50 protein-coding genes and 1 pseudogene (2 of these 51 cut by a window edge) are annotated in these 56,906 nt (G+C 67.1%); 27 read left to right on the top strand and 24 right to left on the bottom strand.

Annotation, left to right across the window (positions count from 1 at the left end):
- The 4 genes from F3S47_RS13510 to F3S47_RS13525 form a co-directional block, all read right to left on the bottom strand.
- Positions 1 to 2,184, bottom strand: partial view of a calcium-binding protein gene (locus F3S47_RS13510; protein WP_150445809.1) — the 5' portion only. 900 nt of this gene lie to the left of the window's left edge; the window shows 2,184 of its 3,084 coding nt (coding positions 1-2,184); it begins with the start codon at positions 2,182 to 2,184; the stop codon falls past the left edge of the window.
- Positions 2,185 to 2,303: 119 nt separating this feature from the next.
- Positions 2,304 to 3,284 carry a glycosyltransferase gene (locus F3S47_RS13515; protein WP_150445810.1) on the bottom strand — a complete coding sequence of 327 codons (981 nt, stop codon included), beginning with the start codon at positions 3,282 to 3,284 and terminating at the stop codon, positions 2,304 to 2,306.
- Between the two features lie 57 nt (positions 3,285 to 3,341).
- A complete protein-coding gene (locus F3S47_RS13520; RefSeq protein WP_150445811.1) occupies positions 3,342 to 4,121 on the bottom strand; it encodes a DUF2793 domain-containing protein in 780 nt (259 codons plus the stop codon).
- Between the two features lie 100 nt (positions 4,122 to 4,221).
- Positions 4,222 to 5,340: a polysaccharide biosynthesis/export family protein gene (locus tag F3S47_RS13525; RefSeq protein ID WP_191090193.1), complete on the bottom strand. Its 1,119-nt coding sequence runs from the start codon at positions 5,338 to 5,340 to the stop codon at positions 4,222 to 4,224.
- A gap of 282 nt (positions 5,341 to 5,622) precedes the next feature.
- On the opposite strand from F3S47_RS13525, the gene F3S47_RS13530 reads away from it, so the two are divergent.
- Genes F3S47_RS13530 through F3S47_RS13540 form a run of 3 tightly spaced genes read left to right on the top strand, consistent with a single transcriptional unit; the run spans position 5,623 to position 9,678 of the window.
- Positions 5,623 to 6,840: an NAD-dependent epimerase/dehydratase family protein gene (locus F3S47_RS13530; protein WP_150445813.1), complete on the top strand. Its 1,218-nt coding sequence runs from the start codon at positions 5,623 to 5,625 to the stop codon at positions 6,838 to 6,840.
- Between the two features lie 32 nt (positions 6,841 to 6,872).
- A complete protein-coding gene (locus F3S47_RS13535) occupies positions 6,873 to 8,285 on the top strand; it encodes a mannose-1-phosphate guanylyltransferase/mannose-6-phosphate isomerase (protein WP_150445814.1) in 1,413 nt (470 codons plus the stop codon).
- 4 nt (positions 8,286 to 8,289) lie between these two features.
- Entirely contained in the window at positions 8,290 to 9,678 is a 1,389-nt protein-coding gene (locus F3S47_RS13540; protein WP_150445815.1) for a phosphomannomutase, read from the top strand.
- Between the two features lie 121 nt (positions 9,679 to 9,799).
- Here F3S47_RS13540 and F3S47_RS19440 read toward each other — a convergent pair whose 3' ends face one another.
- Positions 9,800 to 9,955 carry a hypothetical protein gene (locus F3S47_RS19440; protein ID WP_191090194.1) on the bottom strand — a complete coding sequence of 52 codons (156 nt, stop codon included), beginning with the start codon at positions 9,953 to 9,955 and terminating at the stop codon, positions 9,800 to 9,802.
- 216 nt (positions 9,956 to 10,171) lie between these two features.
- Between F3S47_RS19440 and F3S47_RS19750 the strand changes: the two are divergent.
- Both F3S47_RS19750 and F3S47_RS13545 read left to right on the top strand, forming a co-directional pair.
- Positions 10,172 to 10,363 (top strand): annotated as a pseudogene (locus tag F3S47_RS19750) (LysR family transcriptional regulator); the annotation flags it as partial.
- 72 nt (positions 10,364 to 10,435) lie between these two features.
- A complete protein-coding gene (locus F3S47_RS13545; RefSeq protein WP_396280106.1) occupies positions 10,436 to 11,056 on the top strand; it encodes a LysR substrate-binding domain-containing protein in 621 nt (206 codons plus the stop codon).
- Here F3S47_RS13545 and F3S47_RS13550 read toward each other — a convergent pair.
- Together F3S47_RS13550 and F3S47_RS13555 are read right to left on the bottom strand one after the other, a co-directional pair.
- A complete protein-coding gene (locus F3S47_RS13550; protein WP_150445817.1) occupies positions 11,053 to 11,604 on the bottom strand; it encodes an ActR/PrrA/RegA family redox response regulator transcription factor in 552 nt (183 codons plus the stop codon). The two genes, F3S47_RS13545 and F3S47_RS13550, sit on opposite strands and share 4 nt — an antisense overlap.
- Before the next feature lie 57 nt (positions 11,605 to 11,661).
- Entirely contained in the window at positions 11,662 to 12,276 is a 615-nt protein-coding gene (locus tag F3S47_RS13555; protein ID WP_150445818.1) for an SCO family protein, read from the bottom strand.
- Positions 12,277 to 12,353: 77 nt separating this feature from the next.
- Here F3S47_RS13555 and regB point away from each other — a divergent pair, with 77 nt between their 5' ends.
- From regB to hslV, 9 genes are all read left to right on the top strand, one after another.
- Positions 12,354 to 13,712: a sensor histidine kinase RegB gene (gene regB, locus F3S47_RS13560; protein ID WP_150445819.1), complete on the top strand. Its 1,359-nt coding sequence runs from the start codon at positions 12,354 to 12,356 to the stop codon at positions 13,710 to 13,712.
- A 76-nt stretch (positions 13,713 to 13,788) separates the two neighbouring features.
- On the top strand, positions 13,789 to 15,357 hold the full coding sequence (locus tag F3S47_RS13565) for a PAS-domain containing protein (protein WP_150445820.1): 1,569 nt from the start codon (positions 13,789 to 13,791) through the stop codon (positions 15,355 to 15,357).
- 75 nt (positions 15,358 to 15,432) lie between these two features.
- Positions 15,433 to 15,894, top strand: coding sequence for a tRNA (adenosine(37)-N6)-threonylcarbamoyltransferase complex ATPase subunit type 1 TsaE (tsaE, locus tag F3S47_RS13570; RefSeq protein ID WP_150445821.1), 462 nt, complete (start codon positions 15,433 to 15,435; stop codon positions 15,892 to 15,894).
- Entirely contained in the window at positions 15,891 to 16,856 is a 966-nt protein-coding gene (locus F3S47_RS13575; RefSeq protein WP_150445822.1) for an aminoglycoside phosphotransferase family protein, read from the top strand. The genes tsaE and F3S47_RS13575 overlap by 4 nt, the downstream gene beginning before the upstream one ends.
- Complete coding sequence (locus tag F3S47_RS13580) at positions 16,847 to 17,518, top strand: nucleotidyltransferase family protein (protein WP_150445823.1); 672 nt, start codon at positions 16,847 to 16,849, stop codon at positions 17,516 to 17,518. Before F3S47_RS13575 ends, F3S47_RS13580 begins: the two co-directional genes overlap by 10 nt.
- Positions 17,515 to 20,445: a double-strand break repair protein AddB gene (gene addB, locus F3S47_RS13585; RefSeq protein WP_317978261.1), complete on the top strand. Its 2,931-nt coding sequence runs from the start codon at positions 17,515 to 17,517 to the stop codon at positions 20,443 to 20,445. The genes F3S47_RS13580 and addB overlap by 4 nt, the downstream gene beginning before the upstream one ends.
- Complete coding sequence (addA, locus tag F3S47_RS13590) at positions 20,442 to 23,777, top strand: double-strand break repair helicase AddA (RefSeq protein ID WP_150445824.1); 3,336 nt, start codon at positions 20,442 to 20,444, stop codon at positions 23,775 to 23,777. The genes addB and addA overlap by 4 nt, the downstream gene beginning before the upstream one ends.
- Positions 23,778 to 23,837: 60 nt before the next feature.
- Positions 23,838 to 24,158, top strand: a complete 321-nt coding sequence (gene trxA / locus F3S47_RS13595) for a thioredoxin (RefSeq protein ID WP_150445825.1) — start codon at positions 23,838 to 23,840, stop codon at positions 24,156 to 24,158.
- 118 nt (positions 24,159 to 24,276) lie between these two features.
- The gene (gene hslV / locus F3S47_RS13600; RefSeq protein ID WP_150445826.1) at positions 24,277 to 24,831 is read left to right on the top strand and encodes an ATP-dependent protease subunit HslV; all 555 of its coding nucleotides are present in this window, start codon (positions 24,277 to 24,279) and stop codon (positions 24,829 to 24,831) included.
- Here hslV and ligD read toward each other — a convergent pair.
- From ligD to F3S47_RS13630, 6 genes are all read right to left on the bottom strand, one after another.
- Positions 24,828 to 27,251 carry a DNA ligase D gene (ligD, locus tag F3S47_RS13605; RefSeq protein ID WP_150445827.1) on the bottom strand — a complete coding sequence of 808 codons (2,424 nt, stop codon included), beginning with the start codon at positions 27,249 to 27,251 and terminating at the stop codon, positions 24,828 to 24,830. The genes hslV and ligD overlap by 4 nt on opposite strands.
- Positions 27,248 to 28,186: a non-homologous end joining protein Ku gene (gene ku, locus F3S47_RS13610; protein WP_150445828.1), complete on the bottom strand. Its 939-nt coding sequence runs from the start codon at positions 28,184 to 28,186 to the stop codon at positions 27,248 to 27,250. The genes ligD and ku overlap by 4 nt, the downstream gene beginning before the upstream one ends.
- A 56-nt stretch (positions 28,187 to 28,242) precedes the next feature.
- Entirely contained in the window at positions 28,243 to 29,025 is a 783-nt protein-coding gene (locus F3S47_RS13615; RefSeq protein WP_150445829.1) for a metallophosphoesterase family protein, read from the bottom strand.
- Positions 29,022 to 29,903: a diacylglycerol/lipid kinase family protein gene (locus F3S47_RS13620; protein WP_150445830.1), complete on the bottom strand. Its 882-nt coding sequence runs from the start codon at positions 29,901 to 29,903 to the stop codon at positions 29,022 to 29,024. The genes F3S47_RS13615 and F3S47_RS13620 overlap by 4 nt, the downstream gene beginning before the upstream one ends.
- A gap of 4 nt (positions 29,904 to 29,907) precedes the next feature.
- Positions 29,908 to 32,385: a vitamin K epoxide reductase family protein gene (locus F3S47_RS13625; protein ID WP_150445831.1), complete on the bottom strand. Its 2,478-nt coding sequence runs from the start codon at positions 32,383 to 32,385 to the stop codon at positions 29,908 to 29,910.
- A 66-nt stretch (positions 32,386 to 32,451) separates the two neighbouring features.
- Positions 32,452 to 33,336 (bottom strand): DMT family transporter, encoded by an 885-nt coding sequence (locus F3S47_RS13630; RefSeq protein WP_150445832.1) that lies wholly within the window; start codon positions 33,334 to 33,336, stop codon positions 32,452 to 32,454.
- Between the two features lie 191 nt (positions 33,337 to 33,527).
- Between F3S47_RS13630 and hslU the strand changes: the two genes are divergently transcribed.
- Both hslU and F3S47_RS13640 read left to right on the top strand, forming a co-directional pair.
- Positions 33,528 to 34,841 (top strand): ATP-dependent protease ATPase subunit HslU, encoded by a 1,314-nt coding sequence (gene hslU / locus F3S47_RS13635; RefSeq protein ID WP_150445833.1) that lies wholly within the window; start codon positions 33,528 to 33,530, stop codon positions 34,839 to 34,841.
- Positions 34,842 to 34,902: 61 nt separating this feature from the next.
- The gene (locus tag F3S47_RS13640; RefSeq protein ID WP_150445834.1) at positions 34,903 to 36,126 is read left to right on the top strand and encodes an MFS transporter; all 1,224 of its coding nucleotides are present in this window, start codon (positions 34,903 to 34,905) and stop codon (positions 36,124 to 36,126) included.
- Here F3S47_RS13640 and F3S47_RS13645 read toward each other — a convergent pair.
- From F3S47_RS13645 to F3S47_RS13655, 3 genes are read right to left on the bottom strand one after another with little or no spacing between them, the layout of a single operon-like run.
- Entirely contained in the window at positions 36,109 to 36,711 is a 603-nt protein-coding gene (locus F3S47_RS13645; protein WP_150445835.1) for a Smr/MutS family protein, read from the bottom strand. The two genes, F3S47_RS13640 and F3S47_RS13645, sit on opposite strands and share 18 nt — an antisense overlap.
- The gene (mltA, locus tag F3S47_RS13650) at positions 36,708 to 37,739 is read right to left on the bottom strand and encodes a murein transglycosylase A (RefSeq protein WP_150445836.1); all 1,032 of its coding nucleotides are present in this window, start codon (positions 37,737 to 37,739) and stop codon (positions 36,708 to 36,710) included. The genes F3S47_RS13645 and mltA overlap by 4 nt, the downstream gene beginning before the upstream one ends.
- Positions 37,736 to 38,398 (bottom strand): Tim44/TimA family putative adaptor protein, encoded by a 663-nt coding sequence (locus tag F3S47_RS13655; RefSeq protein WP_150445837.1) that lies wholly within the window; start codon positions 38,396 to 38,398, stop codon positions 37,736 to 37,738. Before F3S47_RS13655 ends, mltA begins: the two co-directional genes overlap by 4 nt.
- 129 nt (positions 38,399 to 38,527) lie before the next feature.
- Here F3S47_RS13655 and F3S47_RS13660 point away from each other — a divergent pair, with 129 nt between their 5' ends.
- Complete coding sequence (locus F3S47_RS13660; RefSeq protein WP_150445838.1) at positions 38,528 to 39,034, top strand: FxsA family protein; 507 nt, start codon at positions 38,528 to 38,530, stop codon at positions 39,032 to 39,034.
- Positions 39,035 to 39,106: 72 nt separating this feature from the next.
- Complete coding sequence (secB, locus tag F3S47_RS13665) at positions 39,107 to 39,658, top strand: protein-export chaperone SecB (protein WP_150445839.1); 552 nt, start codon at positions 39,107 to 39,109, stop codon at positions 39,656 to 39,658.
- Positions 39,659 to 39,661: 3 nt separating this feature from the next.
- On the opposite strand, the gene dnaQ is transcribed toward secB, so the two are convergent.
- From dnaQ to F3S47_RS13685, 4 genes are read right to left on the bottom strand one after another with little or no spacing between them, the layout of a single operon-like run.
- The gene (dnaQ, locus tag F3S47_RS13670) at positions 39,662 to 40,354 is read right to left on the bottom strand and encodes a DNA polymerase III subunit epsilon (RefSeq protein WP_150445840.1); all 693 of its coding nucleotides are present in this window, start codon (positions 40,352 to 40,354) and stop codon (positions 39,662 to 39,664) included.
- Positions 40,347 to 40,949, bottom strand: coding sequence for a dephospho-CoA kinase (gene coaE / locus F3S47_RS13675; protein WP_396280042.1), 603 nt, complete (start codon positions 40,947 to 40,949; stop codon positions 40,347 to 40,349). The genes dnaQ and coaE overlap by 8 nt, the downstream gene beginning before the upstream one ends.
- Positions 40,946 to 41,779: a shikimate dehydrogenase gene (locus tag F3S47_RS13680; protein WP_150445841.1), complete on the bottom strand. Its 834-nt coding sequence runs from the start codon at positions 41,777 to 41,779 to the stop codon at positions 40,946 to 40,948. Before F3S47_RS13680 ends, coaE begins: the two co-directional genes overlap by 4 nt.
- Positions 41,776 to 42,375, bottom strand: coding sequence for a Maf family protein (locus tag F3S47_RS13685; protein ID WP_150445842.1), 600 nt, complete (start codon positions 42,373 to 42,375; stop codon positions 41,776 to 41,778). The genes F3S47_RS13680 and F3S47_RS13685 overlap by 4 nt, the downstream gene beginning before the upstream one ends.
- 533 nt (positions 42,376 to 42,908) lie before the next feature.
- On the opposite strand from F3S47_RS13685, the gene rho reads away from it, so the two are divergent.
- From rho to F3S47_RS13715, 6 genes are read left to right on the top strand one after another with little or no spacing between them, the layout of a single operon-like run.
- A complete protein-coding gene (gene rho / locus F3S47_RS13690) occupies positions 42,909 to 44,183 on the top strand; it encodes a transcription termination factor Rho (RefSeq protein WP_150445843.1) in 1,275 nt (424 codons plus the stop codon).
- Between the two features lie 31 nt (positions 44,184 to 44,214).
- Complete coding sequence (mnmE, locus tag F3S47_RS13695; protein WP_150445844.1) at positions 44,215 to 45,492, top strand: tRNA uridine-5-carboxymethylaminomethyl(34) synthesis GTPase MnmE; 1,278 nt, start codon at positions 44,215 to 44,217, stop codon at positions 45,490 to 45,492.
- Between the two features lie 2 nt (positions 45,493 to 45,494).
- Positions 45,495 to 47,369: a tRNA uridine-5-carboxymethylaminomethyl(34) synthesis enzyme MnmG gene (mnmG, locus tag F3S47_RS13700; RefSeq protein ID WP_150445845.1), complete on the top strand. Its 1,875-nt coding sequence runs from the start codon at positions 45,495 to 45,497 to the stop codon at positions 47,367 to 47,369.
- Positions 47,366 to 47,980, top strand: a complete 615-nt coding sequence (rsmG, locus tag F3S47_RS13705) for a 16S rRNA (guanine(527)-N(7))-methyltransferase RsmG (protein WP_150445846.1) — start codon at positions 47,366 to 47,368, stop codon at positions 47,978 to 47,980. Before mnmG ends, rsmG begins: the two co-directional genes overlap by 4 nt.
- Positions 47,973 to 48,770 carry a ParA family protein gene (locus tag F3S47_RS13710; RefSeq protein ID WP_150445847.1) on the top strand — a complete coding sequence of 266 codons (798 nt, stop codon included), beginning with the start codon at positions 47,973 to 47,975 and terminating at the stop codon, positions 48,768 to 48,770. Before rsmG ends, F3S47_RS13710 begins: the two co-directional genes overlap by 8 nt.
- Positions 48,771 to 48,780: 10 nt before the next feature.
- Positions 48,781 to 49,668: a ParB/RepB/Spo0J family partition protein gene (locus F3S47_RS13715; RefSeq protein WP_150445848.1), complete on the top strand. Its 888-nt coding sequence runs from the start codon at positions 48,781 to 48,783 to the stop codon at positions 49,666 to 49,668.
- On the opposite strand, the gene hemW is transcribed toward F3S47_RS13715, so the two are convergent.
- Genes hemW through rph form a run of 3 tightly spaced genes read right to left on the bottom strand, consistent with a single transcriptional unit; the run spans position 49,665 to position 52,124 of the window.
- Entirely contained in the window at positions 49,665 to 50,813 is a 1,149-nt protein-coding gene (hemW, locus tag F3S47_RS13720; protein WP_150445849.1) for a radical SAM family heme chaperone HemW, read from the bottom strand. The genes F3S47_RS13715 and hemW overlap by 4 nt on opposite strands.
- On the bottom strand, positions 50,806 to 51,414 hold the full coding sequence (gene rdgB / locus F3S47_RS13725) for an RdgB/HAM1 family non-canonical purine NTP pyrophosphatase (protein ID WP_150445850.1): 609 nt from the start codon (positions 51,412 to 51,414) through the stop codon (positions 50,806 to 50,808). The genes hemW and rdgB overlap by 8 nt, the downstream gene beginning before the upstream one ends.
- Positions 51,414 to 52,124, bottom strand: a complete 711-nt coding sequence (rph, locus tag F3S47_RS13730; protein WP_150445851.1) for a ribonuclease PH — start codon at positions 52,122 to 52,124, stop codon at positions 51,414 to 51,416. The genes rdgB and rph overlap by 1 nt, the downstream gene beginning before the upstream one ends.
- A 121-nt stretch (positions 52,125 to 52,245) precedes the next feature.
- Here rph and hrcA point away from each other — a divergent pair, with 121 nt between their 5' ends.
- Complete coding sequence (gene hrcA / locus F3S47_RS13735) at positions 52,246 to 53,310, top strand: heat-inducible transcriptional repressor HrcA (protein WP_150445852.1); 1,065 nt, start codon at positions 52,246 to 52,248, stop codon at positions 53,308 to 53,310.
- Positions 53,311 to 53,322: 12 nt separating this feature from the next.
- On the top strand, positions 53,323 to 53,940 hold the full coding sequence (locus tag F3S47_RS13740) for a nucleotide exchange factor GrpE (protein WP_150445853.1): 618 nt from the start codon (positions 53,323 to 53,325) through the stop codon (positions 53,938 to 53,940).
- Between the two features lie 15 nt (positions 53,941 to 53,955).
- On the opposite strand, the gene mutS is transcribed toward F3S47_RS13740, so the two are convergent.
- The gene (gene mutS, locus F3S47_RS13745; RefSeq protein ID WP_223877828.1) at positions 53,956 to 56,589 is read right to left on the bottom strand and encodes a DNA mismatch repair protein MutS; all 2,634 of its coding nucleotides are present in this window, start codon (positions 56,587 to 56,589) and stop codon (positions 53,956 to 53,958) included.
- Positions 56,590 to 56,717: 128 nt separating this feature from the next.
- Here mutS and F3S47_RS13750 point away from each other — a divergent pair, with 128 nt between their 5' ends.
- Positions 56,718 to 56,906: the beginning of an NADP-dependent malic enzyme gene (locus F3S47_RS13750; RefSeq protein ID WP_150445854.1), read on the top strand. Its footprint extends 2,067 nt past the window's final position; only the first 189 of its 2,256 coding nucleotides appear in the window; the start codon lies at positions 56,718 to 56,720; the stop codon falls past the right edge of the window.

Raw genomic sequence — 56,906 nt, forward strand, 5'->3', positions numbered from 1 at the left:
GTCCTCACCGCGCAGGCGGTCGTTGCCGCCACCGCCCGACAGGCGGTCGGCGCCCGTCCCCCCGAGAAGGAGGTCGTCTCCCCCCTCGCCCGCAATCACGTCGTCCTCTCCCCCGCCGTAGAGGCTGTCGCCGTGGTCTCCGCCCGCAAGTCGGTCGGACCCTGCCTCGCCATGGAGCCAGTCGATGCCGTGGCCGCCGCTCAGGTCGTCGTCCCAGGTTCCTCCGTAGAGACGGTCGGACCCCTCGTCGCCCCAAAGCGTGTCGGCCCCGGACTCGCCCCAGAGCAGGTCGTCGTCCCCACCGCCCGAGAGCCGGTCGCCATCCAGACCGCCGAGGAGGCGATCCCGCCCGGTGCCGCCCGCAAGGCTGTCGTCGCCGGACCGGCCATAGAGCCGGTCCCGCCCGGCGTCGCCCTCCAGCCGATCGGAGCCGTCGCCCCCGGAGAGACTGTCGTTTCCGGAACCTCCCCTGAGGAGATCCGTGCCCGCGCCGCCGTCCATCTCGTCTGCGTCGTCTCCGCCCTGAAGGAGGTCGTCGCCGCTTCCGCCAAAGAGACTATCCCGGCCCGAACCGCCGAAGAGCGTGTCATTCCCTCCACCGCCGCTCAGCATATCCCCGCCCCATCCGCCCTGCAGACTGTCGGACCCCTCGGTTCCGATGACGTCGCGTGCCGGTGCGGGCAGGCTGCGGTGCGGCTGGTCGCGCAGGACCGCGCCCCGCACCTGCGAGGCAGTGAGCGGGTCGCCGTTGTGAGAGCTGACGATCAGCCGTTCCCCGTACCAGGTGACCACGGCGCCGGAGGCGGTGGGGTCGACCTCGAGCGACTTCGGGTCGTAGAAAAGCGGGACGCCGGACAGATCGAGCCGGTCCCGCGCCGGGTCGAAGCCGCGTATCCAGTCGGTCGCGCCCCGGTCATCGACCATGACGAAGACGTCGGACCCCGATCCGCCTTCCAGAGTATCGCTCCCTGCGCTGTCGACGAGGATGTCGTTCCCGCCGAACCCCTTGAGATGGTCCTTGCCCGCACCGCCCACGAGGATGTCGCCCCGGCTGCCGCCCTCCAACGTGCCGCCACCGCTGCCGACCTTGCGCTGCACACCGATCGCACCGGGCTGCCATTCGAGCCGGTTCACACCGCCTTCGCTGCTCGCGGCGGCATAGATCTGCAGATCGCCCCCGGACTTGCCGAGGGTCAGCGCGGTGATGCCGCCGCCGAGCCTCTGGCTCGCGCTGTCGGCGATGGAGTCGAGATGGTGCAGCCGCCCGCCCGGGAGGACCGCGAAGAGGCTGAGCCCGCTGTCGCCGCCACTGACCGCGAGGTAGCTGCGCCCGCCGATCTCGATGGCATCCAGGCTCTGTGCACGCATGAAACGGGTCTCGAGCGTATCCGTGACATGGTCGCGCGGGATCAGCTCTCCGTCCGAGGTGATTTCCATCACGGTGAGCGCCCCTGCCGTGCGCGAGGAGGAAAGAACGGCGTAGCTGCGGCCCAGGACCTCGGTGACCGCGACTCCCGTGGGCTCGAGGATGGCGATGCCGTCCCGCGCGTCGATGCCGCCGGTCACTGCGAGCCGGCCGCCCTGCTCCATCACCGCGGTCAGACCGTCGTGCCGCCCGCTCGCGGCGAGGTAGACCGTGCGACCGCCAACCTCTGCGGTGGCAAGCGACGAGATCTGGTCCAGCCGTCCGTCGGACCCGCCGATCCGGAGGGCGTCGGAGGCAGTGCTGTAGACCGATCTGAATACCGTGAGACCGGATCCGCCCAGCGCGGTCGTGAGCATGTGGCCATCGGCCGTCAGCACGCTTCCCGCCGGCCTCGCCGGAGCCTCGACACTCGCGTCGAGGGCACCGCGGCTGCCGATGGTCCCGTCGGACCGGATGCTCCAGGTGCGGTAGTCGCCCCAGCTGGTCGCACCGACGAGGACCCGTGGCTTACCGATAGGCTCGAGCGACATGAGCTCGGGCGCGATGCCAAGGTCATAGGAGTCGGCGTAGCGCTCCGCATCGACCTGGGTGAGACCGCCCTTCGAGTCGATTCGGTAGCTCACCAGCCCACCGAACCGCCCGGAACTGGCGAGAAGGAGCGGCGTACCTCCGATCTCGGTGAGGAGCAGGTCCTCGATGTTGTAGTCGAAGTGGCTCTTTCCGGTCGTCAGAAAGCCCCGCCCGATGATCTCCGCCATGTCCGCCCCCGTGTGAACCGGGGATGCCCTTGAGGGTGGTGCGGGGCGGGGATCCGGCGGCGATTGGGGCAGGCCGGGGACAAATCTCTAAAACCCAGTGGACCGGGGTCAGGGCCGTCTCAGCGGGCCCAGTCCATGACCTGCCGGTGCGTGGCGTCGAGCCGGCCCCGCAGGCCGTGGGACACCCCCCGCGTCATCAGGCGCAGGAAGCGCATCCGCTGGCCGCGGTAGCGTCGGGTGGAGAGTGCCCACTTCGCGAGGATCACCGGCAGCACCAGCGGAAAGGCGCGGCCCGAGGCGGCGCGATAGAACATCAGGCTGTTGCGGTGGGCGTAGTAGATCTTCCAGGCCGGCGAAAAGACACGGGCCTTGTCGTCGGCATAGGTCCCACAGTCATGCTCCCACCGCAGTTCGGGATCAAAGGCCGTCGTACCGCCCGCGGCGCTGAGACCGAGCGTGTAGAGCACGTCGTCGCCGTAGATGAAGAGTCTGGCGTCGGGATATCCCGCCAGCTGGACCGCGCGGCGGGAGAAGAAGAAGCCGACGAAGGAGCCGCCGTCGATCGGCAGGGGCTCCTCCGCCCGGTAGTGTGCCGGGTCGATGTGAAAGCCGTCACGGCCGCGGAGCATAGTCTTCCAGAAGGAGTCGCCGTGCCAGAAGGGGTTCACCCAGGGACGGTTCATCTCGCAGAAACGTCCCTCGGGGTAGGTCTCGGCCGGATACCAGACCGCCGCCGCCCAGGCGTCGTAGCCGGTCCGGTCCCGGGCGTGGAACCGGGTGAGCGTGCCGGGCTCGGGGCGCGCGTCGTCGTCCATCACCACGATCCATTCGGGGTCGTACGTCTCCGTCGCGTGGCGCATGCCCGCCTCGAAGCCGCCGGCTCCCCCGAGGTTCTCGGGCAGGGTCAGGATCTCGACGCGCGGGTCGGCGAGCCCCGAGAGCCAGTCGGCGGTGCCGTCGGTCGAGGCGTTGTCGACGACTATGAGGTGCGACAGGTGCTCCGCAGGGCTCTCCAAGAGCCGGTCCACCGTCACCTTCAGCTTGTCCAGCCGGTTGTAGGTCACAACCACCGCGGCGACCCGGCCCTGGTTCTGCGTCATCGATGCGCTCGCCTTCCGCTCTCGTCTGGCGGTGAAGGCCACAATACCGGTGTGCTGTCAAACCGCCGTGCCCACGGGCTGCCCGTCCGAGAGACGCCGCCACCCGGTGCCGTCGCTCCAGGCGGGGCCCTCGCCGGTGACGTGGATGAAGGCACCCTCTCCGACAAGCGCCGCGTTCGGCAGGGCAGCGGCGGCATGCACGGCGGGCCGCAACGCCCCGGACTCCGGATCGATCGTGATGGCGGTGGTCCAGGACGCGCCGTCTGCGGAGACCTTGACGGAAAGCGTGTCGTCGCCCGCGAGGCCAATCTCGGCCCGTCCCGACCAGGCCGACTGGAAAAGCAGAGAGGCGGTCTCGGCTTCAGACGCCTTGTTGACCTTGATCCGGTGGCCCGCACCTTCGTGGCTGAAGAGACTCGCGGGCGCTGCGACGGAGAGCCGGTTCGTCGCATCGGCGGTGGCGTTAACGCCAAGATGGGCGAGGTTCTGCGTCCGGCCGTCCGGGAGGACCCACCCGGTGCCCGACCAGATGCGCAGCTCGGAGGTGGCCAGGTCCCAGGCTCGCCACCCGGGGCGAGGGGTTCGGAAGACCCAGCCGGTGCCGGTCCAGGCGGCGAGATCGCCATCGTGTCCCGCCCAGTCGCCGGTGGCGCCGTCACCGAGGGTATGCACCTCGCCCGGCTCGGGATCCGAGGGTGGCGTTGTACTGCCGATGGCCTCGACCGTGAGCTGGACGAGTGTGTCGAGCGTCTCGAAAGCGTCGTTGACGGTGACATGCTTCTGCGCCTGCGAGGGCAGCAGGAACGGAAGGTCGAGGCGGGCGGATCTGTCGGACATGCGGACTCCACGGATAAAGAGGCCCGGAGCATGTCCCTGTGTGGTTAATGCCGTCCTGCACGACCGTGCGCCGCGAGTTCCGCGGCGCAACAGTCTCCGATCAGTTGGCGAGCGCGTCCACCGTCCGGCCAAGCCCCAGCGCCGCCCCGGCGACACCGATGATCGCGTTGGCGGTCGTCAGCGGGCTCTCGGTCACGTAGACCAGATCGCCGGACTGCAGATGGAATTCGCCGGCCGAGAACAGGCCGTCCGCAGAGGTGAGGTCGATGGTGAAGATCGTCCTCTCGTGCTGCGGACCGGTACGATCCGCGCGCACGGCGGAGGCGGGATACTTCCGCAGGATCAGGATGCCCTGCGCGTCGGCCCGGTTGCTGTCGACGCCGCCGATGATCGAGAGCGCCTGTATCGCGGTCACGTCTTCCTGCGGGAAGTAGTGGATCGATTCTGTTCGCGCCGCGCCGAGGGACAGGAAATAGTCCTCTCCCTGTTCGACGAAGACCTTGTCCCCGCCGCGCAGCGTCGTGTCGAGGCCGGGGCTCTCCAGCAGCCGGTCGACCGAGGTGCCATAGAGCTGGCCACCGCGCTGCAGCCGGATCTGCGGGTTGCGGAGGTTGTCGGGCACGCCGCCGCCAAGTGAGAGCAGGCCCATGATCGTGAAGTCGCGGTCGGGCAGAGGATAGGTGCCGGGGCTGCGGACGCCGGAGACGAGGTTGACCGTGTTCTGATTGCCCTCCTGCATCTCGAGCTGGACCTGAGCGGAGGGCGTGACGACGAGATACTGCTCCTCGATCCGGGAGCGGGCCGTCTCGGGGGCCATCCCCTCGACCCGGACCGAGCCGATGTAGGGCAGGAAGATCCGGCCGGATGAGGAGACGCGCATCTCGGGCAGCGTGACGAAGCGCTGTCCAGGCGCGGTCAGCAGGCCGTTGTCCTCGGTCGACCAGATGGTGACCGCCAGGGTGTCGCCCGGTGCGATGATGCGGTTGTTGGGCTGATCGACCCGCTCGATCCAGGACAGGTTCCGGCCGTCGGTCACCGGCCAGGAATCGAAGAGCGGCAGGTTTTCACGGGTCACGGGCTCGACGGCGAAGTTCGCCACGCCGTTTTCCTCGGTCTGGGCGGCCAGGACTTCGCGCTGCAGGCCCGCGCCGCGCGGAAGCGCGTCACAGGCAGACAGGACAACCGCGACCGCCATCAGCAGCACGATCCGCAGATGCATGGACAACTCCCCGGCCTCTTCCTTGGTTACAGGCTTATCCCGGTCGCGCCCGATAAGAAACCACGACGTGGAAATTCTGGCAGATATTGTGTCACAGCCTCCACCGGGATCAACGGTCTCCTCCGGCCGGCACGGATCCGAGCCGGAGATCGCCGGCCCCGTAACGATCCGGGACAACTCGCCCGTGAGCGGCGACGAATCGCGGAACCGGCCTGTCTTGCGGGGTTCTGATGCTCGCGGCACCGTGCTAGGAGAGCGGCGTCAGAAGGCAGGGAGTTGGCCATGAAGATCGCGGTTCTGGGCGGGGACGGCTTCGTCGGTTGGCCGACCACCCTGCATCTGTCCGACGCCGGACACGAGGTTCACATCATCGACAACCTGTCGCGTCGGTGGATCGACACCGAGCTCGGTGTGCAGTCGCTGACGCCCATGGATTCGATCCAGGAACGGTGCCGCATCTGGCACGAGCTCACGGGAAAGCGGATCCACTTCCACCTGCTCGATCTCGCGAAGGAGCACGAGCGCCTCAAGAGCTGGCTGGCCGAGCATCGCCCGGACGCGGTGATCCACTTCGCCGAGCAGCGCGCCGCACCCTATTCGATGAAGACCGACCGCCACAAGACCTACACGGTCGACAACAACATCAGCGCCACGCACAACCTGCTGGCCGCGCTGGTGGAAACCGGCATCGACGCGCACCTCGTCCACCTGGGCACGATGGGGGTCTACGGATATTCGAGCGTCGGCGCGCCGATTCCCGAGGGCTATCTCGACATCGAGATCGACACGCCGGAGGGCAAGAAAGAGCAGGAGATCCTCTACCCGACGCGTCCGGGCTCGGTCTATCACATGACCAAGAGCCTCGATCAGATCATGTTCCAGTTCTACGCCCAGAACGACGGGCTCCGGATCACCGACCTGCACCAGGGCATCGTCTGGGGCACGCATACCGAGCAGACCCGCAGGCACGAACAGCTCATCAACCGCTTCGACTACGACGGCGACTACGGCACGGTGCTCAACCGCTTCCTGATCCAGGCCGCGATCGACTACCCGCTGACGGTGCACGGCACCGGCGGACAGACCCGGGCCTTCATCCACATCCAGGACTCGGTGCGCTGCATCGAGCTGGCGCTGGGTGACGCGCCGAAGCGGGGCGACCGAGTGCGGATCTTCAACCAGATGACCGAGACTCACCGCGTCCGGGACCTCGCCGAGCTCATCGGACGGCTGACCGGCTCCCGCGTGGCCTATGTTCCGAACCCGCGCAAGGAGGCGGCGGAGAACGACCTCGTCGTCAGGAACGAGCAGTTCCTCGCGCTTGGGCTGGAGCCCACCACGCTTGAGGAGGGCCTGCTCGAGGAGGTCGTCGAAGTCGCGAAACGCTACGCCCACCGCATCGACCGCAGCCGCGTTCCCGCCCTGTCGGCCTGGACCCGGGACATCGCCCAGACGCTGGACCGAGATCCCGAGGGCAAGTCCATCCGGTCGATTTCCTGACAGCCAGAAGACACAGAACCGATGAGTTGCCCATGATCGTTCCCGTCCTTCTCTGCGGCGGCTCCGGAACGCGGCTCTGGCCGCTGTCTCGCAAGAGCTACCCCAAGCAGTTCGCCGACCTGACCGGCGATGAGAGCCTGTTCCAGGCCTCCGCCCGGCGCTACTCCGGCGCCGACTTCGCGGCGCCGCTGGTGGTTACCTCGGACAGCTTCCGGTTCATCGTGCTGGAACAGCTCGACGACATCGGGATGCGCCCCGCCGACGTGCTGATCGAGCCCGAAGGCCGCAATACCGCCGCCGCCGCGGTGGTCGCGGCCCTGCACGTCGCGCAGCAGGATCCCGAGGCCCTGATCCTGATCGGGCCTTCTGACCACGCGATGGAGGCGCCCGGGAGCTTCCGCGAGGCGATCGTGCGGGGGAGCGCCGCCGCGCGGGAGGGGCGGATCGTGACCTTCGGCATCCGGCCCGACCGGCCGGAGACGGGTTACGGCTGGCTCGAGGCGGGCGAGACGACCCACGAGGGCGTGCAGGCTCTGACCCGCTTCATCGAGAAGCCCGATGCGGCGCGGGCGGCGGAGCTGCTCTCCGATCCGGACAATCTCTGGAACGCCGGCATCTTCCTCGCCAGCGCCGGAACGCTGGTCGAGGCATTCAAGACCCATGCGCCCACGATCCACGACAGCGTGCAGGCCGCGCTGCAGGCCGCGCGCAAGGACCTCAACTTCACCCGCATTGACGAGGCTCTCTGGGCCGAGGTGCCCGAGGATTCGATCGACTACGCGGTGATGGAGAAGGCCCGGAACGTCTCGGTCGTCCCCTACGACGGCCACTGGAGCGACCTTGGCTCATGGGAGGCGGTCTGGAAGGAGACCGAGAAGGACGCGCTCGGCAACGGGCTCTCGGACAACGCCACCGCGCTCAACTGCAAGGGCACGCTCCTGCGGTCGGAGGATCCGGGCATCGAGATCGTCGGCATCGGGCTGGAGAACGTGGTCGCCGTGGCAATGAAGGACGCGGTCATGGTCGCCGACATGTCCGACAGCCAGAACGTGAAGCAGGCGGTGACGCTGCTCAAGGAAAAAGGCGCGAGCCAGGCGGTGCAGCTGCCGCGCGACTACCGGCCCTGGGGCTGGTACGAGACGCTGATCCTCTCCTCGCGCTTCCAGGTGAAGCGGATCCACGTCCACCCCGGCGCCGCGCTCTCGCTGCAGAGCCATGTGCACCGGTCCGAACACTGGATCGTGGTCTCCGGCACCGCACGGGTGACCGTCGACGAGAAGGTCACGCTCGTGACCGAAAACGAGTCCGTCTACATCCCGCTCGGCGCCCGCCACCGGATGGAAAACCCCGGCAAGGTGCCCATGGTCCTGATCGAGGTCCAGACCGGCGCCTACCTCGGTGAAGACGACATCATCCGCTACGAAGACGTCTACGCGAGAGGCTGAAGTCATGCCGCCCAAGTTCGGCACGAGCGGCCTGCGCGGCCTCGTTACGGAACTGACGGACGAACTGGTCGCCGACTACGCCCGGGCCTTTGCCACGGCCTGCGACACGGGGAACCGGGTCTGGGTCGGATGGGACCTGCGTCCGTCATCCCCGCGGATCGCCGAGGCGGTGATCTCCGCTTTGAACGCGGAGGGGCTGCCCGTGGTGCGCGCGGGGATGCTGCCGACGCCCGCGCTGGCCCTTGCCGCGATGTCGGACGGGAGCGGCGCGGTGATGGTGACCGGGAGCCACATCCCGGCCGACCGCAACGGTCTGAAATTCTACGTGCCCGAGGGCGAGATCGCCAAGTCCGACGAGGAGCGGATCCTGGGCGCGCTCGGTCGCCGGCCCGGTTCTGCAGATGCCCCGGTGAGTGACGATGGCTCCGCCACCGAGGCCTATGTGCGGAGGTACGAGGCCGCGTTCGGCTCGGCCGCGCTCACTGGTCTCCGGATCGGCGTCTACGAGCACAGCTCTGCCGCGCGGGACATCCTCACGATGACCCTGCGCCAGCTCGGGGCCGAGACCGTACCGCTCGCACGGTCGGACAGCTTCGTCCCGGTGGATACAGAGGCCGTCGACGCCGACACCCGGGCGATGCTCCAGGGATGGTGCCTGGATCACGGGCTCGACGCCCTGGTCTCCACCGACGGTGACGCGGATCGTCCGATGGTCACGGACGAAACCGGTCGGATCGTCCCGGGCGACGTGCTTGGCCCGCTGACCGCCGGGTTTCTCGGCGCGCAGGCGATCTGTACGCCGGTCTCCTCCAATACCTGCGTCGAGGCGATGGGATTCGGCGCGGTGCACCGGACTAAGATCGGCTCGCCGCATGTCATCGCGGAGATGGAGCGGGTTGCGGCGGAAGGGGCCGGCACCGAGGTCGTCGGCTACGAGGCCAACGGCGGCTTCCTGCTCGGGTTCTGTGCCAAGGGCCCGGCCGGACCACTGGCCCCGCTCATGACGCGCGACAGCCTGTTGCCGATCCTTGCACCGCTCGCTCGCGCGAAGGCCGAGGGCCGGAGCCTATCGGAGCTCGTCGCCACCTTGCCACGACGCTTCACCGCCGCGGATCGCATCACCGGTATCGAATCCGAGGACTCCCAGGCGTTCCTCCGGGACATGACGACGAACGCCGCGACACGCGCGGCCTTCTTCGAGGGCATGCCGCCAGAGTCGGGCACGGACACCACCGACGGGCTGAGGGTGAGCTTCGAGGGCGGGGACATCGTGCACCTGCGGCCCTCCGGCAACGCGCCGGAGTTTCGATGCTACGCGGAGTCCTCGGATCCCGAGACGGCCGAGCGGCTCGTCGGCACCTACCTCGCGGCGCTGAAAAACCGCCTCTCCTAGAACGAAAAATCCCGCCGCGGTGGTCGCGGCGGGATCAACTATCGTCCTCTGCGTCGGGCTCTGCGCGACATCGGTCGCCGGAGCCGGGAGTGCCTGGGTCAGTCACGCGATAGGGCGTGGCTCAGACCCAACCTGCACGGCGCAGCGACCACAGGCGGCGGCGCGTTTCCGTTTCGCCGGCCTTGCGCTCGGAGATCGGGGCGCGCTTCGGCAGGGCCTCGCGGGAGGCGTCGGTCCGGGTCGCGACGTTGAAGCTGTCGGACAGGATATTGAACATTGGTCTGCTCCTTTCTCGGGGCACGGGGTGGGTGGCCTGGGGCCAGATCAGCGAAGCACGGACCGAACGTCCGCCGATGACGGATTTGGGACCGGGAGCCTTAGTCTGCCGAACATCGAGAAACCTCCGGTTCGTGCTTCGATGCCCCGGAATTAAGAGCCTTGCGCTTCGTACGCCAGTCAGGAAGACTTTCATGGTGTTAGCTGAGTTAACAACTTGAACTGGCGGGACCTGCCCTCGCTCTCGGCGCTGCGCGCGTTCGAGGCCGCGGCGCGGCTCGGCAGTTTCTCCGCCGCCGCGCGCGAGCTGAACGTGACCCACGCCGCGGTCGCGCAGCACGTCCGCGCGCTGGAAGATCACTTCGCCACGCCGCTCATGTCGCGAACCGGCAATGCGATGACAGTGACGCCCGAGGGCCAGCCGCTGGCGCGGGCGCTCACCGACGGGTTCGGGATGATCGCGACGGCCTCTCAGGACCTGATGGACCGAGGCTCGACCCGCGCCATCCGGGTGGCTCTGACGCCCTCCTTCGCGACGAACTGGCTGATGCCCCGTCTCGCGCGGTTCTGGTCCGCCCATCCCGAGGTACAGCTTGAGCTCATCCCGGGGGCGAGGATGGTCGACCTGCGGAGCGAGGCGGTCGATCTCGCGATCCGCTACGGGCGCGGGCCATGGCCCGGTGTCGACCAGGAGCCGCTGGTCCGGGCGGCGCATACCGTCCTCGGCGCACCGTCACGCTTCGGCAAGCGCGCGATCGGCAATCTCCGGGAGCTCGCGGGCGAGACCTTCCTGATCGACGGTCTGCGGAGCGAGGAGACGCTCTGGACCCGCGCCAACGGGCTCGATCTCGACAACGAGAAGGTGCTCACCTTCGAGACCGCGCAGATGGTGCTCGAGGCCGCGAAGGCGGGGATCGGCATCGCGATCCTGCCCATGCCCATCGTCGCGAGCGACGTGGCCGAGGGGCGGCTGACGGCCCTGATGACCGAGAGCGAGCGGGAAAGCAGCATCGCGTACCACATCATCACGAGGCCCGGCACGGTGATGCCGGCGCGGGACACCTTCGTGCGGTGGCTGCGCTCGGAGGCCGCGGCGGGCTAGCGGGGTGACCGCTTGGCCAGGATGCGCTGCAGGGTACGGCGGTGCATGTTCAGGCGCCGGGCGGTCTCCGAGACGTTACGGTCGCAGAGCTCGTAGACGCGCTGGATATGCTCCCACCGGACGCGGTCGGCCGACATCGGGTTCTCGGGCGGCGGAGGCATCTCGTCGGAGCGGGCGAGGAGCGCATTGGTCACGTCCGTCGCGTCGGCGGGTTTCGAGAGGTAGTCGGTGGCGCCCATCTTCACCGCGGCGACAGCTGTCGCGATGGCGCCGTAGCCCGTCAGCACCACGATCCGGCTCTCGGGCCGCCGCTCGCGCAGAAGCTCGACGACGTCGAGTCCGTTGCCGTCCTCTAGACGCAGGTCGATGACGGCGTAGGCTGGCGGGCGAGCCGTGGCGATGGCCTTGCCGCCGGCGACCGAATCCGCCGTCTCGACCGAGAAGCCGCGCTTCTCCATCGCCTTCGCGAGCCGCCTCAGGAACGGCTCGTCGTCATCGACAAGAAGCAGCGACCTGTCGTCGCCCAAATCGCTTTCGTTGACCTCCACCGGTCATGTCCTCCGTCTCTGGTTAATTGACGTAGGTAGGTTCAGGAGGCCGGGCGGTCAATTCAGGGTCTCGACCACGCACTGAGTGGACTCGGCGACGGCCTCGGGTGTCGCGTCCCTGCGGAAGAAGGTGACGAAGCCCTCCTCCGGCATCACGAGGTAGGTGAAGGCCGTGTGGTCTACGAGGTAGTAGTCGTCCTCGGCCTCCTGCGCCTGGTAGTAGACGCGATAGGCATCGGCGGCTTCCTTGACCTGCTCGGGCGAGCCGGTGAGACCGATCATGTCCTCGTGAAAGTTCTCGGTGTATCGGTCCACGACCTCGACCGTGTCCCGTGCCGGGTCGACGGTGACGAAGGCCGCCTTCGCGTCGATGCCCTGCTCCTGAAGAAGATCGAGCGCCTGCGCGTTGCGGGCGCTGTCCAGCGGGCAGACGTCGGGGCAGAACGTGTAGCCGAAATAGAGCAACGTCGGTTCGGTCACGACGTCCTCGTCCGTCACCGTCTCGCCTGTCTCGCTGACGAGGGTGAAGGGCCCGCCGAGATCGCCTCCGGCGACCTGGCCCTGCACGCAGTCGGCCAGCTCGCCGCCCTGCATCACCGTCCAGGCCCAGGTTCCGCCCACGATGGCGATGACGCCCGCCGCCGCACCCGCGGCAATCACACCGGTCTTCATCGTCGCGCTCCATTGATCGCTGTCGGACCGGGACATACGCTCCATCCACCGCGCTGCAACCGGAGTCTTCGTCGCACATGGACCTCGCCGAGTTCGAGATGTTCCAGGACCAGGAGCGGTCCAACTGGGTCCGGCTGCGGACGCTCGTGGTCCTGCGCTGGATCGCCATCGCGGGGCAGACAACCGCGCTCGTCGTCGCGGTGTATTCTTTCGGCCTGCGGCTGGAGACCGGGCTCGCGGCGATGACGATCGGCGCGTCGGTTATCGCGAATCTCTTCTCGACCTTCCTCTTCCCCGAGAACCGCCGCCTCACCGAGCGGCAGGCCATGTTGATGATGATCTTCGACATCCTCCAGCTCGGTCTGCTGCTCTACCTGACGGGCGGGCTGCACAATCCCTTCGCCCTGCTGATGCTCGCCCCGGTCACGATCTCGGCGACGGTCCTTCACCTGCGCTCCACGTTGGCCCTCGGCCTCGTGGCAGTGATCATCATCACGCTGCTCACGAAGTTCTACCTGCCCATCCGGAGACCGTCGGGAGAGATCCTGGAATTGCCGGACCTCTTCGGCTTCGGCTTCTGGCTGGCGCTGGTGATCGGCGTCGTCTTCCTGGCCGTCTACGCCCGCCAGGTGACGAACGAGATGCACACCATGGGCGAGGCGCTGCTGGCGACCCAACTCGCTCTCGCCCGGGAGCAGAAGCTCACCGACCTGGGCGGTGTCGTCGCCGCCGCCGCGCACGAGCTCGGCACGCCGCTCGCCACGATCAAGCTCGTCTCGTCCGAACTGATGGAAGAGCTGGAGGGGGACCAGGCCGAGGATGCGGCACTGATCCGGCAGCAGGCGGATCGCTGCCGGGATATTCTGCGCTCGATGGGACGCGCCGGAAAGGACGACCTGCACCTGAAACGTGCGCCCTTCGAGACCGTCGTGAGCGAAGCCGCCGAGCCGCATTCGAACCGCGGAAAGATGATCGAGATCCTCGCCGAGCCCGATGCCCCCGACGAGGCGCAGCCGCTCATCTGGCGGCGTCCCGAGGTCATCCACGGCTTGCGCAACCTGATTCAGAATGCGGTCGATTTCGCCGATAGCGACGTCCAGGTCGCGCTGAGCTGGTCGGCGGACGAGATGCGCGTCCGCATTTCGGACGATGGTGCGGGATTTCCGCCCCAGCTGATCGGCCGGATCGGCGACCCCTTCGTCAGCCGACGGCGCGACCGGGACGACCGCGCGCAACGACCCGGTTACGAGGGCATGGGTCTCGGCCTCTTCATCGCCAAGACCCTGCTGGAACGCACCGGCGCGCGACTGTCCTTCGCCAACGGCGGCAGGGCGCCGCGCGGAGGTGCCATCGTGCGGGTGGTCTGGCCACGGGCGGCGCTGGAGCCCTCCACCTCCCCTGGAGCGCTGGGCGAGAACCGGCCCTTCGTCGCCTGAGGTATCGGACGCCAATTTAACTGGTCATTAACTAGCCTGAGCGACCCTCCCCGCAGAAACGCATTGGGGGATCGCCATGACATCGACGCTCGCAGCAGCCCTCGTGCCGGTCGCGATCAGCCTCCTGGCGGTCGTGACGGTCCTTCTCGCCCGGCGGACCCCGACTACACCGCGCCAGCTTCTGCGCGAGGCGGAAGGGACAATGACCTTCCTGCTCGACGGCGACCGGCTGGAGGACGCGACGCCGACGGCCCGCCGGCTGCTGGAGGACGGTGCGACACCGCCCGACCGCGAAGACCTCGTGAGGATGCTCACCCCGGCTTTCCCGAGGCTGCGCGCCGTGCTCGACGACATCGAAAGTGACGGGGCGACCAGGCTCGTGGCCGAGGATCGCACGAGTTCGCTCGAGGTCGAGTACTGGGATGGGTTCGTGCGCCTCACCCTGCACCAGGACGACGGCACGGTGACGGGCCCGAGCACCGGCGCGGCGCGCGACGCGGAACTCGACACGCTCCGCGCCATCGCGGAGGATGCGCCCCAGCTCATCTGGTCCGAAGACGAGAGCGGCGCGATCACCTGGGCGAACGGCGCCTACCTCGAACTCGACCGCCATCACTCCCACGGGGCGGAGCGTTGGCCTCCCGGCCGGATCTTCGGAGCGCTGGACACACCCGATCCCGGGACCGGACGTCTCCACCGCCGGTTGGCAGGACCCGCGACGGAGGGTGAGCGTGCCGATTGGTACGACGTCACAACCGTGCGGCGCCCTGCCGGCACCGTCCATTTCGCGGTCGATGCCGATGCTGTCGTGAAGGCTGAAGAGGCACAGAGAGGATTCGTTCAGACCCTGTCGAAGACCTTTGCCGACCTTGCCACAGGCCTTGCCATCTTCGACCGTGACCGCCGGCTGGTCATGTTCAACCCGGCCCTCATGGAGCTCACGGCGCTCCCGGTCGACTTTCTCGCGACCCAGCCGCGGATTCACGCCTTCCTCGACCGTCTGCGAGAGCAGCGGATGCTCCCCGAACCGCGCGACTACCGCAGCTGGCGCGAGGAGATCGTCGCGCTGGAGTCGGAGGCGGCCAATGGCCGCTACTGCGAGACCTGGGCGCTGCCTGACGGACAAATCTACAGGGTCACCGGTCGGCCCCACCCGGATGGCGCCATCGCCTTCCTGATCGAGGACATCACCGCCGAAATGTCTCTGACGCGGCGTTTCCGAACCCAGATCGATACGTCGACCGCCATTCTCGACAGCCTCGACGAGGCGATCGCGGTCTTCAGCCCCTCGGGTGTCCTGACTCTCGCCAACCGGGCCTACGACAGCTTCTGGCCCCACCGGGAAGAGGCGGATGCGGGCGCCGGGGTCCCGATCGGCGACCTGCGCCTGAGAGACGAGCTCGAACGCTGGAAGATCGCCTGTGTCCCGACCGACGTGTGGCGCGATATCCGGAACGGCGCGATGGTGGCGGAGGACCGCCGCCCCTGGACCGCCGCATTGCGCCGGGACGACGGCCGTCAGGTGACCGTGCGGGTCCAGCCGCTCCCTGCCGGCGCCACGATGGTCGGGTTTTCCTCTCCGGCAGCCGCGGCCGGTCCGCAACCCGTCCCCCATGCGACCGGGCCCGTGGCCCTCTCCGGGTGAGCCCTCCCGCCACGGGAAGGAGGGCGCCCCGGGCTTTGCGCTTGCGGCGCGCGGCGCAGCGCATAGTCTGCGGCCATGCCCATCCTGGCCGGACCGATCCTGCTGCCCACGCCCGAGGCGACGGACGCGCTGGCCGCGCGGCTGGCACCCCGTCTCGGCCCGGGTGACGTGCTGCTGCTTGAGGGGTCGATCGGCGCAGGCAAGACGCATTTCGCCCGCGCTCTGATCCGGGCTCGCTTGGGCCGCGAGGAAGATGTGCCCTCCCCCACCTTCACCCTGGTGCAGACCTACGAAACTGAGGGACCGGAGATCTGGCATGCCGATCTCTATCGGCTGACCGGTCCGGGCGAGGCGATTGAGCTGGGCTTGGAGGACGCCTTCTCGACGGCAATCTGCCTTGTCGAATGGCCCGACCGCCTCGCCGATATCAGACCCGACTCCGCGCTGACTCTGAGTTTCGAGGCGGACGCCGAGGCGCATCGACTGACGCTCGACGGCCCGGAGGACTGGTCCGACCGGTTGAAGGGCCTCGCATGACGGATCGCGAGATGCAGATCGCTGCCTTCCTCGACCGGGCGGGCCTCGCGGACTGGCGGCGCGAGGTCATCGCGGCCGATGCCTCGCGCCGAAGCTACCTCCGCCTACGGAATGGCGACCGCAGCCGCATCCTCATGGATGCGCCGCCGGACACAGGCGAAGACGTGCGGCCTTTCATCGCCATCGGTGCGCACCTGCGGGGGATCGGCCTCTCGGCACCGGACGTCATTGAGCCCGACGTTCCACAAGGGCTGCTCCTGCTGGAGGACCTCGGGCCGACCCTGGCCGCCCGTCACCTCGATGCGCACCCCGGCGACGAGGCGGAGATCTACGGCCTCACGGCTGACTTGCTCGCAGAGATGCAGGCCCACGCCCCGCCCCCTGGCCTCGAAGCTCTCACGCCGGAACGGGCGACCGCGGCGCTCGCCCCGCTCTTCGAGTGGGGCGCCGCGGTTTCGGATGCCCAGCGCGCGAGGCTCGAAGAGACCATGGCCGAGGCGATCCGAGACCATACCAGGCCACCGGAAGTGCTCTCCCTCCGCGACCTGCACGCGGAGAACCTCGTCTGGCGTCCGCAGCTCTCCGGTCACGACCGCCTCGGTCTTCTGGACTTCCAGGACGCCATGCTCGCGCCCCCGGCCTATGACCTAGCGTCCCTGCTCGACGACGTGCGCCGCGACGTTTCACCGGAAACGGACCGGCACGTCATGGCCCACTTTTCCGCAGCGACAGAGACGGATCCCAGTCGCCTCGCTGCAGAGCGCGCGGTCCTCTCGGTCCAGCGTAACCTGCGCATCCTGGGTATCTTCGCCCGCCTCGTCCGGCGGGACGGCAAGACGCGCTATGCCGCCTTCCTCCCTCGCCTGCGCCGCCTGCTTGACCAGAGGCTCGAGCATCCCGCCTGTGCCGGCCTTCGGCCGCTTGTCCTGCCGCTGATCGCGGAGGCTCCGGAATGGGCCTAACTCCCCGCGCCGCTCTCTTCTTCGCCGCCGGTCTCGGAACACGAATGCGACCGCTGACGGACGACCGCCCGAAGCCGTTGATCGAAGTCGGCGGGACGACCCTGCTGGACCACGCCCTGACCCTCGGCGCGGCCGTAACGAGAAAGGTGGTGAACACCCACTACCGGCCAGAGATGGTGGAGCGGCACCTCGCGGGCCGCGACATCGCCATCTCGGACGAGCGCGACCTGCTTCTCGAAACGGGCGGTGGGCTGCGCAAGGCCAAGCCGCTCCTCGGCGACGGGCCGGTCTTCACCATGAACACCGATGCCGTCTGGTCGGGGCCCAACCCCTTCGACCTGCTGCGCGAGGCTTGGGACGGCGGCCGGATGGAGGCTCTCCTGCTCTGCGTCCCGCGGGACATGGCGCTCGGTCACGGCGGCAAGGGCGACTTCGTCTTCGACGGGGACAACCGGATCACCTACGGTCCCGGCCCGATCTACACCGGTGCACAGATCATTCGGCCCGAGGTGGTGGACGAGATCGAGGAGGAGGTCTTCTCGATCCGACTCGCCTGGGACCGGTTAATCGCCCGGGGGACGGCCTACGGCCTGCTTTATCCCGGGCGCTGGTGCGACGTGGGCCGACCGGAGAGCATAGAACTGGCGGAGACGCTTCTGTGATCTTCGCTGCCACCGACCGTCCCCGTGTCTATGCCCTGCCGCCCGGAGTGGACTTCGGGGCGGAACTCGTGCGCGGACTCGAGCTGCGCGCGGCCGGGCTCGTGCCGGAGGACTTCGCGCGGATCGAGCTCTTCGTGAACACCCAACGCATGCGCCGCCACCTGCGCGACGTCTGGGATGCCGGCCCGGCAAAGCTGCTCCCGCTACTGAGGCTCGTGACCGACATCGCCTCGGACCCCGTTCCCGGCGCTCCGCCGCCCGTCGACCCGATGGCCCGGCGCTTCGAGGTGCTGCGGCTGGTCTCTGCCTTGCTCGATGCCGAGCCGGAGATTGCCCCGCGCGCTGCGCTCTACGACCTCGCCGAGAGTCTCTCCGGACTCATGGACGAAATGGAGGTCGAGGGTGTCTCGCCCGAAACGGTGGCCACGCTGGACGGAACCGAGTTGTCGGAACACTGGCAGACCGCCCTGCGCTTCCTGCGGATCATCGAAGGCGTGATGGAGGCCGGCCCGCCCGGCCCCGGCGGCCGTCAGCGCGCCCGGGCCGAGGCACTCGCCGAGCTCTGGGCCGAAAGCTCGCCCGCGCATCCCCTGATCGTCGCGGGCTCCACCGCCTCGCGCGGCGCGACCTCGGTCTTCATGCAGGCGGTCTCGCGCCTGCCACAGGGTGCGCTGGTCCTGCCGGGCTTCGATTTCGACCTCCCGCAGAGGGTCTGGGACGGGATGGACCGGGCCCTTCATGCCGAGGATCACCCCCAATTCCGCTTCCGCCAGCTTCTTCGTCAGCTCGGTCTCTCGAAGAGCGACGTTGAACCCTGGACGGACGCTGAACCGGCACATCCGGGGCGGAACAGGCTCGTCTCTCTTAGCCTCCGGCCCGCGCCGGTCACCGATGCCTGGCAAGTCGAGGGCCCAGAGCTTGGCGATCTCACCGAGGCGACCCGGGGCCTGACGCTGGTGGAAGCGCCCTCCCCCCGCGACGAGGCGGAAACCATCGCGCTCGGCCTGCGCGCGGCGGTCGAGGACGGGCGGCGCGCGGCGCTCGTCACCCCCGACCGGATGCTGACCCGCCAGGTCGCCGCCGCGCTCGACCGTTGGGACATCCGGCCCGACGACAGCGCGGGTCAGCCGCTCGCTCTTTCCCCGCCGGGACGCTTCCTGAGGCAAGTGCTCGATCTCATGACGGAGCGGCTGACCGCGGCGGACCTGCTCGCGCTGCTGAAGCACCCGCTCTGCCACGGTGGCGCCGACCGGAACCTGCACCTTCTCCACACCCGGGAGCTGGAACTGCACCTCCGCCGTCACGGCCCGGCCTACCCCGACGGCGAGTCCCTCCGCGGCTGGGGCCACCGCGAGAAGGCGAAGGCCGGTCAGGCGGAGTGGGCCGAGTGGCTGGCCGCCCGACTCGATTCGCGCCCCGCCGAGGCGGACCGGACGGTTCCCGAGCACCTCGCAGCGCACCTGGCCCTGGCGGAGGCACTGTCGGCAGGACCTGCCGAGACCCATCCCCTCTGGGACGAGGCTGCCGGGCGCAAGGCGCTCGAACTGACGCAGGCGCTCGCGCGGCACGGCGGCGCAGCCGGGCCGATGCCACCGAGGGACTATGCGACGCTCTTCACCGGAGCGCTTTCGGGCGAAGAAGTCAGGGACCGCGACGCGGGCGATCCGCGCGTTCTGATCTGGGGCACGCTGGAGGCGCGCGTCACGGGCGCCGACCTCGTGATCCTCGGCGGGCTGAACGACGGCACATGGCCCGAAGCACCGCCGCCCGATCCCTGGCTGAACCGCAAGATGCGCGCCGAGGCCGGGCTGACCCTGCCGGAGCGGCGCATCGGCCTCTCCGCGCACGACTACCAGCAGGCGGTCGCAGGCCGCGAGGTCTGGATCACTCGAGCGAAGCGCTCGGACGAGGCCGAGACGGTGCCCTCGCGCTGGCTGAACCGTCTGACGAACCTGCTCGGCGGGCTCGAAGAGACGGGCGGGCCCGGGGCGTTGGAAGAGATGCGCAACCGGGGCGACATGTGGATCGCGCAGGCACAGGCTCTATCGGCTCCGACTGAAGAGGTAACGCCCGCGCGTCGCCCCTCGCCCCGTCCGCCGGTCGAGGCCCGCCCCAAGGTCATCTCGGTCACCGAGGTGCAGCGGCTGATCCGCGATCCCTATTCCGTCTACGCCCGCCGCGTGCTCGGGCTGAACCGGCTCGATCCGCTGGTGCCCGAGCCAGATGCGCCTCTGCGGGGCATCATCCTGCACGGAGCGCTCGAACGCTTCGTCCGCGAGGGCCCCGCGCCTGAAGACCCGGGCGCCTTCGAGGCGCTGATGCAGGCCACGGAAGAGGCGCTGGCTGAAGCCTGCCCCTGGCCCGCGCATCGCAGGCTCTGGGCGGCGCGGATGGCCCGGGTCGCGGAAAGCTTCCTGACGGGCGAGGCGGACCGGCGCGAGAGGGCCACGCCTGAGTTCTTCGAAGAGGACGCCAAGCTGCCCATCCCCGAGCTCGACCTCATCGTCACCGGCAAGGCCGACCGGATCGACCGGCTGCCCGACGGGCGGGTCGCGCTCTACGACTACAAGACAGGCGCACCACCGAGCGAGAAACAGCAACTCGCGTTCGACAAGCAGCTGCTGCTCGAAGCCGCGATGACGCGGCGCGGCGCCTTCGCCTCTCTCGGCCCGGCCGAGACCGCGCTCGCGGAGTTCATCGGGCTTGGATCGAGCCCCAAGGTCGTGCCCGCCCCTCTGGAGAAACTCTCTCCCGAGCAGGTCTGGGAGGAGTTCCTGGCCCTGATGCAGGCCTGGCGGGCGCGCGAACGGGGCTATTCCGCCAGCCCGCTGCCCTACCGCGAAGACGACGTGGGCGACTACGATCACCTGGCCCGACGCGGCGAATGGGACCTCGCCGACGATTACGCCCCGGAGGACCTGGAATGAGCCCGCGCGACGAGGCCAGCCAGCGGCAGGTCGATGCGGCCGATCCCGACCGCTCCACCTGGCTTTCGGCCAACGCCGGGTCCGGCAAGACCCGCGTGCTGACCGACCGCGTGGCGCGTCTGCTGTTGCGAGGGGTCGATCCGCAGAACATCCTCTGCCTCACCTTCACCAAGGCCGCGGCCTCGGAGATGCAGAACCGCCTGTTCCGCCGCCTCGGCGCCTGGGCCATGATGCCGGCGGGCGATCTTCGGCAAGAGCTGGAGTCGCTGGGCGCGGAGCAGCCCGAGGACCTCGCCGAGGCCCGGCGGCTCTTTGCAAGGGCGATCGAGACGCCCGGCGGACTCAAGATCCAGACGATCCACGCCTTCTGCGCAGGGGTCCTGCGCCGGTTTCCCCTCGAGGCCGGCGTATCGCCCCGCTTCACCGAGATGGAGGACCGCGCCGCCGATCTCCTGCGGGCGGAGGTTCTGGACGACCTGTCAGAGCGCATGCCCGGGCTCGTGGACCGCTTCGCCCGAGTCTTCACCGGGGCCGACATCTCGGTCTTTCTCAGGGAGGTCACGGGTCGCAAGACTGCCTTCCTCGCGCCGCCGGACGCCGTGCGCATTGCCGAGGCGACCGGGGCCCGGCCGGGGGAGAGCATCGACGATCTCCTCGCCGAGCTGCCCGCTGACCTGGCCGATCTGCTGGATCATCTCTGCGTCGCCTGCGCTGCCGGCTCCTCCTCCGATCAAAAGGCCTCCGCGACGCTCCGCACCATTCTGGGCCGGAACAGGGTCGATCTGGAGGCCTGCGACGCGCTCTGCGGCCTGATGCTCTTCGGCAAGGGCGCCAAGACGCCCTTCGGCTCCAAAGCGGGGAAGTTCCCCACCGCCGCGACGCGCAAGGCCCACCCCGACCTCGCCGATGCCGTCGACGCGCTGATGGACCTCCTCGCGGACCTTCGCCCGCGCCTGCTCGCGCGGGAAGCGGCGGATCGCACCCTGCTCGCCCACGAATTCGGCCATGCCTTCGTCACCGCCTACGAGGCCCGCAAGCTCTCGCGCGGGATGCTCGACTTCGACGACCTCATCGACCGCACGCGCGGGCTCCTCTCCAACGCGGCGCTGGCGCAATGGGTGCTGTTCCGTCTGGACGGCGGCATCGACCACATCCTCGTGGACGAGGCGCAGGACACCTCTCCGGGCCAGTGGGAGGTGATCGAGCGGCTGACCGACGAGATGACCGCAGGCGCGGGCGTTCGCTCGGACACCGAGCGGACGCTCTTCGTCGTCGGCGACCGCAAACAGTCGATCTATTCCTTCCAGGGGGCCGACGCCGATGCCTTCGAGGCCAAGCGCCAGCTCTTCGCCGAGAAGGTCTCCCGCACCGGTGACCGCCTGCAGGAGTTGCCGCTGGAGTTCTCCTTCCGCTCCGCCGAACCGATCCTGAGCCTCGTCGACCGGGTCTTCACCGGCGAACTGGCGGAGGGGCTGGAGCGCGAGGTCTCGCACCGCGCCTTCAAGACCGCCCTCCCCGGCCGTATCGACCTCTGGGCGCCCATCGAGAAGGAGGAGGATCCGGCGCCGGACCAGCCCTGGTACGTCCCGGTCGACCGGGTGAGCCCGCGGCACCACGACGTCCGGCTCGCGGAGCGGATCGCGAAGGAGATTCAGGCCCTGATCCGGCCGGAAACGACCGATACCATCCCAGACGAGACGCCGAACGACCTGGTCCGACGGCGGGTGCGTCCCGGTGACATCCTGATCCTCGTGCAGCGCCGGTCCCGTCTCTTCGGCGAGATCATCCGCGCCTGCAAGGCGCTCGATCTGCCCATCGCCGGCCGCGACCGCCTGAAGGTCGGCGCAGAGCTCGCGGTTAAGGACCTGGCCGCGCTCCTGCGGTTCCTGGCCTTGCCGGAGGACAGCCTGTCCCTCGCCTCGGTCCTCAGATCGCCGCTCTTCGGCTGGAGCGAACAGGAGCTCTTCACCCTCGCGCACGGCCGCCGGGGGTATCTCTGGGAGGAGCTTCGGGAGTCGGTCGCGCACCCGGAAACGCGCGCCGTCCTCGACGACCTGCTCAACCAGGCCGACTACCTGCGGCCCTACGACCTTCTCTCGCGGATCCTGGTACGCCACGACGGCCGGCGGCGGCTCATCGCCCGGCTGGGACCGGAGGCGGAAGACGGGATCGACGCGCTGCTGTCGCAGGCTCTCGGCTACGAGCGGTCGGAGGTCCCGAGCCTCACCGGCTTCCTCGGCTGGATGGAGACCGAGGAGGTCGAGGTCAAACGCCAGATGGACGCGCAGGGCGACCGGATCAGGGTCATGACGGTTCACGGCGCAAAGGGTCTCGAAGCGCCGCTCGTGATCCTGCCGGACACGGCGGAGCGCAAGACACAGGTTCGCGGTTCGCTCTGGCCGGTCGACGGCACGCTCGCCTGGGCCTCCACCGTGGATCGCCTACCGGAACCGTTGGTCGAAGCGCGTCAGAGACTGATCGATGCCGAAGAGCGCGAGCGGCGACGGCTGCTCTATGTCGCCATGACCCGGGCAGAGAAGTGGCTGATCGTCTGCGCCTCGGGTGACGTCGGCGACCTGCCGACGGACAGCTGGTACCGCGCCGTCGAGGCCGGGATGCAGGACCGTGGCGCGCTGCCGCTGGTGACGGACCTCGGCGAGGGCCTGCGCCTGCAGTCGCCCGAGTGGGACGCCCTGCCGATCCATGAGACACCGCGCCCGGAGGGCCGGGAGGTCTCGCCACCGGATTTCGGCGCGCCGGCTCCGGCGGTACGGTCCACGACCCGTTCGCCCTCCGATCTGGGCGGCGCAAAGATCCTGCCCGGCGATCCGGCGGGCGGCGACGAGGAGACGGCAAAGGCCAGGGGCACGGCCATCCACCGCCTGCTGGAGCATCTGCCCGCGCACGCGGAGGAGGATTGGCCCGCCCTCGCAGAGACTCTCCTGCCGGAGGCGCCGGACCTGCTGGATGACGCGGCGAAGGTGCTCCGCGACCCCGCGCTCGCCCCGATCTTCGCTCCGGGCACGCTGGCCGAAGTCCCGATCACGGCCGAGATCGAGGGCGCCGGTCGAATCCACGGCGCCATCGACCGGCTCGTCGTGGGTGACGAGATCCTCGCCGTGGACTTCAAGACGAACCGCGCGGTCCCCGAGACGCCCGACCAGGTCCCCGAGGGGCTGCTCCGCCAGATGGGGGCCTATGCCGCCGCGCTCGCCCGCATTTACCCCGACAAGCCGATCCGGACCGCGATCCTCTGGACCGCCGCGCCGAGGCTCATGGAGCTGCCTCCCCCTATCGTCATGGCGGCCCTGCTGCGCGCTCCCGCACCTTGACCCTCAGGACCACCCTCCTTACGTTCCGCCCTCGACATATTGCGGCCAAGGAGGCTCCTGATGGCAACTGTTGCAGTGACCGACGACACGTTCGACAGCGAAGTCCGCAACTCGGACATTCCGGTCGTCGTGGATTTCTGGGCGGAGTGGTGCGGTCCGTGCAAGCAGATCGGCCCGGCCCTTGAAGAGATCGCCGCCGAGATGGACGGCAAGGTGAAGATCGCCAAGGTCAACGTGGACGAGAACCCGAACTCCCCGGCGCAGATGGGCGTTCGCGGCATTCCCGCGCTCTTCATCTTCAAGAACGGCGAAGTCGTCTCGAACCGGGCCGGCGCCGCGCCGAAGGCCGCGCTGCAGGGCTGGATCGACGAATCCATCTGATCCGCTCCGCCACGAGATTTGGGGCGCCTCCGGGCGCCCTTTTTCGTTTTCAGGAACCCGCCTTGTCCGCCGGCGGCCCGGGGGCCATATGGGGCGGACCGAATAGACAGGAGGCGACATGGCCAACGAGTTTCCCGGCTGGCACGGCACGACCATCATCGGCGTTCGCAAGGACGGAAAGGTCGTAATCGCCGGTGACGGCCAGGTCAGCCTCGGCGACACGGTGATCAAGGGCACGGCGCGCAAGGTCCGCCGCATCTCGCCCGGCGGCAATCCCGTCATCGCGGGCTTCGCCGGGTCGACGGCCGACGCCTTCGCCCTGCTGGAACGCCTGGAAAAGAAGCTCGAAGCGACGCCCGGACAGCTCCAGCGCGCGGCGGTAGAGCTGGCGAAGGACTGGCGCACCGACAAGTACCTGCAGAAGCTCGAGGCCTTCCTCATCGTCTCGGACGGAAAGGAGCTCTACGTCATCACCGGCGCGGGCGACGTGCTCGAGCCCGAGCATGACGTCACCGCCATCGGCTCGGGCGGGAACTACGCTCTCGCCGCGGCGCGGGCGCTGATGGACACGGACCACTCCGCAGAGGAGATCGCCCGCCGGTCGATGGCGATCGCGGCCGATATCTGTGTCTATACCAACGGAAACCTGACGGTAGAGACGCTGGAAGGCTAGGAGCCGATCCAGTCCTCCAGCGCCTGGACGACCTCCTTGCCGATGCCCTTCGGCTCGACCTCGAGCAGCGGACAGGGCTTCTTGAGCCGAGCCTCCATGTCCGAGGCCGTGAACCCGTTGGCGGAGTCGAGACCTTCCAGTTCTTCCCAGGTGACCGGCGTCGCGACCGGCGCGCCCTTCCGGGCGCGCAATGAATAGGGCGCAATCGCCGTCGCCCCCCGCTCGTTGCGCAGCCAGTCAATGAAGATGCGGTTCTTTCGCTTCTTCTTCGACATCGTCGAGGTGTAGCGGTCCGGCTCCTTCTCGGCGAGTGCACTCGCCATCGTCTGGGAGAAGGTCTTCACCGTGTTCCAACCGGAAATCCGGCGCAGCGGCACGATGACGTGCACTCCCTTGCCGCCGGTGACCATGGCCCCGCTCTCCAGTCCGATCTGCGAGAGCAGCTCGCGAAGGTCGGCGGCGGCCTTTTTCACGTCGCCGAAGTCGAGCCCTTCGTCCGGGTCGAGGTCGAAGACCATCCGGTCGGGCCGTTCCAGCTTGTCGCGCCGCGCCCCCCAGATGTGGAACTCGAGCGTGCCCATCTGCACCGCCGACACCAGCGCCTCGGGCGTGGAGGCGTACATGTAGTCCTCCGTGCTTCCGTCCTTCTCCTCGATCGGGACGGTGCCGATGGCCTTGGGAAAGCCCTTGCCGGCATGTTTCTGGAAAAACCCCTCCTTCTCGATCCCCGAGGGAAAGCGAAGGAGCGACAGCGGCCGGTCGGCCGCATGCTCCAGCATCCGTTCGGCCACCCGCTCCACGTGCCGCGCGGCATCGCCCTTTGTCAGCCCCGCCTCGGGATAGACCACCCGGTCGGCACTGGAAATCCGGACGCCAGAAACCTTGGTCTCGCTGTCGAAATCCGTCTCTGCTTCGGCCTTGGCGCTCACCTCGTGGGCCTCCTTGTCTTCGCGCAGGCCGTGGTAGACGCCGTGGCGCACCCGGCCCTCGCCTGTGAATTCCGCGTAGGCGATCTCAGCCACAAGCTTGGGCGTTATCCATTTCGCCCCGCGCACCTCGGACTTCGGCGCGTCGACGGGGGCGGTCTTCCGTGCAAGCGGCTCCATCGCCTCCGAGAGCTCTGCAAAGTCGTCCTCGTCGAAACCGGTGCCCACGCGCCCACGATAGATCAGCCCCTCGTCCTCGTGACTCCCAAGCAGAAGCGAGGAAAAGGCGCGACCCTTCTTGTCCGAGGGCTGCCAGCCGACGATGACGAACTCGGCGCGGCGCACGCACTTGCTCTTGATCCAGGCTTTCGACCGGCTGCCCCGGTAGGGCGCATCGACCCGCTTCGACACGACCCCCTCGCCGCCGGCCTTGCACATCGCCTCGAGCACGTCGGCGCCGCTGCCGCTGATGAAGGGCGAGAGCCGGATCGGGCCGCGCGGCGGCTGGCCCTTCAGCGCAGTCTCCAGTGCCTCGCGCCGTTCGGACAGCGGCCGGTCGGCGAGATCCGTGCCGTCGAGCGCGAGGCAATCGAAAGCGTAGAAGGTCAGCGCTCCTCCCTCGCCCAGCGCGCGCTGCAGGGTGGAAAAGTCTCCTCCGCCCTCACCGGCGACGACTTCGCCGTCGATCAGCGCGGATTCCACGTCTAGCGCCGCAGCCGGTTCGCAGAGGGATCCGAACCGGTCGGACCAGTCCTTGCCGTTGCGGGTATAGAGCCTGACTCCGCCCTTACCGACCGCCATGAGACAACGATAGCCGTCGAACTTAGGCTCGTGCCACCACTGCTCGCCCTCGGGCGGTGCGTCCTTCAGAGTCGCGAGCTGAACCTTCCGGAACCGCGGCACCGGCTTGCCGTGCTCGCGCGGCTTCGCGACCGGCTTTTCGCTCGCGATGGCCTTCATCGTGCGGCCGGTGGTGACGGAGGTCGTGTTACGCTTGAGAAAGGCATCGCCCTTTCCCGCGAACTCGTCCTTGCCCTTGATGAGCAGCCAGTTGTCGCCGCGGTTCTTCATGTGGACCAGCGCCCACTCACCCTTCATCCGGGTCCCGTGCAGGCGGAAGTGAAGCTTGCCCTCCGCGATCCCCTCCGCCGGGTCGTGGAGCGGCTCCCACCAACCGGTGTCCCAGAGCATCACGGTGCCGCCGCCGTATTCCTTCTCGGGGATCGTTCCCTCGAAACCGCCGTAGGCCAGCGGGTGATCCTCGGTCCGGACCGCGAGCCGCTTCTCGGACGGATCGAGCGACGGGCCCTTGGTGACGGCCCAGGACCACAGCGCGCCCTCCCATTCGAGACGGAAATCGTAGTGGAGTCGCGAGGCGTCATGCTTCTGGACGACGAAGGACAAATGGTCCCCTCCCGCGTCCACGATCTCGGCCTGCGGCTCCGAGGTGACGTCGAAGTCGCGCTTCTTGGCGTATGGCTCGAGTCGGCTCATGACGCCTTCTTCTTGCGGCTGCTACCGGAGGAGGGGGACTTGCTGCCCGAGGATTTGCTGCCGGACGACTTGCTCGACGAAGACTTCGACCCGGTCGACTTGGTGCCGCCGGAGGACCGGCCTCCGCTCGTGGACTTGGAGCCACCCTTGTCCTCGCCGAGGCTCTTGCGCAGCGCGTCCATCAGATCGACGACGTTCTCGCCCCGGGGCTCGCTCTCCTTGTCCGACCGGTCGGCGCGCGGTGTCTTCTTGTCCTTCATCTTTCTGTCGATGAGATCGCGCAGCGCCTCGGCGTAGTGATCGGTGAAGTTCGAGGCGTCGAAGGGGGCCGACTTGCGGTCGATCAGCTCGGTCGCCACCGAGAGAAGTTCCTCGTCCGCCGGTTCGTCCGCGATGTCGGAGAACAACGGGTCGGCCGATCGGATGTCTTCCTGGTAATGCAGGGTCTCAAGCAGCAACCCGTCGCCGCAGGGCCGGATGGCGCAGAGGTACTCCTTGCCGCGCATGGTGAGCTGGCCCAGGCCGGTCTTGCCGGCCTTCCGCAGCGCATCCCGGACCACCCGGTACGCGTCCTGCGCGAGGTCGTCGGTTGGCACGACGTAGTACGGCTTGTCGAACCAGATCGGCGGGATCTCGTCAGACCCCACGAACTGAACGAGCTCCAGTGTCTTCTTGGTTTCCAGCTTGATCGCGTCGATTTCCTCGGGTTCGAGCAGGATGTAGTCGTCACCGCTCTCGTAGCCCTTGAGGATGTCGTCGCTCTCGACAGGACCGACGCCGGGCACGGTCTTTTCGTATTTGACCGGCTTCCCGGAGGGGCCGTGGATCTGGCGGAACGAGACGCGGGTGCCGGAGGTCTTGGCCGAGTGTATCTCGACCGGGATCGAGACGAGGGAGAGACGGAGCTGACCCTTCCAGACTGCGCGGGATGCCATGACGGACCTCTTATCGTTGAGTCAGTCAAACGCCGGAGTCGCCCGCCGGTTTCGATTCAGCGCTTCAGCCAGCCGCCCTCGCCCCGGACATAGCTTGCGCCCTCGGCCGGGCGGAACCGCCCTCCCTTCGAGCCGTAGGCGCAGATATCGACACTGTTCCGGCCAAGGTCGAGCAGGTTGAAGGTATTGGGTTCACCCCGCAGGCGGCTCGAAAGACCCGTGCCCGCCTGTACGAAAAGCAGGCCCGGCGCGGCGCGAAAGGGCGCGACGACGGTGTTGTGCAGGTGGCCCGACAGGACGATCTGGGCCCCGCAGTTCTGCATCTGCTTCAGCGCATCTCTTGCGCCGCGCATCAGCCGCTTCTCGACATGCGGCCCATGCTGCAGGGGATGATGGAGGACCACGACGCGGGACCGCTTTCCCGCGCCCTCGAAGACCCGGCAGACCCGATCGACCCGGCGGCGCGAGATACGGCCCCGCTGCCAGGAGAACCGGTTGACCGTGTTCACCCCGGCCACCGTCATGGTGTCGTCGGAGTAGGTCGGCTCCAGATCCTCGTCGATCGCGGCCTTGTAGCGTGACCAGGGCCGGAGGGCCCGCACGAAGATATTGTCGAGCGGCGTGTCGTGGTTGCCGGGTACCGAAAGCGTCGGCTGGCTGATCTTGCCGAGGAACCTGCGGGCCCGCTCGAACTGGCCGAGCCGAGCCCGTTGCGTGAAATCCCCTGAGATGACGACCAGCGTCGGATCGAGCTCGTTCACCGCCTCCAGCAGCGGCCGCTCCAGTTCCGGACGGTCCCGGCCGAAGTGCAGGTCGCTGAGGTGGAGGATTCGGCTCATGCGGTGTCCATCCGGTGGGGCGGCATCACGACCTTCAGCTTCTCCCGCGACATCCGGAAGCGGAAGGGACTCGTCTCGCGCCGCTTCTCACCGTCGAAGGCAAGCAACACCGGCCCCTTCTTGTGAACCTCCACATCGAGCGTGGGGATGCGGAAGAGGTCGTAATCCCGCCCCTCCTCGACACTGCGCAAGGCCAGCCGCGCGGTAAGCCTGAAAAGGTCCCAGCGGGTCTGTCCGCGGGCGACGAGCACCGCGAAGTTGTCTTCCGAGATCGCCTCGACCCCGTGCAGGCCGAATGTCTGGAGCTGGAAAGCCGAGCGACCGACGAAGACCAGCGCAGTGCGCCGCGTCTCGCGTCCCTCGCCCAGATCGAAGGTCACTTTCATCGGCCGGCGAAAGCGCAGGAAGGTCCGGAGCACCGACCAGTGCGCCACCAGCCGATGCCGTCCCCAGCGATCGTAGATCGACTCCCGCTCGCGCAGGATCGTCGGATAGATCCCGAGGCTCGCGTTGTTCAGGAAGACTTGCCCGTTGACGGTGCCGACCGAGATCTCGTGCCCGTAGCCGTCGCGCACCTGGCGGGCGGCTTCCTCCACGTCCTCGGAAAAGCCCAACCCCCGCGCGAAGTAGTTGAAGGTCCCAAGCGGAAGGACCGCCATATTCGCCCCGGTGCCGATAAGCGACGATGCAAGGGCCATGGCCGTCCCGTCACCGCCCGCGGCGACGTAGGTCTGGCCGGGCTCGGGGTCCGGCACCGCATCTCCGGGCGACCACTGGACGACCTCGGCATCCAGGATCTCCGCCGCACGATGGACGGCGCCGGAGTCGGCCTTGTTGCCCCCCGAAAGGCGGTTGGTGAGAAGCTTGATCCTTGCCATGTCCCTACCGGATGTACTTGTCCCAGCTGCCGTAACTCGACTTCCCGACATCGCCTCGCGGGAGGCAGAGCAGGATCAGCGCGACGCCGGTCGCTGCCTCGATGAGCATCAGCCAGAGCCCAGCGCCGGTCATGAAGGGCGCAAAGATCAGGACCAGGCCAAGCAGCCCGTTCAAGTACCGTGCGAGCCGAAGCACCGAGGCGAGCGCCGTGACCGACACCGTGAGAACAAGCGCCCCCACGATATGGTTCACCGGCGAGAGACCGTTCTCCCACGTCAGAAGCAGCGGGGAGAGCATGAGCGCCACGCCGATGATCATGGAGACGCCCATCGTCCACGGCAGAGACATGCCCCCGGTCACCATCTCCCGGAAGATCGGGCCCGGCCCGCGCTCGAAGTCGTCGGTCACATGCTCGTCGGGGCCTTCGTCCGTGTCCCCGGTGAAGAAGACGCGCAGCCAGGGCTGGCCCGCCTTGTGCCGCCGGACGAGGAACTGGCCCGTCGCCACGAGCTCGTCGACCGAGTAGGGGATCTGGATCAGCATCGCCGCCGCCGCGATGAGGCAGAGCGTGCAGTAGGTCCCGATCAGGATCGGCTGGATCACGATGAAGAAGATCGAGATCGCACCCAGCGGAACGATCATCACACCGAAGGCGACCGTCAGCCAGGGCATCGTCCGCCAGCGCCGGTTGGAGCCGATGGCCCCCACGATGATTTCCAGCGCGTAGGTCAGGGCCCCGACCCCGGCGTCCGGAACAGGCCAGGCCTCGGAGACAGAGGAGGTCACGATATCCTCGCTGCCGTTCTTGTTCGGCACCGTCCCATCGAAGAGCGGGTCCCAGACACCGGGAATGGTCTCGAGCTGGTAGGCTCCGAGATACCGCGAAATGATGAGCCCGACGACGGCGAGCGCGATCACCGGGATCCGCTGGAACCAGTCCGAGGGCGTGTAACTCCATCCCTTGGGCGTCACCGGCCCCGTCATCAGCGCGGCGGGAGAGACGCCCGGCACCGTCGAGACGCCGAGCGCGAGACCCGTGACCAGCATCCCGACGAGTGTCCCGTTGAGATACGCCGCCCCGTTGTCCGTCCAGAAGATCAGCGGCGCGAACATCAGCCAGAGACCGATGACCGCGGCGCCGTACCGTGCCGCGCCGAAGCGCCAGGACATCGACAGGACGGCGCAGGCGAGCAGCAACGTTCCGGCAACCAGGTCGCTCGCGATCATCCAGGGATCGTCCAGCCCGATGATCGGCGGCGAGGTGATGATCCAGATGGCGAGGCCGACGTTCACCCAATGCGCCCAGAGGCCGGAACGGTGGCGCTTGCGGATCTCCTGCTCGTAGTCGGACCGCAGCGTCTCGGCATTGATTCCGCGCTCCTTCGCGGAGCGCATCCAGACGGGCGGGCGGATGCCGTTGGCCCGGTACCACTTGTTCGGATCGGCCTTCAGGTTGTCGACGATGGTCTCGAGCTTGTCCTCGATCCGGTTCTTCGGCTCCCAGTCGAGCAACTCGCGCGCCTTCGCGGTGTCGAGCGCGTAGTGATCCGAGGCCATGTCGATCATGAAGGGCCGGATGAAAGGCTTGTCGCCCTCGTCGAAGGCATCCGGCACCAGCGGCTCGCTCTTGGTCTCGACCCATGCCCCGAAGCGGGCGATGGACTGTGGCACCGTGATCGTGCGCCAGTGGGATTGCCCGTGGATCAGGTCCGCGATCCGCTCCTGCAGGGCCTGGTAGGAGACTGAATTCGTCTCGCCCAGCAGGATCGTGCAGTCCTCCCCGAGTTCTGCGCGGCGGTCGACGACGCGGCGCACGGCGTCCTTCATGTCGTCGGCATGGATGAAGGCCTGCCCGGTGCCCAGATCGCCGGAGTAGAAATGCGCCTTCATGTCCCGGTCGTAGATCCGCGCGATCTGATGGCTGAGAGTCGGCACGGCGGTCATGTCGTCATAGAGACCGGCCAGCCGCAGGCGGACGGTCGGGATCGCCTTGCGCTCTTCGGTGATGACCTCTTCGGTCTCGGCCTTGGATTCCGGGTAGGCCCAGCCGGGATCGACCGGCGTGTCCTCGTCGATCGTCTGGCCGACCTGCTGCGGCTCGTGGACGAGCATCGTGCTGGTGTAGACGAACTGCTCGACGTCGAAGCGCTCGATACTGCGCAACAGGCGCCGGGTCCCCTCGACGTTGACCGCGTCGTAGGCGTCCGACTTCTGGCCGGTGAAATCGAAATAGGCGGCGAGATGGATGACCGAGGCGAGCTTGGTGCCGAAGCGGTCCTCGATCTCGCGCATGGCGAGCTCCATCGCCGCGTCGTCGGTGAGGTCGCCCTCGATAACGGGCGTCGTCGCGCCGGGGTCGACGTCCCGTTCCAGGCCGACGACCTGGTAGTCAGGCGACAGGACTTCGACCAGCGCCTGCCCGACGGAGCCGCCGATACCGGTGATGAGAATGACGGGTTTAGAAGGGTCTGGGCTGCTCATGACCCGGCATAACGCGGGGAATGCCTGTCGGGATGCACGCGCCCGCGATGTTTTTTCACGCAGGCGTCAGGCCTCGGCGCGTCTGCGCACTGGCCAGACTTCGAGGATGCCGGCAATGACGACCAGCGCGCCGCCCAGGAGTTCCAGCGGGTGCAGGGTCTCCCCCGCGAGAATGGCCGCCGAAGCCGCGCCGACCAGTACCTCCGACATCAGCAGGATCCCGACCCGGGCCGGGTCCAGCCGTACCGTGGCCCAGAGAAGCGCGGCGATGGACAGCGCCCACCAGATCCCGCCCGCCCCGGCGACGAGCCCGACCGTCCGAGCCGCGCCTCCGATCTGGTCAGGGGAAGGCAGCGGCTCCAGCGCCGGAGCGAGGAGGCCGGCGGCGATGGTCGCGCCGAGGGCGAAGACGAATGCGGCAGGGACCGGAGGTAACTCGGGACGGGTCCGGATACCGGTCGAGGCGATGGCCCAGAGAAAACCGGCGACCAGGGCCATCCATTCGCCCGCGCTGCGCGGAACCGGGACAGAGCCGGTGGCAGCCAGCATCACGATCAGGCCAAGCAACCCGAGACCGATCGCGACGACCCGCAGGCGCGGTGTCGCCCATCCCATCACGAAGCGGCCGATCAGCGTGCTCCAGACCGGCGTCAGAAAGAACAGCAGGATGATGATCGCGACGCGGCCGTAGACCAGCCCGACCGAGTAGAGCGCGAAGGCCGCCCCGCCCAGCGCCACGAAGGCCGCCGCCCCCGGATTGCGCCGGATCGCGCCGAGGTAGACGAGGGCGAAGGGCGCGAGCAGGACCACAGCCGCTGCCGTGATCGCCGCCGTGCCCCAGGCCCCGGCGAGGCCCATCGCCTCCGCCTGCCGGACCGGCAGCCAGTAGAACCCCCAGAGGGTTCCGGTCCCGAAGACGATGGCAGTGGCGAGGCGGCTTTCGGTCGTCATGGGAGGGGACCTAGCGATCCGCCACGGGGAGGGGAAGCGTCCCGCCGGAGCGCCCCGGCTTGGATTTCCCGCGCGAATGCGTATCTCTCCCCTCAGACCCCGGGCTGGCGAAACGCCGTTCACCATGAAAGCCCAACACATTCAGACACTTGACCCGGTGTCCAAATTTGGACGCCCGGCACGGGAGCCTCATGTCAGACCTCACCCCCCGCGAAATCGTCTCGGAACTCGACCGGTTCATCATCGGTCAGGCCGAAGCCAAGCGCGCCGTCGCCGTCGCGCTCCGAAACCGTTGGCGCCGCAAGCAGCTCGGTCCCGAACTGCGTGACGAGGTCTACCCGAAGAACATCCTGATGATCGGCCCCACCGGCGTCGGCAAGACCGAGATCTCTCGCCGTCTCGCCAAGCTCGCCCGCGCGCCCTTCATCAAGGTCGAGGCGACGAAGTTCACCGAGGTCGGCTACGTCGGCCGCGACGTCGAGCAGATCATCCGCGATCTCGTGGACACCGCCATCGCACAGACCCGCGAATACATGCGGCAAGACGTGAAACAGTCCGCCCACGAGGCCGCCGAGGAACGCGTGATCTCCGCCGTCGCCGGAGAGGGCGCCCGTGAAGGCACCCGCGAGATGTTCCGCAAGAAGCTGAAGAACGGCGAGCTCGACGACACGATGATCGAGCTCGAAGTCGCCGACAACTCGAACCCGCTCGGCGGGATGGAGATCCCCGGCCAGCCGGGCCAGATGCCCGGCGGCATGAACCTGGGCGACATCTTCGGCAAGGCCTTCTCCGGCCGGACCGTCAAGAAGCGCATGACCGTGGCCGAGAGCTACGAGGTCCTCATCGCCGACGAGGCCGACAAGCTGCTGGACGACGAGACGGTGACCAAGGCCGCGCTCGAGAGCGTCGAGCAGAACGGCATCGTCTTCCTCGACGAGATCGACAAGGTCGCCCACGGCAGCGACCAGACCCGCGGCGGCGGAGAGGTGAGCCGCGAAGGCGTCCAGCGCGACCTGCTCCCGCTGATCGAGGGGACGACCGTCTCGACGAAGCACGGGCCGATCAAGACCGACCACATCCTCTTCATCGCCTCCGGCGCCTTCCACATCGCCAAGCCTTCGGACCTGCTGCCCGAGCTGCAGGGACGCCTGCCGATCCGCGTGAACCTGCGGGCGCTCTCCGAGGGCGACTTCGTCCGTATTCTAACCGAGACCGACAACGCCCTGACACGGCAGTACACCGGACTGATGGCGACGGAAGAGGTGACGGTCGAGTTCACCGAGGACGGCATCGCGGCCCTCGCCCGCATCGCGGCGGAGGTGAACGAGAGCGTGGAGAACATCGGCGCCCGCCGCCTCTACACGGTCATGGAACGGGTCTTCGAAGACCTGTCGTTCCACGCCCCTGATCGGGCTGGCGAGAAAGTCACGGTGAACGCGGACTTCGTCGAGGAGCACTTGGGCGAGCTGACGCGCTCCACCGACCTGAGTCGCTACGTGCTCTGAGCGGAACCCCGGCCCTGCGCCGGGGCTTCCCTTTCCTCGCGAACCGGCAGAGGAAAGGCGCATGCGACTCCTCGATTTCCTGCGGGAGAACGCCGCCTTCCTTCTGGCCGGCTTTCTCCTCACTTTCACGTCGTCCTACGGCCAGACCTTCTTCATCTCGATCTTCGCGGGCGAGATGCGGGGGGAATTCGGGCTGAGCCACGGGCAATGGGGGCTGATCTACACGATCGGCACGACGGTCTCGGCGGCGGTGATGATCTGGTCGGGGATGCTGACGGACGTCTTCCGGGTCCGGCAGCTCGCGCTCATCGTGATGCCATCGCTGGCCTTGGCCTGCCTCGCGATGGCGGCTGTCCCCTCGGCGGTGGTCCTTGTCTTCGTCATCTTCGCGCTCCGCCTCTCGGGCCAGGGGATGATGAGCCATCTCGCCGTGACATCGATGGCGCGTTGGTTCTCGGCCAGGCGGGGCACGGCACTCTCGATCTCGTCGATGGGCGTCTCGCTCGGCCAGGCGGTGCTGCCGATGCTCTTCGTGGCGCTGATGGCGACGATAAGCTGGCGCAGCCTCTGGGTTCTGGGCGCCGTTCTGGTCGCACTGACCATCCCGGTGATTTTCATGCTCCTGCGGCTCGAGCGAACGCCGCAATCGCTCGCCAAGGATGACCAGTTCGCCGGGATGAACGACCGGCACTGGACCCGCGGCGAGGTCCTTCGACATCCGCTCTTCTGGCTGATGGTCCCCGCCCTGCTTGGCCCGCCCGCCTGGGGGACCGCGCTGTTTTTCCAGCAGGTACACATGGCCGAGGTGAAGCCCTGGACCCTCGGCGAATGGGTCTCTCTCCTGCCCTTCTTCACCGTGATGATGATCGCCTCCAACCTCGGAAGCGGGCAGGCCATCGACCGGTGGGGCGTGGCCCCGGTGGTCGCGTTCTACATGACCCCTTTCGCGCTGGGATTTCTCATCATCGGCTTCGCGCCCGGCATCTGGGTGGCGGCGGTCGGCCTGTTGATCGTCGGGATCGGGAACGGGATGCAGGCAACGGTTCCGGGCGCCTTCTGGGCGGAATTCTTCGGGACGCGGCATCTCGGCGCGATCAAGGCGGCCTCGACCGCGATCATGGTTTTGGGTTCTGCCATCGGCCCGGGCGTGAGCGGCTACCTGATCGACTGGGGTATCGACTTCCCGCAGCAGATGATCGGGATCTTCGTCTATTTCGTCCTGGCCGGACTGCTCGCGAGCTTCGGTGTCCTCCGGGCCCGGACCGCTCTACCGGCTCCGGCGTAGGACGACGTAGTAGGCCCCGCCACCTCCGTGGGAGAGATGCGCGGGCACCACGTCGAGCACCAGCGGCCCGAGAGGTGGCATCCGCAGCCACTGCGGCACCTGGTGACGGAGGACCCCGAGCTTCTGCGGGATCGGACCGGGCTCCTCGCGATGCTTACCCTTTCCGGTGATCACCAGGAGGATGCGTTTGCCTCGGGCATGCGCGGTCAGAACGAAGTCCATCAATTCGGGATGCGCCTGCGCGAGCGTCATGCCGTGGAGATCCAGACGCCCTTCCGGGGACAGCTTGCCGCGCTTGAGCTTGGTGTGCTTCTTGCGGTCCATCCGCACAGTCTTTTGGGAGAGCTGCTCGGAGAGGCCCGCCATCAGGTCGTGATCGCGGGAATGATCCACGCGTCCGCCGATCTCGAAGGGCGACAGGGTCGTGTTGCGGGCGCGCTCGTCCGTCCGCGGCCGCGTCAGAGCCTCTTTCGGGGGATCGGGCGCGGGGTCGCGGCGCCTCTTGTGGAGCGGATCCGTCGAACGAGCGACGCTGTCCCAGAGGTTGCGTTCCTCCGGGCTCAGGTGTCTGCGCTTGCGGGTCACTCCAGCGTCTCTGGCAGCATCGCGTAGGCCCGCTGGATCGGCAGCAGGACGATCATCCGGCCGGGGTCGCGGATCGCGCCGGCGACACGGCCCGCCTCAGCTCCGGTGCCGTAGAAGATATCGGCGCGCTGGGCGCCCTTGATCGCCGCCCCCGTATCTTGCGCGACCATGAGGCGGCGCATCGGATTGCGGCCGTCCTTCTCGATCCACACCGGGGCGCCGAGCGGGACATGGGCCGGGTCGACCGCGACAGACCGGCCGGCGGTGATCGGGCGATTCATCGCCCCCAGTGGACCGAGGTGGGCCGGCACCTGGCTGACTTCGCGGAAGAAGACGTAGGACTCGTTTGTCCAGAGAAGCTCCTGACCGTCCTCGGGATTGTCCTGTACCCAGCTCCGGATGACATCGGCGGAGACCTCGTGCGGCTCGTAGATCCCGCGATCGACCAGCTCGGCGCCGACCGAGTTGTAGGGCCGCTTGTTCGCGCCGCCGTACCCCACGCGGATCACGTCTCCGTCCGGGAGGCGAATGCGGCCCGAGCCTTGGATCTGAAGGAAGAACAGGTCGACGGGATCGTCGACCCAGGCTATCTCGAGGCCTTGCCCTTCGAGAACCTTCTGCTCCTCGATTTCACGGCGTGAGTGCCAGGGATCCTCGCCGAGCTCCGCGGGAACGCTGTAGAGCGGATACCTAAACCGATCGTCGGGCGCGCGGGCGCCGGTCAATTCGGGTTCATAGTACCCGGTAAAGAGCCCCTCCTCCCCGTCGGTGATCATCACGGGCTTGAAGAAGAGCTCGAAAAAGGCGCGAGGGTCCTCGGCGTCCGCCGCCAATGCGCAGAGCGTGTCCCAATCAGGGCTGTCGAAATCGCGGCAGGTCTCGATGAACACTTCGATCGCGGCGGCGTGGTCGTCCTCCGCCCAGCCATCCAGGTCGGAGAACTCCATGAGGGCATGGGAGACCGGTTCGGCCACGGCGGCGCTCACGCCCAGCGACAGACCGATGACGAGACCACGGAGTCCTGTCATTCCCCGGTGGCGACGAGCACCCAGTTGGGATCGTCGGCCCCCATCGCACGGGCGAAGGTCCAGACGTCGCGTTGACGCTTGATCTCGGAGGGGCTGCCCTCGATCACCTCGCCGGCGCTGTCGCGGACCACCCAGGTCAGTTCGCCGACGAACTTCACGGTGAGCTCGGCCTCGCGGGAGGTGTCGTCGAACTCGGCCTCCTTCAGCGCGATCTCGGACAGGCCGACGAAAGTCGCCTCGACCGTCAGGCCCTGCTCCTTTCGCTTCTCGATGACGCTGGCGAAGGCCTCGTACACATCGTCGGAAAGGAAGGGTTTCACCTCGGAGAGGTCGCCGTTCTCGAAGGCCATGAGAATCCACTCGTAGGCACCACGGGCGCCGCCGAGGAAATCCGACACGCCGAACGAGGGCTCGGCCCGCTTCATCGCGGCGAGGGCGCGGGCGCTGTCGCTGTCTTCAGGAACATGGTCAGTGATGTCGCGGTCCGGTCCGCCCTCGATCACCTCGAGGTCGGGTCTCCGGCGGTCGGCGCCGCGGTTGCTGTCGCTGACCTGAGGTTTCTCGAATCCCTCCCGCGTTCCGAGAACGCTGCGCAGGCGCAGGATCAGGAACACTGCGATCCCCGCCAGGACGAGGAGCTGGATTATGGGAGAATTCATATGGATCGGCCTTTCGCACTACAGGCATAGCGAGGTCGGAGTTCCGTTCCTATGTAAGGTTGGCGGCGGAGGCTGTCCACCGAGCCAACCGTCGCGGCCGCGAAACAAGATGACGAATAGGTGAAATGCATGGGCCTCCTGGCACTCTTCATCGCCGTACCGCTGATCGAGATCGCCCTCTTCATCCAGGTGGGCGGCTGGATCGGGCTCTGGCCCACGCTCGGCATCGTCGTGGTGACCGCGGTTGTCGGGACCTGGCTCGTCCGGAGCGAGGGCGCAGCGGAGATCCGCCGCCTGCGCCGGTCGCTGAACGAGCTCGACGATCCGACGGAGCCGCTGGCCCATGGGGCGATGATCCTGTTCTCGGGCGCGCTCCTGCTTACGCCCGGTTTCTTCACCGATGCGGTCGGCTTCGCCCTTCTGGTCCCGGCCTTCCGGCGCTTCGCGTTCCGGGAACTGAAGAAGCGGATCAAGGTCACGTCCTTCACCTATGGCGAGACTTCGGGCGGGGCGGGCTTCGGTCCCGGGCCGCAACAGCCGCGAAGCCCGCAGGACCGGGTGATCGAGACCGAGTACGAGGATGTCACTCCGCCCAAGCGGCCGACCCACGGCCCCTCCGGATGGACCCGTCACTAGGGCGCTCTTTGTTGTGACCGGTCGGCGGGGCTGGTAGGACAACGCCAAACCGACAGTTCCGGAGCGATAGTGATGTCCGACGATACGACGAATGCCGGCGCGACGCCGGCCGAAGGCCAGACCGGCGAGGGTCAGCAGCAGCAACCGCAGGTGAAGCAGCGGATCCTCGGCCAGTTCATCCGCGACCTCTCGTTCGAGAACGTGATGGTCCAGAAGGGCGTTACCGGCGACGTCCAGCCCGAGATCAAGGTGCAGGTGAACCTCGACGCGAAGAAGCGTCAGGCCGAGAACCAGTACGAGGTCATCACCAAGCTGACGGTCACCTCCAAGGCAAAGGACGGGGATGCGACCCTGTTCCTCCTCGAGCTGGAGTATTCCGGCGTCTTCCAGATCGAGGGTGTGCCGGAGAACCAGCTGCACCCCTACCTGCTGATCGAGTGCCCGCGTCAGACCTTCCCCTTCGTGCGGCGCATTGTCAGCGACGTCACCCGCGACGGAGGCTTCCCGCCCCTGAACCTCGAGCAGATCGACTTCCTGCAGCTCTACCGCCAGGAAATCGCCCGTCGTGCCCAGGCACAGCAGGCGAGCGGCGGCAACAATGCGAACGGCTCGGCCGAAGCCTGAGCCTCAGCCGTATTTCGACCAAAGCGCGCCGTCGCCCATCGCCTCGACGAAGGCAGAATGGGCGGCGGCTTCTTCTTTGGTGAGGCGCGACGGAAGCGGTTCCGGTCGCGGACGCGGGCGCCAGGTGCCGATCTCGGCCTCCGCTCCCGGCGCTCCGACGCCGACCGAGAGGGCGAAGTCCGGCTGACGGCCGCCGATGAGCTCCAGATAGACCTCGGCCAGGATTTCACTGTCGAGCAGCGCGCCGTGCAGGACACGCGACGAGTTGTCTATCGCGAACCTGCGACAAAGCGCGTCGAGCGAGGCCGGGCTCCCCGGGAACTTGCGCTTCGCGATGGCGAGCGTGTCGATGGCGCGGTCGTCCGGCAGGCCCGGCAATCCGCACCAGCGCAGCTCGGCGTTGAGGAATTTCATGTCGAATGCGGCGTTGTGGATCACCAGCTTCGCGTCGCCCACGAAATCGAGGAACGCCTGTCCTATGGCGGCGAAGACCGGTTTGTCCCGCAGGAAGTCGTCGCCGAGGCCGTGCACCTCGAACGCACCCTGCGGCATCGACCGCTCGGGATTGATGTACTGGTGATAGGTCCGGCCGGTCGGGACGTGTCCCTTCAGCTCGACAGCGCCGATCTCGACGATCCGGTCGCCATCATCCGGCTCGAAGCCCGTCGTCTCGGTGTCGAGGACGATTTCACGCATGGGCGATCCGCTCCCTGAGGTCCGAGATGAGGTTTCGCACGTCCTCGCGTGCAGCCTCAAGAGTCAGCGTCTCGATGACGTGGTCCGCGCGCTTGCGTTTCTCGGCGTCGGGCATCTGCCGATTGAGGAACGACACGAAATGCGCGTCCGTCATGTCGGGGCGGGAAAGGACCCGTTCCTTCTGGACGTCGAGCGGAGCGGTCACCACGAGCACGCTGTCGAACCAGCCCTCGCTGCCGGTCTCGAAGAGAAGCGGGACGTCGAAGACCACGATGTCCGCGTCGGTCCCGTCGAGAAACGCCTGTCGGTCAGCGGCGACGAGCGGATGCACGATGGCTTCGACCTTCTTGAGGACCGAGGGATCCTCGGCGATCAGCCTCTTGAGCGCCGGCCGGGAGACTGCGCCGTCGACGATGGCCCCAGGGAAGACCTGCCCGACCGGCCCCGCCGCCGGTCCGCCCTGGGCGTAGAGCCGGTGAACCGCCGCGTCGGCATCCCACAGCGGGAGGCCCTCGTCGCGGAACATCCGCGCCGTTGTCGATTTCCCCATCCCGATCGATCCGGTCAGGCCCAAGGCCCAGGGACGCGACATCATGGCAGCACCGCCGCGCGGGTCGCCTCGTCGACCTCCGGTCGCTGCCCGAACCAGCGTTCGAAGGCCGGAACGCCCTGGTGAAGGAGCATGCCGAGACCGTCGACCGTGACGCAGCCCACCTCTTCCGCGCATTGAAGCAAGGTCGTCCGAAGCGGAGCGTAGACGAGATCGGTCACGACGCTGTCCTTCTGAAGCCCGTCCAGCGGCACACGGAACTCCGACGCGCCCTCCATCCCGAGGGATGTCGTGTTCACAACCAGAGCAGCCTCACCGAGACATTCCGAGGCGCGGACCCAGTCGATGACGGTGACCCGCGCACCGAACTCGTCGCGCAGCGCCTCTGCCTTGGGACGTGTCCGATTGGCCAGGAGGATCTCGGGGACCTGGGCATCGGACAGTGCGGAGATCACCGCCCGCGCCGCGCCGCCCGCGCCGAAGACGAGGGCCGGCCCGCTCTTCGGATCCCAGCTCGGCGCATTCTGACGGAGGTTGGACATGAAGCCGTAGCCGTCCGTGTTGTCGGCGAGGATGCGACCGTCTTCCAGGAAGGTGAGCGTATTGACGGCCCCGATCAGGGTGGCCCGATCACTGACCTGATCCGCGAGTGAGAGTGCATTGACCTTGTGTGGGATCGTGACGTTCGCGCCGACGAAACCGGCCTTTGGAAGTGCGCGAACGACCTCCTCCAGGTTCGCCTCGGCCACATCGAGGGGAACATAGTCCCCCGGGATCCCGTAGCGGCGCAGCCAGTGCTTGTGCAGGCGCGGGCTTTTCGAATGGGCGATGGGATGGCCGATGACGCCGGCCAGGGGGATCGTCCTTTTTGTCATGCGGGCACTGTTCCGCGAAGGACCAGGTAAGACAAGAGGTCGAGCAACGGCAGGCCGAGGACCGTGAAGTAGTCGCCATGGATCTGGGTGAAGAGCCGGACGCCTTCTTCCTCAAGCTTGTAGGCACCCACAGAGTGGCGGATGCTCTCCCAATTCCGGGCCACGTAGTCTTGAAGGTAGTCGTCCGAGAGCTGCCGCATTGTCAGGTGGACCTGGCCGACGTGGCGCCAGACGGGCCGTCCCTCCTCCACGATGACTGCCGCGGAGAGAAGAGTGTGCCGGTCGCCCGAAAGCGCGCGAAGCTGGGCGAGCGCCTCGTCGGGGGTGGCCGGTTTCGCGAGACAGGTCCCGCGATGCTCCAGAATCTGGTCGCAACCGATAACGAGAGCCTCGGGATGCTTCGCGGCGACCCGGCTCGCTTTTATCTCGGCCAGGGTGTCGGCGATGTCCCGCGGCGGAGCCTCCTCCGCTTCGAGACCGGCGCGGATCGCCGATTCGTCGATCCTCGCGGGGTCGACGGTGAAGGAGAGCCCTGCGTTGCGCAGAAGTGTTGCGCGAATGTCAGAGCCCGAGGCGAGAATGATCTCCTGAGCCATGTGGGTAACCTGTGAATGTCGTCGGGACGGACTGAGGAGTATCCGCGGTTGAGGGCCGCGCCCGGGCCCGGTTGAGGACAACGGCGCGACGTTCAGCGGACGCTGCCACAAGTCATCCACGGGGGCAAAGGACAGATCAAGGGTGTGGATCAAACCGGGCGCTATAACAGGTCAAGCCAAAAGTCGTGGCTCTGTGACCGAGAGGATGGTCAGTAAACAACTGAACTATTTTATAAAAACTCATAGATACCTGCTTTAGCAGCGAGGAATGTCTCGGCTTGGCCTGTGGGCAAAGCGGGGGAGAATCTGGGAGTGCGGATCTGTCCCCTGTCCCCTACTACTAAATCCTTCTTTTCTATTTTCCTTGATAGGAAGGAGGTGACTGGCTCTCGGAGTGCTGGACGCCTCGGAATTGACAGCGCGACCGGAAGCGCCTAGATCGAAATCAATGCCCGTCCGGGCGTGAGACTTTCCCACGATAGATTTGAGACGACCTTCCTCGCATGGGCGTGGTGCGGTCGCGAAAGATGCCGATGTCCCAGCACCGACTGAACCTTGCCGACCTGAAGGCCAAGAGCCCCAAGGATCTCCTCGCCATGGCCGAGGAACTCGAAGTCGAGAATGCCTCTACGATGAGGAAGGGCGACATGATGTTCGCCATCCTTAAGGAACGGGCCGACGAGGACTGGGCGATCGGTGGCGACGGTGTCCTCGAGGTTCTCCAGGACGGGTTCGGCTTCCTGCGTTCGCCGGAAGCGAACTACCTGCCAGGGCCGGACGACATCTACGTCAGCCCCGACATGATCCGGCAGTACTCCCTGCGGACCGGCGACACCGTCGAGGGTGTGATCCAGGAGCCCTCCGACAACGAACGTTATTTCGCGCTGATCTCGGTCGAGAAGATCAACTTCCAAGAGCCGGAGAAGGCGCGCCACAAGGTGGCCTTCGACAACCTGACACCGCTCTACCCCGACGAGCGTCTGACCATGGAGATCGAGACCGAGCAGGCGACGAAGGACCGGTCTGCGCGGATCATCGATCTCGTGTCACCGATCGGCAAGGGGCAGCGGTCCCTGATCGTCGCGCCGCCGCGGACCGGTAAGACCGTGCTGCTGCAGAACATCGCGCACTCGATCGAGAAGAACCATCCCGAGTGCTACCTGATCGTCCTTCTGATCGACGAACGGCCGGAAGAGGTTACCGACATGCAGCGCTCTGTGAAGGGCGAAGTCGTGAGCTCGACCTTCGACGAGCCGGCTTCGCGTCACGTTGCCGTCAGCGAAATGGTGATCGAGAAGGCCAAGCGCCTCGTCGAGCACAAGCGAGACGTCGTCATTCTTCTGGACTCCATCACGCGTCTCGGCCGGGCTTTCAACACCACGGTGCCCTCGTCGGGCAAGGTGCTGACGGGCGGTGTCGATGCCAACGCGCTGCAGCGTCCGAAGCGGTTCTTCGGTGCGGCGCGGAACATCGAGGAAGGCGGCTCGCTGACGATCATCGCGACGGCGCTGATCGATACTGGCAGCCGGATGGACGAGGTCATCTTCGAAGAATTCAAGGGTACCGGCAACTCCGAGATCGTTCTGGACCGGAAGGTCGCGGACAAGCGCGTCTTCCCGGCCATCGACATTCTGAAGTCCGGGACCAGGAAAGAGGACCTCCTCGTCGACAAGGCGGACCTGCAGAAGATGTACGTCCTTCGCCGAATCCTCAATCCGATGGGGACGACCGACGCGATCGAGTTCCTCCTGTCCAAGCTGAAGCAGACGAAGACGAACTCCGAGTTCTTCGACTCCATGAACACCTGACCTGGGACCGCTGCGGCGGTGCGAAGGGACGATGGATACGATCTTTGCCCTTGCGAGTGCCCGGGGGCGGGCGGGTGTTGCCGTGGTTCGGATCTCCGGACCGGCGGCGATTTCGGCTGCCGAGACGCTTGCAGGCCCCCTGCCCTGCCCGGGCCGTAGCCTTCGGCGGCTCCGGAGAGGCGATGACGTTCTCGATGAAGCACTTGTTCTGACCTTTGAACATGGCGCCAGCTTTACCGGGGAGCCGGTGGCGGAGCTGCATCTTCACGGTAGCCAGGCAGTGATCGCCAGTGTTCTCAGAGCCCTCGGAGAGGTTTCCGGTCTCAGGGCGGCTACGGCGGGCGAGTTCACGCAACGGGCATTCGACAATGGACGTCTGGACTTGGCCCAGGTCGAAGGGCTGGCTGACCTGATCGAGGCCGAAACCGAAAGCCAACGACGCCAAGCAGTTCTCGCCCTTCGCGGGGCTTTGGGCGAACGTGCGGAAATCTGGCGAGGGCAGCTGATCCGGGCGGCTGCGCTCATCGAAGCGACGATAGACTTTGCCGACGAAGAGGTTCCCGAAGACGTTGGTCCGGAGGTGGAGGCGTGCCTCTCATCGGTCGAGGGCGAACTTCGCAAGGAGATCGCAGGATCGGTGGTCGCGGAACGAATTCGGGATGGGTTCGAGGTCGCGATCATGGGCGCTCCCAACGCCGGAAAGTCCACCTTGCTCAATTCCTTGGCAGGTCGTGAGGCTGCGATCACCTCCGATATTGCCGGCACCACACGCGACGTGATCGAAGTTCAGATGGAGCTGGCTGGCTTGCCGGTCACGCTACTGGATACCGCGGGGCTTCGAGAAACCGAGGATCCCGTTGAGAAGATCGGTGTCGACCGCGCACGGGCTAGGGCGAGGGATGCCGACCTTCGGATCTTCCTCGTGGCTCCGGGGGAAAAAGAGCCGGAGGGCACCGAGGCGGAGATCATCGTTCATACGAAAGCCGATATCGAGAAACGGGGCGAGTTCTCGATTTCCGCGGTCTCCGGGGATGGGCTCGATGAGCTCGTTGCGGAAGTGGCGCGACGGCTGGAGCCGCTCAGCCTCGGGTCGGGAGTGGCGATGCGGGAGCGGCACCGCCTGGGGATGCAGCGAGCGGTCGAGGCGATCGAAGAGATTCGTGAACGGATCGATGAACTTCCAATTGCTCCGGACCTCCTGGCTGAAAGAGTCCGCGAAGCATTGCGGGCGGTTGACGAACTCGTTGGACGGGTTGACGTGGAGCACTTGCTTGACGAGATCTTCTCCAGCTTTTGCATCGGCAAATGAGGATGTTTCACGTGAAACACGATTTTGATGTTGTCGTCATCGGTGGCGGGCACGCCGGTGCCGAAGCGGCCCACGCCTCTGCTCGCATGGGTGCCGACACAGCCCTCGTGACGCTGACGAAGGAGTCGTTGGGCGTGATGTCCTGCAACCCCGCCATCGGCGGGCTTGGCAAAGGGCACCTCGTTCGGGAAATAGATGCGATGGACGGCGTGATGGGACGCGTGGCGGACGCCGCCGGCATCCAGTTTCGCCTTCTCAACAGGAAAAAAGGACCGGCGGTCCAAGGACCGCGGGCACAAGCCGACCGGGCGCTGTACCGGGCGGCCATGCAACGTGAAACTGCCACCCAGCCGGGGCTTTCTATCGTTGAAGGTGAGGCCGTCGACTTCATGATGTCCGGTGATGAGGTCATCGGTGTCGTTCTTGCAGACGGCTCCGAAATGCGCGCCCGCGCGGTCATCCTGACGACGGGGACGTTCCTGCGAGGTGTAATCCATATCGGTGACGTCTCTCGGCCGGGGGGCCGGATGGGCGAGTCGCCGTCGGTCAAGATGGCCGAGAGGATCGAGGGGCTCGGTCTTCCTTTGGGCCGGCTCAAGACGGGTACGCCTCCCCGGCTCGATGGGAGGACCATCAACTGGGATGCCCTCGAGGTGCAGCCCGGAGACGACGAGCCCGTCATGTTTTCCTTCTTGTCGAAGGCACCCAGGGCGCGCCAGGTCGCTTGCGGGATCACACATACAACGACCGAAACGCACGAGATCATCCGCGCGAACCTCGACAGATCGGCGATGTACGGCGGGCACATCCAAGGCGTCGGCCCCCGGTACTGCCCATCCATCGAGGACAAGGTTGTCCGATTCGCAGACAAATCCTCACACCAGATCTTCCTTGAGCCCGAAGGGCTTGAGGACGACACGGTCTACCCGAACGGAATTTCGACCTCCCTCCCCGCGGATATCCAGGAAGCCTACGTTCGCACGATACCGGGCCTTGAGAACGCGGAGATCCGGCAGCCGGGCTACGCGATCGAGTACGATTACGTCGATCCCCGCGCCCTACGGGCCACGCTTGAGCTGCGGGCAGCTCCAGGTCTCTTCCTCGCAGGTCAGATCAACGGGACCACGGGTTACGAAGAAGCGGCCGCGCAGGGGCTCGTCGCGGGCCTCAACGCTGCGGCGCGAGCGAAGGGCTCCGACGCTGTCATGTTTTCGCGGACTGACTCCTATATCGGCGTCATGATCGATGATCTGACGACTCGAGGGGTCACCGAGCCCTACCGGATGTTCACCTCGCGGGCAGAGTTCCGCCTCTCTCTCCGTGCGGACAACGCCGACCAGCGGCTGACGGCATGGGGGCGGGAGATCGGTTGCGTCGGCGATGCTCGGTGGACGGTATTCGATGGGAAGCGCTCTGCGCTCGAATCGGGCAAGAGGAAGCTGCGGCACCTTTCGTTCCCGGCAGCGAAAATCGCGGATACGGGGGCCAAGCTGAATCGTAACGGTCCGGCGAAGAACGGCGAGGAAGCGCTCGCGTTGATCGACCTGGACTTTGAGGACCTCGTCAATCTTGAGCCGGAGCTCGGGGAAATTACCCCCGACATCCAGGTCCAGCTGAAGAGGGACGCGCTTTACGCTCAGTATATCGAGCGTCAAGCTCAGGACGTCGCGGCGCTTCGCCGGGATGAAGGCCGAGCTATTCCGGAAAATATGGACTTCCATTCCATCAACGGCCTCTCCAACGAACTGGCGGGGAAGCTCTCGAAGGTTCGTCCATCGACGATTGGCCAGGCTTCACGGGTTGATGGCATCACGCCGGCGGCGCTCCTTCTCGTCCTCTCCCGGATCAGGCGGCAGGAAGTCGCCAAGGCCTCGTGAGCACTGAGCTCCTGCCGGGGCTCAATGTTTCACGTGAAACAGAGGAACGGCTGTCCGCGCTCCGCGACCTCGTGATCAAGTGGTCAAAGGCGATAAATCTCGTCGCACCACAGACAATCGACGATATCTGGAACCGTCACATCCTCGATTCGGCGCAACTCGCCCTGCACGCTCCCCTCCTCAATCCCGACTGGGTCGACCTCGGAAGCGGAGGCGGCTTCCCCGGCCTGGTGATCGCTATCCTTCGGCGGGAGCTGGAGGTCGCGGGGATGACGCTCGTGGAGTCCGACCGGCGAAAGTCGACTTTCCTGCGCACCGCAATCCGTGAGCTGGACCTTCAAGCTCGGGTGGAAGCCGAACGCATCGAAGATCTTCCCCCCGCGAACGCGTCGGTTCTCTCCGCTCGCGCGCTGGCCCCTCTCCCGAAGCTCCTGGAGATGGCGTCCCGCCACCTCGCGGCTAACGGAAGGGCGATGTTTCTTAAGGGCGCAACACGCCAGGACGAAATTTCTACCGCTCGGCGCGACTGGCACTTTGAGCTGACCGAAAGACGCAGTATGACACAGCCAGAGGCAGCAGTACTTATCGTCGAAAGGATCGCCCGTGTCTGACCCTACCAGACCGCGTGGCCCGCGGATCTTCGCCATTGCGAACCAGAAAGGTGGCGTCGGCAAGACGACTACGGCGATAAATCTTGGCGCTGCACTGGCGCGGGCGGGAAAAAAAGTCCTCCTCGTGGATATCGACCCGCAGGGGAACGCCTCGACCGGGCTGGGCGTCGAGCCGGACAAGCGGATGGTCTCCAGCTATGACATCCTGATGGACGAAGCGGCGCCCTCCTCCGCCGCTCGGCAAACGGATGTGCAGAACCTCTGGCTGATCCCGGCGACGACGGACCTCAGTTCGGCCGATATCGAACTGATTTCGAATGAGAAGCGCAGCTACCTCCTGCACGACGCGCTTCGCCAGCCAGCGATGGATAAGCTTGGCCTGGACTACGTCCTGATCGATTGTCCGCCCTCGCTGAACCTTTTGACCGTTAACGCGCTCGTTGCCGCCCACTCGGTCATCGTGCCCCTGCAGAGCGAATTCTTCGCGCTCGAAGGCCTTTCGCAGCTGATGCTGACGATTCGCGATGTCCGTGAACGCGCGAATCCCGGCCTTCGAATAGAAGGGGTCGCGCTGACCATGCACGACAAGCGCAACAACCTGGCACAACAGGTTGAAGAGGACGCGCGGGAAAACCTTGGCGAGCTTGTCTTCGAGACGGTCATCCCGAGGAACGTCCGCCTGTCCGAAGCCCCGTCCTTCGCGATGCCGGTCCTCGATTACGATCCAAGCAGCCGCGGGGCACAGGCGTACAAAGCCCTCGCTGCAGAACTTATAGCCCGCGACACCTAGGAGGACTGGCATGGCCGAAACTCGCCCGAAGAACCGCGGCCTGGGTCGCGGGTTGTCCGCGCTCATGGCGGATGTCGACACCGGCCCTCAGGCCTCCGCCGATGCGCCGCGCACGGCCGATCGCCTCCTGCCGCTTGAGCGGGTGCATCCGAACCCGGAGCAGCCTCGGCGGAGCTTCAATCCGGATGCCCTGAGCGAGCTTGCCGCGTCGATCAAGGAGAAGGGCATCATCCAGCCCCTCATCGTGCGCCCCTCCCCCCGGACCGAGGGCGACTTCGAGATCGTCGCGGGCGAACGCCGTTGGCGTGCTGCGCAGCAGGTGCAGTTGCACGAAGTTCCGGTCATCGTCCGGGAATTCGACGATACGGAAGTCCTCGAGGTCGCGATCATCGAGAACATCCAGCGCGCCGATCTCAACCCGGTCGATGAGGCCTCCGGCTACCGGCAGCTCATGGACCGGTTCGGTCACACCCAGGACCAACTCGCGACCGCGCTCGGCAAGAGCAGAAGCCATATCGCGAACCAGCTGCGCCTGCTGACCCTTCCGGATGCGGTCCGCGAATTGATGATCGAGGGCAAGCTCAGCTCCGGTCACGCGCGGACGCTTGTGGGGCGCGAGGATTCCGAAGCCCTGGCGGCCCGAATCGTCAAGGAAGGCCTGTCGGTCCGTGCGGCCGAAAAACTGACCAAGGCGCCGAAGTCCACGGGGCCCACCGGTTCTTCCTCCCGCAAGGAGAAGGACGCCGACACCCGTCAAATCGAGGCCGAATTGGCGGCTGCTCTCAAGATGAAGGTCGAGATCGACCACAAGGAGGGAACCGAGGGCGGGACCGTCACCATCCGGTACGCGAATTTCGGTCAGCTCGACGATCTTCTGCGCACGCTGTCCGGCTTCTAGGCGAGCAGGCGGCGCAGCACGGCGTTGAGGAGGGGTCGTCCGGCAGTCGAGACGCGGAGGCGGCCCCCTTCGATCTCGAGCCACCCTTCTTCGACCAAGGCCTTGGTCCCGGACACCGAAAAACTTAAATCTTCCAAACGCTTAACGGAGACTCCCTCCGAAACCCGCAGCCCCATGAGCAGCAGTTCGTCCAGTTGCGTCTCCCGGCTCAGACGGTCGCGCTCAACCTCGCCATTTCCAAGCCGTTCGACCTTGTCGATCCACGCCCCGGGCAGTCGTTCGGCCTCGGTCGCCACGCGTCCGCCGCTGAGGGTCAGACGCCCGTGCGCGCCGGGACCGACGCCAACGTAGTCCCCTCCCCTCCAGTAGATGAGGTTATGGTTACTTTCGGCGCCCGGCCGCGCGTGGTTCGAAATCTCGTAGGCCGGGAAACCGGCCTCGCCGCAGAGCGTCTGGGTCACATCCCAGAGATCGGCCGCGATATCCTCGGTCGGCAGGCCGCGTAGACCACCCTTCCGGTACCGGTCGCCGAAGGCAGTGCCGTCCTCGATTGTCAATTGGTAGAGCGAGAGGTGATCGACGGCCATGGACAGGGCCTCCGTCAACTCAACCTCCCAGTCGGCGGCGCTCTGGTCCTGGCGCGCGTAAATCAGATCGAAGCTCACTCGGTCAAAGACGGCCCGCGCGATGTCGAACGCGGCCCGGGCCTCTTGCGCCGAGTGCAATCGGCCGAGCCGCTTCAGATCGGTATCGTTGAGGGCCTGGACCCCGAGGGAGACGCGGTTCACGCCGGCGTCCCGGTAGCCTTGGAACCGTCCTGCTTCCACGGAGGTCGGGTTCGCCTCCAGTGTAATCTCGATGTCGTTGGCGAAGGGCCAGGCTTCCCTGGCCGAACGGATCACCTGGTCAACGGTCTCGGGCGCCATCAGCGACGGCGTTCCGCCCCCGAAGAAGATCGAACGAAGGACCCGGGGGCCCGTCTCCTCCGCGCTTCGCGCGATCTCGGAGGCGAGGGCCCGGCTCCATCGTTGCTGGTCGACGTGAGACACGACATGGGAATTGAAGTCGCAGTACGGACACTTGGCCTGGCAGAACGGCCAATGGACGTAGAGGCCAAAGCCCCCCTCTTGCCAGGTCTCAGCCAAAGCAGCCTGCAATCAATGCCTCGAAGGCACGGGCACGGTGGCTCATCCGGTTCTTCTCCCAGCGATTCATCTCGCCAAAGGTCATCTCGTGCCCGTCCGGCTGGAAGATCGGATCGTAGCCGTGTCCCTGCTCGCCCCGCATCGGCCAGACAATGCGTCCGGGCATCATGCCCTCGAAGACCTCGTCGTGCCCGTCCGGCCATGCGAGCACGAGGGTGCAGCGGAACTGCGCGCGCCGCGGTTCCGGGGCGCCCCGCTCCTCGAGCTCTCGCCATGCCCGCTCCATCGCCATGACGAAATCGCGTCCGTTCGGCGTCTCGGCCCAGTCGGCCGTTCGAACGCCGGGATCGCCCTCGAGCGCATCGATGGTCAATCCGCTGTCGTCCGCGAGCGCCGGTTGCCCGGTCGCCTTCGCGGCGGCATGTGCCTTGATCCGGGCGTTGCCCGCGAAGGTTTCTTCCGTCTCCTCGGGCTCCGGAAGACCATGATCGGCGTTGGAACTGATAGAGATACCATAGGGCTCCAGCAGCGCGGCGATCTCCTCGAGCTTGCCGCGGTTGTGCGTCGCGACGACCAGTCGATCTCCCTCGAAACGCCTCATCAGGCTACGGCCGCTTTCTGCGCTGCAGCGAGTTCGGAGGTCCCCTGTTCCGCCAACGCGATAAGCTGCTCCATCTCGGCCTTCGAGAAGGTCGCTCCCTCCGCCGACATCTGCACCTCGATCAGCCGTGCGCCGGTCATCACGAAATTGCCGTCGACGCCCGCCTCGCTATCCTCGGGGTAGTCCAGGTCGAGCACCGGTTGCCCGGCATAGACACCGCAGCTCACGGCCGAGACCGGCTCGCTCAGTGGGTCGGAGATCACGTCCCCGGCCTTCATCAGCTTGTTGACGGCGAGCCGCAGGGCGACCCAGCCGCCGGTGATCGAGGCGCAACGCGTGCCGCCGTCGGCCTGCAGGACGTCGCAATCGACGGTGATCTGCCGCTCACCCAGCGCCACGCGATCGACTCCGGCCCGGAGCGACCGTCCGATCAGTCGCTGGATCTCGACGGTCCGACCCCCCTGCTTGCCCGAGGCCGCTTCGCGCCGCATCCGGCTGCCGGTGGACCGGGGCAGCATGCCATACTCGGCTGTGACCCAGCCGAGCCCCGACCCTTTCAGGAACGGCGGCGGCCGATCCTCGACGCTGGCGGTGCACAGGACGTGCGTGTCGCCGACGCGGATCAGGCAGGATCCCTCGGCATGTTTCGTGGCGCCTGTCTCGATCGAAACCGTGCGCATCTGGTCCAGGGACCGCCCCGATGGCCGCATGATCCACTCCTTGCATATGGTCGCGACACCCCTAAATCCCGCCCATCGCATTTCCAACCCCGATTGACGCGCCTGCACCGAAGGCTTTAATTGCGACGCTTTCGCGCGAGGATGAATGCCCTTGACCGAGAAGAGCGCTCTGATCGAGGAGCTCAACGACCGCTCCCGCGAGGTTTTCCGGCGGGTGGTCGAAGGCTATCTCGAAACCGGCGCACCCGTGGGATCGCGGACCCTGACCCGCTCCATGACGGAGCGGGTCTCGGCAGCCACGATCCGCAACGTCATGCAGGACCTCGAGTACCTCGGCCTGCTCGGCTCGCCGCATGTCAGCGCAGGCCGTGTGCCGACCGAGATGGGCCTCCGTCTCTTCGTCGACGGGCTGCTGGAGATCGGCGACCTGCAGGGAGAGGACCGCGCCCGGATCGACGAGACGCTCGGCTCCAATACCTCCGACGTCGGCAGTCTGCTCGATACCGTGGGGCAGGCGCTCTCGGGAGTGACACGAGGGGCGAGCCTGGTTCTCGCGCCCAAGCACGAGGCGCCGGTCAAGCATATCGAGTTCGTCTCGCTCGCTCCTGAGCGGGCCCTAGTCGTCTTGGTCTTCGCGGATGGCCACGTCGAGAATCGGGTCTTCACGCCCCCACCCGGACAGACTCCCTCCTCCATGCGCGAGGCGGCAAATTTCGTGAACGCACTGGCCGAGGGGCGGACACTCTCCGAACTCTCTACAGTCATGAAACACGAGATCGCCACCCGCCGGCAGGAGATCGACACCCTCGCAGCGGAACTCGTCGAGCAGGGCATGGTCCACTGGCAGGACAAGGGCGAATCGACAGAGCGCCTCATCGTGCGGGGCCGCGGCAACCTCCTGTCCGAGGACGGTGCCGCCGAGGACCTGGAGAAGATCCGGGAGCTCTTCGACGATCTGGAGCGCAAGCGCGACATCGCCGACTTCCTCGAACTCGCCGAGGGCGGCGACGGAGTCCGAATTTTCATCGGCTCCGAGAACAAGCTTTTCTCGCTGACGGGTTCCTCTCTGGTGGTGAGTCCTTATATGAACGCCGACCGTAAGATTGTCGGCGCCGTCGGCGTCATCGGACCGACTCGGCTGAATTACGGCCGGATCGTTCCCATCGTGGATTATACAGCACAACTGGTCGGCCGACTGATCTCCGACCGGGGTTGAAGGAAAGAGAGTATGGCCAAGCCGAAGAGCGAGCAGGAATTCATGGACGAGGTCGCGGCCGAACTCCGGGGTGACGCGGAGCCCAGCGACGTCCAGCCGGACGAATACGACGCGGCCGAGGACGAGGCCATCGAGCCCGAGACGCAGCCGCAGTCCGGGAGCGACGAGCTCGAGGCCCTACGGGCGGAGCGCGACGAGATGAAGGACCGCTTCGTTCGCGCCCTCGCCGAGGCCGAGAACGTCCGCAAACGGGCCGATCGCGACCGCCGCGAGGCCGAGCACTACGGCGGCTCCAAGCTCGCGCGCGACATGCTTCCCGTCTACGACAACCTGGAGCGCGCGCTGCAGACCGCGAACGAGGAAAGCCGCGAGGTCTCGAAGGCCCTGCTCGAAGGCGTCGAGCTCACGATGAAAGAGCTCGTAAACGTCTTCAAGAAGCACGGTATCGAGCCTGTTCAGCCCGAAGTGGGCGACAAGTTCGACCCGCAGTACCACCAGGCGATGTTCGAGGCGCCGGTCCCCAACACGACCGCGGGCGAGATCATCCAGGTCGCCGCAACCGGCTTCATGCTGCACGACCGCCTGCTGCGCCCGGCCCAGGTCGGCGTGAGCTCCACGCCGGCCTCCTGAGCCGGCAGCGATTCGTCAGTCGCGAACCAGCGACTTCAGCTCGTAGATGAGTTCGAGAGCCTGCCGGGGGGTGAGTTCGTCCGGCAGGATCTCAGAAAGTCGTGCCTCGACCTCCGGGGTGTGGGCCGGTTTTCGCTCAGGCGGGGGTGGCATCGCGGCAAAGAGCGGCAGGTCGTCGATCACTGCCGCCCGGCTTCCGCCGCCCTCGCGCTCCGATTTCTCCAGCGTCTCCAGGACGACGCGGGCGCGCTCCACGACCGAAGCCGGAAGGCCCGCGAGTCGGGCGACCTGGACGCCGTACGACCGGTCCGCCGTCCCTTTCCGCACTTCGTGCAGGAAGACGACCTCGCCCTCCCACTCCTTGACCGCAACCGTCGCGTTCTCGACGCCGTCGAGCTTGCCCGCGAGGGCGGACATCTCGTGGTAGTGCGTGGCGAAGAGGGCGCGGCAGCCGTTCACCTCGTGCAGGTGCTCCAGCGTCGCCCAGGCGATGGACAGACCGTCATAGGTCGCCGTGCCGCGCCCGATTTCGTCCAGGATGACGAGCGCCCTGTCGTCCGCCTGGTTCAGGATCGCGGCGGTTTCGACCATTTCGACCATGAAGGTCGACCGCCCCCGCGCGAGGTCGTCCGACGCGCCCACGCGCGAGAAGAGCTGGCTGACGATGCCGATATGCGCCTCGTCGGCGGGGACATAGGCGCCCATCTGCGCCAGAACCGCCATCAGGGCGTTCTGCCGCAGGTAGGTCGATTTACCCGCCATGTTCGGACCGGTCAGGAGGTGAATCCGCGCCTCGCTGAGATCGCAGTCGTTCGCGACGAAGGGCGTACCCTCGGCGCGCAGCGCATCCTCCACGACCGGATGGCGGCCACCCGAGACAGCGAAGGCCTGGCTGTCATCGACCTTGGGGCGGCACCAGGCCCGCTCGCGCGCGACATCGGCCAGCGCGAAGGCCAGGTCGACCTCCGCCAGCCCGCGCGCCAGCGCCATGAGCCGGGGCGCCTCGGCGAGGATGGCCTCGCGCAGGATGCCGAAAATCCTCCGCTCGATTTCGAGCGCCCGCGCCCCTGCGTTGAGGATCCGCGTCTCGAGGTCCGACAACTCCACGGTCGTGAACCGCACCTGGTTCGCCGTCGTCTGCCGGTGGATGAAGCGGTCGCCCAGTGCGCGCATGGTCTCCGCGTGGGTCGCAGTGACCTCGATGAAGTAGCCCAGCACGTTGTTGTGCTTGATCTTGAGGCTCTGGACGCCGGTCTCCCGGATGAAGTCTGACTGCATGCCCGCGATCACCGAACGCCCCTCGTCCCGTAGCCGGCGCGCCTCGTCGAGCTCGTCGTCGTAGCCCGGCGCGGCAAAGCCGCCGTCCCGCGCCAGCAAGGGCGGCTCGGCCACGAGCGCCGAGTCGAGCAGGTCGAGCAGTTCCTCGTGACCCTGCATGTCACCGATAGCGGAGGCGAGCAGGTCCGGCAGGCTCTTGTCCTCCAGGCGTGCGGCAATGTCCGCCCCCTGCCCTATCGCCGCGCGCACGGCGGCCAGGTCGCGCGGCCCGCCCCGGTCGAGTCCGAGGCGCGAGAGCGCCCGGTCGACGTCGGGCACCGCCTTCAGGGCGCGCCGCAGCTCCTCCGCTAGCGGGACATCCTCCAGCGCGAAGGCGACCGCCGCCTGCCGGGCCTGAATCGTATCGATCTGGCACGACGGCGCGGCGATGCGCCGTTCGAGCAGCCGGGCGCCGCCAGCCGTGACCGTCCGGTCCACCGACCCGAGCAGAGAGCCCGCGCGCCCGCCGGCCATGGCCTGCGTCAACTCAAGCGACTTCCGCGTCGCGGCGTCGATCTGCATCGAGGCGCGTTCCGCCTCGCGGACGGGGGCGCGGAGAAGCGGGAGCTTCCCGCGCTGCGTGATCTCCAGGTATTCGACGAGGCCCGCCAGCGCCGCGATCTCGGCCCGCTCGAAGGTCCCGAACCCGTCAAGCGAACCGACCCGGAAGAGCTCGGCGAGCCGCCGTTCCCCGCTGGTTGAATCGAAAGCTGAGCCGCCGAGCGGCGTAACCGAGGCGCCGAGGTCCTCGATAACCTCCGCAAGGTCCCGCTCCAGCGCCTCTGACAGCAGAACCTCGCGCGCGCCGAGCCGCGCGATCTCGGGGCCGAGCCGCATGCGCGAACAGGGCATCACCGAGAGCGCCCCGGTCGAGATGTCGACCCAGGCCAGCGCGCAATCGTCCCGCACCTGCGCATAGGCCGCGAGAAAGTTGTGCCGCCGGGCATCGAGCAGCGAATCCTCGGTCAAGGTGCCGGGCGTGACCAGCCGGACGACGTCGCGCTTCACGACCGACTTCGATCCGCGCTTCTTGGCCTCCGCCGGATCCTCCATCTGCTCGGCAATTGCGACGCGGAAGCCTTTTCGGATGAGCGTGAGCAGGTAGCCCTCGGCCGCGTGCACAGGCACGCCGCACATCGCGATGTCCTCTCCGAGGTGCTTGCCGCGTTTCGTCAGCGCGATGTCGAGGGCTTCGGCCGCCGCGACGGCGTCCTCGAAGAACATCTCGTAGAAGTCGCCCATCCGGTAGAACAGCAGCGCGTCCGGATGCTGCGCCTTGATCTCCAGATACTGCGCCATCATCGGCGTGACGGCCTGCGCGTTTACGTTCATGGGTCCCCCAAGGCCTCGGGCGGGGAGACTACGAAAGGCCCCAGCGCGGCGAAAGCCGAAAAGACGGGCGTTGCCGCTCATCGGCGGGCCGGGTATCCCGGCTTGGCAGCACTGGGAGGAGCCGCAGGATGAGCAAGGGCCGGATCACGCGCGAGGACGCGCTGGCGTTTCACATGGAACCCGCGCCGGGCAAGTGGGAGGTGAACTCGACCGTCCCGATGACGACGCAGCGGGACCTGTCCCTCGCCTATTCCCCCGGCGTCGCCGTCCCCTGCGAGGAAATCGCCGAACGGCCCGAAACCGCCTACGATTACACG

Origin of the sequence: Histidinibacterium aquaticum, assembly GCF_008710275.1 — a bacterium.
GTDB lineage: Bacteria > Pseudomonadota > Alphaproteobacteria > Rhodobacterales > Rhodobacteraceae > Oceanicola > Oceanicola aquaticus.

Coding starts and splice junctions, on each gene's coding strand:
- F3S47_RS13625 (WP_150445831.1), bottom strand. CDS start 32,385: ATGAGCAGCCCAGACCCTTCTAAACCCGTCATTCTCATCACCGGTATC.
- F3S47_RS13530 (WP_150445813.1), top strand. CDS start 5,623: ATGAAGATCGCGGTTCTGGGCGGGGACGGCTTCGTCGGTTGGCCGACC.
- F3S47_RS13655 (WP_150445837.1), bottom strand. CDS start 38,398: ATGAATTCTCCCATAATCCAGCTCCTCGTCCTGGCGGGGATCGCAGTG.
- F3S47_RS13580 (WP_150445823.1), top strand. CDS start 16,847: ATGGGCCTAACTCCCCGCGCCGCTCTCTTCTTCGCCGCCGGTCTCGGA.
- F3S47_RS13520 (WP_150445811.1), bottom strand. CDS start 4,121: ATGTCCGACAGATCCGCCCGCCTCGACCTTCCGTTCCTGCTGCCCTCG.
- F3S47_RS13660 (WP_150445838.1), top strand. CDS start 38,528: ATGGGCCTCCTGGCACTCTTCATCGCCGTACCGCTGATCGAGATCGCC.
- tsaE (WP_150445821.1), top strand. CDS start 15,433: ATGCCCATCCTGGCCGGACCGATCCTGCTGCCCACGCCCGAGGCGACG.
- dnaQ (WP_150445840.1), bottom strand. CDS start 40,354: ATGCGTGAAATCGTCCTCGACACCGAGACGACGGGCTTCGAGCCGGAT.
- ku (WP_150445828.1), bottom strand. CDS start 28,186: ATGGCATCCCGCGCAGTCTGGAAGGGTCAGCTCCGTCTCTCCCTCGTC.
- F3S47_RS13525 (WP_191090193.1), bottom strand. CDS start 5,340: ATGCATCTGCGGATCGTGCTGCTGATGGCGGTCGCGGTTGTCCTGTCT.
- mltA (WP_150445836.1), bottom strand. CDS start 37,739: ATGACAGGACTCCGTGGTCTCGTCATCGGTCTGTCGCTGGGCGTGAGC.
- trxA (WP_150445825.1), top strand. CDS start 23,838: ATGGCAACTGTTGCAGTGACCGACGACACGTTCGACAGCGAAGTCCGC.
- hslV (WP_150445826.1), top strand. CDS start 24,277: ATGGCCAACGAGTTTCCCGGCTGGCACGGCACGACCATCATCGGCGTT.
- F3S47_RS13540 (WP_150445815.1), top strand. CDS start 8,290: ATGCCGCCCAAGTTCGGCACGAGCGGCCTGCGCGGCCTCGTTACGGAA.
- mutS (WP_223877828.1), bottom strand. CDS start 56,589: ATGAACGTAAACGCGCAGGCCGTCACGCCGATGATGGCGCAGTATCTG.
- F3S47_RS13685 (WP_150445842.1), bottom strand. CDS start 42,375: ATGGCTCAGGAGATCATTCTCGCCTCGGGCTCTGACATTCGCGCAACA.
- F3S47_RS13640 (WP_150445834.1), top strand. CDS start 34,903: ATGCGACTCCTCGATTTCCTGCGGGAGAACGCCGCCTTCCTTCTGGCC.
- rdgB (WP_150445850.1), bottom strand. CDS start 51,414: ATGAGGCGTTTCGAGGGAGATCGACTGGTCGTCGCGACGCACAACCGC.
- F3S47_RS13620 (WP_150445830.1), bottom strand. CDS start 29,903: ATGGCAAGGATCAAGCTTCTCACCAACCGCCTTTCGGGGGGCAACAAG.
- F3S47_RS13680 (WP_150445841.1), bottom strand. CDS start 41,779: ATGACAAAAAGGACGATCCCCCTGGCCGGCGTCATCGGCCATCCCATC.
- coaE (WP_396280042.1), bottom strand. CDS start 40,949: ATGATGTCGCGTCCCTGGGCCTTGGGCCTGACCGGATCGATCGGGATG.
- F3S47_RS13740 (WP_150445853.1), top strand. CDS start 53,323: ATGGCCAAGCCGAAGAGCGAGCAGGAATTCATGGACGAGGTCGCGGCC.
- addA (WP_150445824.1), top strand. CDS start 20,442: ATGAGCCCGCGCGACGAGGCCAGCCAGCGGCAGGTCGATGCGGCCGAT.
- secB (WP_150445839.1), top strand. CDS start 39,107: ATGTCCGACGATACGACGAATGCCGGCGCGACGCCGGCCGAAGGCCAG.
- ligD (WP_150445827.1), bottom strand. CDS start 27,251: ATGAGCCGACTCGAGCCATACGCCAAGAAGCGCGACTTCGACGTCACC.
- F3S47_RS13535 (WP_150445814.1), top strand. CDS start 6,873: ATGATCGTTCCCGTCCTTCTCTGCGGCGGCTCCGGAACGCGGCTCTGG.
- rph (WP_150445851.1), bottom strand. CDS start 52,124: ATGCGGCCATCGGGGCGGTCCCTGGACCAGATGCGCACGGTTTCGATC.
- regB (WP_150445819.1), top strand. CDS start 12,354: ATGGACCTCGCCGAGTTCGAGATGTTCCAGGACCAGGAGCGGTCCAAC.
- mnmG (WP_150445845.1), top strand. CDS start 45,495: ATGTTTCACGTGAAACACGATTTTGATGTTGTCGTCATCGGTGGCGGG.
- hslU (WP_150445833.1), top strand. CDS start 33,528: ATGTCAGACCTCACCCCCCGCGAAATCGTCTCGGAACTCGACCGGTTC.
- F3S47_RS13565 (WP_150445820.1), top strand. CDS start 13,789: ATGACATCGACGCTCGCAGCAGCCCTCGTGCCGGTCGCGATCAGCCTC.
- F3S47_RS13630 (WP_150445832.1), bottom strand. CDS start 33,336: ATGACGACCGAAAGCCGCCTCGCCACTGCCATCGTCTTCGGGACCGGA.
- rho (WP_150445843.1), top strand. CDS start 42,909: ATGTCCCAGCACCGACTGAACCTTGCCGACCTGAAGGCCAAGAGCCCC.
- F3S47_RS13715 (WP_150445848.1), top strand. CDS start 48,781: ATGGCCGAAACTCGCCCGAAGAACCGCGGCCTGGGTCGCGGGTTGTCC.
- F3S47_RS13555 (WP_150445818.1), bottom strand. CDS start 12,276: ATGAAGACCGGTGTGATTGCCGCGGGTGCGGCGGCGGGCGTCATCGCC.
- F3S47_RS13545 (WP_396280106.1), top strand. CDS start 10,436: ATGGACCGAGGCTCGACCCGCGCCATCCGGGTGGCTCTGACGCCCTCC.
- F3S47_RS19440 (WP_191090194.1), bottom strand. CDS start 9,955: ATGTTCAATATCCTGTCCGACAGCTTCAACGTCGCGACCCGGACCGAC.
- mnmE (WP_150445844.1), top strand. CDS start 44,215: ATGGATACGATCTTTGCCCTTGCGAGTGCCCGGGGGCGGGCGGGTGTT.
- F3S47_RS13575 (WP_150445822.1), top strand. CDS start 15,891: ATGACGGATCGCGAGATGCAGATCGCTGCCTTCCTCGACCGGGCGGGC.
- F3S47_RS13615 (WP_150445829.1), bottom strand. CDS start 29,025: ATGAGCCGAATCCTCCACCTCAGCGACCTGCACTTCGGCCGGGACCGT.
- F3S47_RS13515 (WP_150445810.1), bottom strand. CDS start 3,284: ATGACGCAGAACCAGGGCCGGGTCGCCGCGGTGGTTGTGACCTACAAC.